At 42.1% G+C, this 57,671-nt stretch carries 43 protein-coding genes, 1 tRNA gene and 2 pseudogenes (2 of these 46 only partly in view); 18 read left to right on the top strand and 28 right to left on the bottom strand.

Annotation, left to right across the window (positions count from 1 at the left end):
• Positions 1–1,767 (top strand): annotated as a pseudogene (locus tag NVS78_RS10725) (HRDC domain-containing protein) (it extends 357 nt beyond the left edge of the window).
• 281 nt (positions 1,768–2,048) lie between these two features.
• Positions 2,049–2,582, top strand: coding sequence for a hypothetical protein (locus tag NVS78_RS10730; RefSeq protein WP_286359175.1), 534 nt, complete (start codon positions 2,049–2,051; stop codon positions 2,580–2,582).
• Positions 2,583–2,773: 191 nt separating this feature from the next.
• Here NVS78_RS10730 and NVS78_RS10735 read toward each other — a convergent pair.
• Together NVS78_RS10735 and NVS78_RS10740 are read right to left on the bottom strand one after the other, a co-directional pair.
• Positions 2,774–3,151 (bottom strand): annotated as a pseudogene (locus tag NVS78_RS10735) (insulinase family protein); the annotation flags it as partial.
• Between the two features lie 165 nt (positions 3,152–3,316).
• Positions 3,317–3,389 (bottom strand) — tRNA-Lys (locus NVS78_RS10740).
• A 212-nt stretch (positions 3,390–3,601) separates the two neighbouring features.
• Here NVS78_RS10740 and NVS78_RS10745 point away from each other — a divergent pair.
• Positions 3,602–4,162 carry a ComEA family DNA-binding protein gene (locus NVS78_RS10745; RefSeq protein ID WP_286359176.1) on the top strand — a complete coding sequence of 187 codons (561 nt, stop codon included), beginning with the start codon at positions 3,602–3,604 and terminating at the stop codon, positions 4,160–4,162.
• Positions 4,163–4,217: 55 nt separating this feature from the next.
• Positions 4,218–6,707: an AsmA-like C-terminal region-containing protein gene (locus NVS78_RS10750; protein WP_286359177.1), complete on the top strand. Its 2,490-nt coding sequence runs from the start codon at positions 4,218–4,220 to the stop codon at positions 6,705–6,707.
• 43 nt (positions 6,708–6,750) lie between these two features.
• Here the strand turns inward: NVS78_RS10750 and NVS78_RS10755 are convergent, their stop codons facing one another.
• Together NVS78_RS10755 and ettA are read right to left on the bottom strand one after the other, a co-directional pair.
• Positions 6,751–7,554 (bottom strand): hypothetical protein, encoded by an 804-nt coding sequence (locus NVS78_RS10755; protein WP_041502141.1) that lies wholly within the window; start codon positions 7,552–7,554, stop codon positions 6,751–6,753.
• An 11-nt stretch (positions 7,555–7,565) separates the two neighbouring features.
• On the bottom strand, positions 7,566–9,242 hold the full coding sequence (gene ettA / locus NVS78_RS10760; protein WP_286359178.1) for an energy-dependent translational throttle protein EttA: 1,677 nt from the start codon (positions 9,240–9,242) through the stop codon (positions 7,566–7,568).
• Between the two features lie 393 nt (positions 9,243–9,635).
• On the opposite strand from ettA, the gene NVS78_RS10765 reads away from it, so the two are divergent.
• From NVS78_RS10765 to NVS78_RS10785, 5 genes are all read left to right on the top strand, one after another.
• Complete coding sequence (locus tag NVS78_RS10765) at positions 9,636–11,504, top strand: hypothetical protein (protein WP_286359179.1); 1,869 nt, start codon at positions 9,636–9,638, stop codon at positions 11,502–11,504.
• A gap of 117 nt (positions 11,505–11,621) precedes the next feature.
• Positions 11,622–12,977 carry a tRNA lysidine(34) synthetase TilS gene (tilS, locus tag NVS78_RS10770; protein WP_052634357.1) on the top strand — a complete coding sequence of 452 codons (1,356 nt, stop codon included), beginning with the start codon at positions 11,622–11,624 and terminating at the stop codon, positions 12,975–12,977.
• A gap of 256 nt (positions 12,978–13,233) precedes the next feature.
• Entirely contained in the window at positions 13,234–14,238 is a 1,005-nt protein-coding gene (gene gap, locus NVS78_RS10775) for a type I glyceraldehyde-3-phosphate dehydrogenase (protein WP_041502144.1), read from the top strand.
• Positions 14,239–14,326: 88 nt separating this feature from the next.
• Positions 14,327–15,124, top strand: a complete 798-nt coding sequence (locus NVS78_RS10780) for a patatin-like phospholipase family protein (RefSeq protein WP_052634359.1) — start codon at positions 14,327–14,329, stop codon at positions 15,122–15,124.
• A 72-nt stretch (positions 15,125–15,196) separates the two neighbouring features.
• The gene (locus NVS78_RS10785; protein WP_286359251.1) at positions 15,197–16,519 is read left to right on the top strand and encodes a DEAD/DEAH box helicase; all 1,323 of its coding nucleotides are present in this window, start codon (positions 15,197–15,199) and stop codon (positions 16,517–16,519) included.
• A 31-nt stretch (positions 16,520–16,550) separates the two neighbouring features.
• Here the strand turns inward: NVS78_RS10785 and NVS78_RS10790 are convergent, their stop codons facing one another.
• Genes NVS78_RS10790 through argS form a run of 6 tightly spaced genes read right to left on the bottom strand, consistent with a single transcriptional unit; the run spans position 16,551 to position 22,526 of the window.
• Positions 16,551–17,324 (bottom strand): inositol monophosphatase family protein, encoded by a 774-nt coding sequence (locus tag NVS78_RS10790; RefSeq protein ID WP_286359180.1) that lies wholly within the window; start codon positions 17,322–17,324, stop codon positions 16,551–16,553.
• A 12-nt stretch (positions 17,325–17,336) separates the two neighbouring features.
• On the bottom strand, positions 17,337–18,305 hold the full coding sequence (locus NVS78_RS10795; RefSeq protein WP_286359181.1) for an FKBP-type peptidyl-prolyl cis-trans isomerase: 969 nt from the start codon (positions 18,303–18,305) through the stop codon (positions 17,337–17,339).
• A gap of 36 nt (positions 18,306–18,341) precedes the next feature.
• The gene (locus NVS78_RS10800; RefSeq protein WP_286359182.1) at positions 18,342–19,358 is read right to left on the bottom strand and encodes an FKBP-type peptidyl-prolyl cis-trans isomerase; all 1,017 of its coding nucleotides are present in this window, start codon (positions 19,356–19,358) and stop codon (positions 18,342–18,344) included.
• An 11-nt stretch (positions 19,359–19,369) separates the two neighbouring features.
• The gene (locus NVS78_RS10805; RefSeq protein WP_286359183.1) at positions 19,370–20,212 is read right to left on the bottom strand and encodes a histidinol-phosphatase; all 843 of its coding nucleotides are present in this window, start codon (positions 20,210–20,212) and stop codon (positions 19,370–19,372) included.
• A gap of 2 nt (positions 20,213–20,214) precedes the next feature.
• Positions 20,215–20,721, bottom strand: a complete 507-nt coding sequence (locus NVS78_RS10810; protein ID WP_286359184.1) for a flavin reductase family protein — start codon at positions 20,719–20,721, stop codon at positions 20,215–20,217.
• A 17-nt stretch (positions 20,722–20,738) separates the two neighbouring features.
• Complete coding sequence (gene argS / locus NVS78_RS10815; RefSeq protein ID WP_286359185.1) at positions 20,739–22,526, bottom strand: arginine--tRNA ligase; 1,788 nt, start codon at positions 22,524–22,526, stop codon at positions 20,739–20,741.
• Positions 22,527–22,749: 223 nt separating this feature from the next.
• On the opposite strand from argS, the gene NVS78_RS10820 reads away from it, so the two are divergent.
• A complete protein-coding gene (locus NVS78_RS10820; RefSeq protein WP_286359186.1) occupies positions 22,750–23,898 on the top strand; it encodes an alpha/beta hydrolase in 1,149 nt (382 codons plus the stop codon).
• 69 nt (positions 23,899–23,967) lie between these two features.
• On the opposite strand, the gene NVS78_RS10825 is transcribed toward NVS78_RS10820, so the two are convergent.
• The 7 genes from NVS78_RS10825 to NVS78_RS10855 all read right to left on the bottom strand — a co-directional run bounded on the left by NVS78_RS10825 (position 23,968) and on the right by NVS78_RS10855 (position 33,597).
• Positions 23,968–25,239, bottom strand: coding sequence for a TolC family protein (locus tag NVS78_RS10825; protein WP_286359187.1), 1,272 nt, complete (start codon positions 25,237–25,239; stop codon positions 23,968–23,970).
• Between the two features lie 68 nt (positions 25,240–25,307).
• The gene (locus NVS78_RS10830; protein ID WP_041502153.1) at positions 25,308–28,343 is read right to left on the bottom strand and encodes an efflux RND transporter permease subunit; all 3,036 of its coding nucleotides are present in this window, start codon (positions 28,341–28,343) and stop codon (positions 25,308–25,310) included.
• Between the two features lie 12 nt (positions 28,344–28,355).
• Entirely contained in the window at positions 28,356–29,405 is a 1,050-nt protein-coding gene (locus NVS78_RS10835; protein WP_286359188.1) for an efflux RND transporter periplasmic adaptor subunit, read from the bottom strand.
• A 245-nt stretch (positions 29,406–29,650) separates the two neighbouring features.
• Complete coding sequence (locus NVS78_RS10840) at positions 29,651–30,427, bottom strand: 3'-5' exonuclease (RefSeq protein WP_286359189.1); 777 nt, start codon at positions 30,425–30,427, stop codon at positions 29,651–29,653.
• Between the two features lie 30 nt (positions 30,428–30,457).
• Positions 30,458–31,582 carry a DNA polymerase III subunit beta gene (gene dnaN / locus NVS78_RS10845; RefSeq protein WP_286359190.1) on the bottom strand — a complete coding sequence of 375 codons (1,125 nt, stop codon included), beginning with the start codon at positions 31,580–31,582 and terminating at the stop codon, positions 30,458–30,460.
• A gap of 18 nt (positions 31,583–31,600) precedes the next feature.
• A complete protein-coding gene (locus NVS78_RS10850; RefSeq protein ID WP_286359191.1) occupies positions 31,601–32,992 on the bottom strand; it encodes an aminopeptidase P family protein in 1,392 nt (463 codons plus the stop codon).
• Positions 32,993–33,189: 197 nt separating this feature from the next.
• Positions 33,190–33,597: a hypothetical protein gene (locus NVS78_RS10855; protein WP_041502158.1), complete on the bottom strand. Its 408-nt coding sequence runs from the start codon at positions 33,595–33,597 to the stop codon at positions 33,190–33,192.
• A 266-nt stretch (positions 33,598–33,863) separates the two neighbouring features.
• Between NVS78_RS10855 and mce the strand changes: the two genes are divergently transcribed.
• The 8 genes from mce to NVS78_RS10895 all read left to right on the top strand — a co-directional run bounded on the left by mce (position 33,864) and on the right by NVS78_RS10895 (position 40,568).
• Entirely contained in the window at positions 33,864–34,268 is a 405-nt protein-coding gene (mce, locus tag NVS78_RS10860; protein WP_041502159.1) for a methylmalonyl-CoA epimerase, read from the top strand.
• A gap of 37 nt (positions 34,269–34,305) precedes the next feature.
• Positions 34,306–35,865 carry an acyl-CoA carboxylase subunit beta gene (locus tag NVS78_RS10865; RefSeq protein WP_286359192.1) on the top strand — a complete coding sequence of 520 codons (1,560 nt, stop codon included), beginning with the start codon at positions 34,306–34,308 and terminating at the stop codon, positions 35,863–35,865.
• Positions 35,866–35,870: 5 nt separating this feature from the next.
• Positions 35,871–36,218 (top strand): OadG family transporter subunit, encoded by a 348-nt coding sequence (locus NVS78_RS10870; RefSeq protein ID WP_286359193.1) that lies wholly within the window; start codon positions 35,871–35,873, stop codon positions 36,216–36,218.
• Between the two features lie 12 nt (positions 36,219–36,230).
• Entirely contained in the window at positions 36,231–36,662 is a 432-nt protein-coding gene (locus NVS78_RS10875) for an acyl-CoA carboxylase biotin carboxyl carrier protein subunit (RefSeq protein WP_041502162.1), read from the top strand.
• A gap of 20 nt (positions 36,663–36,682) precedes the next feature.
• Positions 36,683–37,948 carry a sodium ion-translocating decarboxylase subunit beta gene (locus NVS78_RS10880; protein WP_286359194.1) on the top strand — a complete coding sequence of 422 codons (1,266 nt, stop codon included), beginning with the start codon at positions 36,683–36,685 and terminating at the stop codon, positions 37,946–37,948.
• Between the two features lie 101 nt (positions 37,949–38,049).
• Positions 38,050–39,078, top strand: a complete 1,029-nt coding sequence (locus NVS78_RS10885) for a threonine aldolase family protein (protein ID WP_286359195.1) — start codon at positions 38,050–38,052, stop codon at positions 39,076–39,078.
• A 3-nt stretch (positions 39,079–39,081) separates the two neighbouring features.
• A complete protein-coding gene (gene mnmC2, locus NVS78_RS10890) occupies positions 39,082–39,741 on the top strand; it encodes a tRNA (5-methylaminomethyl-2-thiouridine)(34)-methyltransferase MnmC2 (protein ID WP_286359196.1) in 660 nt (219 codons plus the stop codon).
• A gap of 71 nt (positions 39,742–39,812) precedes the next feature.
• Positions 39,813–40,568, top strand: a complete 756-nt coding sequence (locus NVS78_RS10895; RefSeq protein WP_286359197.1) for a TIGR02757 family protein — start codon at positions 39,813–39,815, stop codon at positions 40,566–40,568.
• A 3-nt stretch (positions 40,569–40,571) separates the two neighbouring features.
• Here NVS78_RS10895 and NVS78_RS10900 read toward each other — a convergent pair whose 3' ends face one another.
• The 11 genes from NVS78_RS10900 to NVS78_RS10950 all read right to left on the bottom strand — a co-directional run.
• The gene (locus tag NVS78_RS10900) at positions 40,572–40,784 is read right to left on the bottom strand and encodes a hypothetical protein (protein WP_286359198.1); all 213 of its coding nucleotides are present in this window, start codon (positions 40,782–40,784) and stop codon (positions 40,572–40,574) included.
• A gap of 129 nt (positions 40,785–40,913) precedes the next feature.
• Positions 40,914–42,248 carry an NADP-specific glutamate dehydrogenase gene (gdhA, locus tag NVS78_RS10905; RefSeq protein ID WP_286359199.1) on the bottom strand — a complete coding sequence of 445 codons (1,335 nt, stop codon included), beginning with the start codon at positions 42,246–42,248 and terminating at the stop codon, positions 40,914–40,916.
• A 247-nt stretch (positions 42,249–42,495) separates the two neighbouring features.
• Complete coding sequence (locus NVS78_RS10910; RefSeq protein ID WP_286359200.1) at positions 42,496–45,831, bottom strand: golvesin C-terminal-like domain-containing protein; 3,336 nt, start codon at positions 45,829–45,831, stop codon at positions 42,496–42,498.
• Positions 45,832–46,707: 876 nt separating this feature from the next.
• Positions 46,708–47,103, bottom strand: a complete 396-nt coding sequence (locus NVS78_RS10915; protein ID WP_286359201.1) for a carboxypeptidase-like regulatory domain-containing protein — start codon at positions 47,101–47,103, stop codon at positions 46,708–46,710.
• A gap of 25 nt (positions 47,104–47,128) precedes the next feature.
• Positions 47,129–49,432, bottom strand: coding sequence for a Gldg family protein (locus tag NVS78_RS10920; protein WP_286359202.1), 2,304 nt, complete (start codon positions 49,430–49,432; stop codon positions 47,129–47,131).
• 12 nt (positions 49,433–49,444) lie between these two features.
• The gene (locus NVS78_RS10925) at positions 49,445–51,733 is read right to left on the bottom strand and encodes a Gldg family protein (RefSeq protein ID WP_286359203.1); all 2,289 of its coding nucleotides are present in this window, start codon (positions 51,731–51,733) and stop codon (positions 49,445–49,447) included.
• Positions 51,730–52,674: an ABC transporter ATP-binding protein gene (locus NVS78_RS10930; protein WP_286359204.1), complete on the bottom strand. Its 945-nt coding sequence runs from the start codon at positions 52,672–52,674 to the stop codon at positions 51,730–51,732. Before NVS78_RS10930 ends, NVS78_RS10925 begins: the two co-directional genes overlap by 4 nt.
• A 469-nt stretch (positions 52,675–53,143) precedes the next feature.
• Entirely contained in the window at positions 53,144–54,748 is a 1,605-nt protein-coding gene (locus tag NVS78_RS10935) for a PKD-like family lipoprotein (RefSeq protein ID WP_286359205.1), read from the bottom strand.
• A gap of 24 nt (positions 54,749–54,772) precedes the next feature.
• A complete protein-coding gene (locus tag NVS78_RS10940; protein ID WP_286359206.1) occupies positions 54,773–55,615 on the bottom strand; it encodes a DUF4843 domain-containing protein in 843 nt (280 codons plus the stop codon).
• A gap of 24 nt (positions 55,616–55,639) precedes the next feature.
• Positions 55,640–57,124: a RagB/SusD family nutrient uptake outer membrane protein gene (locus NVS78_RS10945; protein ID WP_286359207.1), complete on the bottom strand. Its 1,485-nt coding sequence runs from the start codon at positions 57,122–57,124 to the stop codon at positions 55,640–55,642.
• Positions 57,125–57,135: 11 nt separating this feature from the next.
• A protein-coding gene (locus NVS78_RS10950) for a SusC/RagA family TonB-linked outer membrane protein (RefSeq protein WP_286359208.1) crosses the window boundary here: on the bottom strand, positions 57,136–57,671 show its 3' end. The gene runs 2,857 nt beyond the window's last position; only the last 536 of its 3,393 coding nucleotides appear in the window; its start codon lies off the right edge, out of view; it ends in the stop codon at positions 57,136–57,138.

Genomic DNA, 57,671 nt, shown 5'->3' on the forward strand with positions numbered 1-57,671 from the left:
TTACTGGATGCGGTCAGCGACATGCTCAGGCATTACAAGAACAAAGAAAAACCCTTTGGCGGTGTCCAGTTATTGATGATCGGCGATTTGCAACAGTTGGCCCCGGTGGTAAAAGAAGAGGAATGGTGTCTATTGAAAGATGTTTACTCTTCACCTTTCTTCTTTTCCTGTCAGGCTTTGCAGAATTTACCCTATGTCAGCATCGAACTGACACATGTCTATCGACAATCCGATGAGACTTTCATCCACCTTTTAAATAAAATCCGGGATAATAAAGCGGATACGGCAACGCTCACGGCTTTAAACAAACGCTATATTCCCGGTTTTGCCCCGGACGATAATGAGGGATACATTACACTCACGACTCACAATTATCAAGCACAACAGATTAATAAACAAAAGCTGGACTTACTGGATACGCGGGCCTATACTTTTCAAGCGGAAGTGAAGGACGATTTTCCGGACTACTCCTTTCCGACCGATCAACAATTGGTACTGAAAAAGGGAGCACAGGTCATGTTTGTTAAAAACGACTCTTCTTCCGACAAGCGTTATTACAATGGTAAGATCGGCAAGATCACGTCGATCGGTACCGACCGTATCATGGTGAAAAGCGGAACCGATGAAGAAGTCATTACCGTTACCCGCGAGGAGTGGACAAACACCAAATACAGCATAGATGCAAAGACACAGGAGATATCAGAGACCGTCGCGGGAGTCTTTAAACAATACCCTTTAAAAACGGCATGGGCCATTACCATACATAAAAGTCAAGGCCTGACATTTGAAAAAGCGATTGTCGATGCCGGAGCCGCATTCGCCCACGGACAGGTATACGTGGCTTTGAGTCGATGCAAAACTCTGGAAGGACTCGTATTGGGAACCCCATTGCGTCCCGGAACTTTGGTTAACGACCATACCGTAAAGCAATTTTCGGACGACATAGCGCATCGTCAACCGGGACAAGATCAATTATCAGAAGCCCGACGCACGTATTACCTGCAATTGTTACAAGATTTGTTCGACTATCAACCTCTATTGCGACGTTTGCAATACACCTCCCGCTTGTTCTATGAACATTTATGGAAGCTTTATCCCGAATTAACGGAACAATTCAGGGTAGCCCGAGAATTTTGTCACAATGAATTGGCATAGGTGGGAAATCGTTTCCAAGTGCAATTAGAACGCATGATTAGTCAACAGAAAGATTATGAAAATAACGAACAAATTTGCGAGCGCGTAAACAAGGGCGTTACCTATTTTTTGGAAAACACAAAAAAACAAATTACTCCCCTTCTGGAAAATACACATCCGGAAATAGATAATAAAGAGGTTCGAAAAACAATTGAAGAAGCCTTGCTGAAATTACAACAAGTAACGGAATTAAAAATAACTGCTCTCGAAGCGGTAAAAAATGGCTTTGACGTAAAAGTGTATTTACAGGCCAAAGCCAAAGCAATGATAGAACAACCCAAGGCCCGGGCAAAAAAAGTATCTGAAAAAGCAGAAATCAGCAATGATATTTTGTATCCCAAACTCTACAACATCTTACGGAACTGGAGAAACGAAGAGGCAAAACGACAAGGTCTTCCCGCTTACACCATTCTACATCAAAAAGCAATCTTAGGCATTGCCAATACCTTACCCACTTCCAGCAAAGAGATGCTTACCGTTCCGGGTGTAGGGAAAAAAATAATCGAGCGTTACGGAGCCAAGTTATTGGAGATCGTAGATCAGTTTCGGTTCGATCAAAACAAAGAGAAGTGACGATTGGAGATTAAGGGATTAGGAGATTCTGTGATTAGGAGATTAGGAGATTTAGAGATTAGAGTATTAATTTCAGACCTTATAGATGCCATAAACCTCACCCGCCTTACCATATTTGAGTAAACAAACTTCACAATAGAATAATTAAGCATTCCATATTTTATTAATGATAAAAATATGTATATATTTATTTTTATTATTAATGAAATAGTTATATATTTATAGAAAGATCTAAATTAACGTAGAAAGTATTTCAATAACATGCTAACATTTAAATTATTATGAAAACAAATCTACCATTATTCCTGACTATAAACATATTTATTCTTTTACTGTCATGTGCCTCGTTAAATCAAAATCCGTCAAAAGAGGCTATCGCAAAAGTAATCAAAGCAAAAATAGATTGCCGCAATTACATCATTGATATAGGATTGAATACTTATGAGGATTACGAAAGTATCCTCTTACCGAAAACTCGAGGATATATTCACATCATCGGAGATTCTTTGATCTCTTGTATGAGCTATGATAATCCTTACAAAGAAGATTTTCCCCCGAAAAATTATGCAAACCAAATGCAAAGTATGAAGTACAAAATCTTTGACTATAAGGAAAGAAAATACAGTCGAGGTCGGATAGAAATAAGTTTTTGGTTTAATATAGATTATTCAGGACAAGATATTTCTCTTTACGATCAAGCAAAATATCCAGAGGGAATTATACCTATTCATTATAAATTAATAATAGGCCATTCCAACAAGATTCGCATTTACAGAAACAATTATGCAAGTGACATCGGAACTTTAAGAATATAAAGCAGATCAAAAAGCAAATATTTCAACCAGCTTCAAGCTAAATATCGTATTTTCGCTTATAATAATCCATAAGAGTTATTTAGTAACCATCTAAACCGTTAGTTTATATTCGAATATATTTATACCAAATGAAATGATATAAAAAGAATGATCGAAATTGAAATTTCGATCATTCTTTTTATTTGTCTTTTTTAATATCCGAAGATCTCTTCGGTAGTGAGGCGGGTAACGGGACCATAGGAAGACAATTTCTTCATGTCCAGCTCTTTCTCATTTCCTAATATACAATAGGTATAGGTACGATTTTTCACCCATTTTTCCTGAAAAGCTTTTACATCTTTCATGGTCAGGTTTTGAATTTCGTCGAACGCGGTCAGGGCATCTCCCATTTTATCATTTTGGGTAGCGATAAACGTGGTATAGACATAAGGTCTATCCAGGCGGAAAGGTTGTCCCAAGCTGGCAGAAGCGGAATAAGCCAATCCGCGGGATTCACGCAGTTCTTGGAAAACGATAGAATTCATACCCCCACCGAAATATTCGTTATACAAGGTGGCAACGGGATATACCGTAGACAAAGCAACACAGATGTTATAAATGCGAGACCACTCGTCAAATTGGGTAAATGAAAGCTACAGGATACGTTTCTTGTCATTTCGACAAAACAAAAAACCTGCCAAATCAGTAATTTGGCAAGTTTTGCATTTTTTCAACCTTATTTTCAGTTGTTTCTGTGATCCAGCTGGGATTCGAACCCAGGACCCCAACATTAAAAGTGTTGTGCTCTACCGGCTGAGCTACTGAATCGTCAATTGTTTTTTTTACAATTGCGGTGCAAAGGTATATATTTTTGCATCCCATACAAATTTATTTTTGTTTATTTTCCTGACTTTTTTATACTTCTTTCTTGGAAAAACATTAAATAGTTGATAAACAAAATCTCCATAGGGCATAGTCCTGCCCTTTGATATTTCAAAAAAATATCATAACTTATAACCATTTATAAAATCACAATAAATATGCCGCTTAGATCGTCAGAGAAAAAAGGAATTATCGTGCTATCTTTTTTGCTAACAGGCTTCTTCGTATTTCCTCTTCTAATCGAGGAAGACGACACCCCTTTTTTCCTGCTCACGCAAGCCGAGATTCCCGATTCCACGGTACCCGTCTCGACTCATCCGGCCTCCCCGGTAAAACGGTTTGAATTAAACTCGGTCGATAGTGTTTCTTTAACCAAGATAAAAGGCATCGGTCCCTACTACGCTTCCAAGATACTAAAATACAGAAAACGCCTCGGAGGTTTTCATACACCCTTACAATTGAAAGAAATCTCCTTCAAATACCTCTCCGTAGACTCTTTGCTGGATCATTTTTATGCCGATCCCAAACACATTACAAAAAAAGAGATGGATACCATGAGCTTTAAAAACATATTGAGTCATCCTTATTTGGAATACGGGGAAGTGCAACTGATCTTTAAAGCGAAGAAAGAGTGGGGAACGATTACCTATTCCCTATTGGAGCAGAAAAAAATATTGGCTCCCCACAAACTCAAAAAGATAAAACCTTACTTCAAATAATTTACATAACTTTGTAGGGACTCATTATTGATCAGAAACATAAAAACAACTAAATATGAAGAAAGTATTCATTATTATCCTCGGTATTTTTATACTGTTCATTATCGCACTGATAACGATTCCGGTATTCTTTAAAAGCGACATTCTCCGGCTTATAGAAGAACAGTCCTCAAAGTATATGAAAGCCGACTTAAAAATCGGAGACGTAAACTTAAGCATGTTCAAAAATTTTCCGGATTTAAGCGTTACATTAACAGATGTCATGTTATCCGAGAACCGGGAAACGGTAAAAGACACCTTAATTCGTATTCCTGAATTTGAAGCATCCGTTAATCTAAAATCCCTTATTTCGGGAAACGAGATCATCATCAACCGTATTTTATTAAAAGATTGCCGTTTGATGCCGCAAGTAACGGCCTCCGGTCGGGAAAACTGGGACATAATGATTGCATCGGACAGTACGGGAACCGCCACTCCACAAGATAGTATTCAGACAAAAACAGACACCTCCGGGAAATCGGTCAGATTCAATCACATCGAGATCCGGGACCTTTATTTAGATTACAAAGATTTTCAATCTTCCACCTATTTCAGCATCGATAAAATCAACCTGAAATTGCAAGGAAATCTTTCCGAAACAAATACGCTTCTACAAATTTTACTCCATTTGGAAAATATCTGTTTCCGTCAAGGCAACAGCGTATGGGTCAACAACACGAATTTCAACTGGCAAGCCGATATCGAAGCCAATCTGAAGGAGATGCTGTTCCATATCAAGAAAAACGATATGTCGTTGAATGACCTGAAATTAGATTTGACAGGCAATGTAGGTATAGGAAAAGAAAAATACGATATGGATCTGAAGCTAAACGCCCCCGACACCCAATTCGAAAGTCTTTTGGCTATGGTTCCGAAAGAATTCCAAAAAGAGATTGAAGGAGTAAAAACTTCCGGAGGTTTTCAGCTTAATGCCACGGCAAAAGGAGAATATTATGAAAATCATCTCCCGCAATTCGATATCCAATTCAATATATTGGATGCCAGTTTAAAATATCCTGAACTTCCTGAATCCATCGAAAAGATCAATCTTAAGTTAAGTATTACTAATCCGGGAGGAACTCCCTCTCTAACGGTTGCAGACTTACGTACCCTATCCTTTTCCGTGGCAGATAATCCGTTCGACATGCGCTTATTGGTTTCCGACCCGGAAGATCCCACACTAAAAGGAGAAGCCAAAGGCATCATCAATTTCGAAAGTCTTAAAAAAGCCCTTCCCTTACAAGACATCACCCTCAACGGGATACTTTCCGTAGATATGGCGTTCAACGGAAAATACCAATACATCGAAAAAGAACAATACGAAAAATTTTCCGCTACCGGAAAAATTTCATTGAAAGATGTTCTGTTCAAAAACAGTGATTTTCCAAAAGGCATCGCTATCCCCTCCGGAGATTTAACCGTAACCCCGGCTCGTTTGAATTTGAAGAATCTATCGATTCAAATCAATTCATCCGATCTCACCTTGGAGGGATACGTGGCCGACTATCTGCCCTATATATTTAAGAACCAAACATTAAAAGGGAATTTTAATTTAAATTCAAAATTATTGAACCTGAACGAATTGATGGCAAATATAACCACGGATACCACACAAACACAAACGGATAACGCTTCTCCCTCGCCTAACGGAGTATTTGAAGTTCCCAAAAATATCCAACTGGGTTTAAATACCAACGTTAAAACCTTACTGTTCGATCAACTGACCGCCAAGAACATTAACGGAAATATACAAACAGCAGGAGGCGTGGCTACCCTTAAAAATCTCAGTATGGATATGCTGGAGGGAAAAATACTCATGAACGGATCCTATAACACGGCCAATCCGGCTAAACCATTCGTGGATTTCAATCTCCGGATAGACAATTTCGATATCGATGCCGCCTACCACGCGTTTAGCTTTATCAGACAAAGTGTTCCCATGGCGATGAATTGTTCCGGAAAAATCTCTACCGTAATGAAATTTTCCGCTAATTTGGATCAGGAGATGAGTCCGATCATGAACACGGTAAACGGAGGAGGAAGTCTTTCCACGGCCGGATTCTTAATAAAAGACAACCCGGCTATGGCGAAATTAGCCACTTTATTAAAAAATGACGAATTAAGCCGAATCAGTATCAGCAAGTTAAAAATAGACTTTAAACTGGATCACGGAAATATTATCATAGAACCCTTTACCACCCATTTAGCAGGAAACCCGACGACAATCTACGGTTCCCAAACTGTAAACGGGGAGATGGACTATACCCTCTCCATGAACATCGACCGGAAATATTTCGGAAAAGATATCAACAACGTACTCTCCGCACTCCCGGGAGCAAGCAATATTAAAGCGTTGGATGTTGACGTAAAGATTGAAGGAACCCTTGATAAACCTATCGTGAAACCAGATTTAACAAAAGCGATAAAAGCCGTAGAGAAAGAAGCGGGCAAAGAAGTTAAAAAGAATATACTGAAAGGACTTGACAAGCTGTTCAAAAAGAAATAACCCTCCTCAATAAAATAAGGCTGCTTTTAAAAGTAGCCTTATTTTATTGATCGAAACCCGGACGACAAAAATTTCGGGCATCCGGAAAGCGATGTTCCAGGTCCCGCAGCATTTGCTCCAAAACGACCAAAATACGTTCTATATCCTGTTGAAAATAAACCACCTTGTTTTTCAACACGGACCAGGCTTGATAAGAAATTTCAATAGCCAACAAGGCTACCTTCGCCGAGCCGTTATAATCATTTTCTTCCTGTTTGGCATTGATTTTATCCGCGTAAATATGAAAGCCGTACAAAGCCCGTTTCATTTTCGCGTGAATCAGATCCAGATACCAGCTGATTTCCACCAATGCTTCATCGACCTCCTTCGTCTTTATTCCATTACCTTTCTCCTCCTCTTCATCCAATTTCTGATATATACTCTCCTGACACTTATCAGCCAAAGTCTCATATATCCGGTTACAGCAGATCATATCTTCCCTCTCCACTTTTCTGGCCAGCTCTTCGTCATCATCGTCCAAATCCTCATAATCTTCGCCCCAGAAACCCTTATCGATATTTTCTGCCCGATATATGTCTTCAATCGCGATTCCCTTCTCCTCAGCCAACTCCCGTAATACCTCATAGGTTGAATCGAAGATACTTTTCAAACGAGAAAGAGCTACATCATCATCATCCGGCAACTCCTCATCGAAATCGACCTTTGCTCTTTCTTTCAATTTTTTCCCCATCGTGAAGCTCATGCAACGGGATTGAAATTTACAGCGTTCACACCAACGATCGCAATAATTATATATACCGGGAACAAAACCAGTATTCACGATATTATTTTCTTTTTTCTTAGGCACGCTTTCTAACCTTAGCCGATTAATTTTTTATAACGTATACGTTTAGGAGTAACATCCCCCAAACGTTTCTTTTTATTTTCCTCGTATTCGGAGTAACTCCCTTCAAAATACACCACCTTAGAATCACCCTCGAATGCCAGAATATGAGTCGCGATACGATCCAAAAACCAACGGTCATGGGAAACCACAACCGCACAACCGGCAAAATTTTCCAAACCTTCTTCCAATGCCCGCAACGTATTCACATCGATATCGTTTGTAGGCTCATCCAATAATAGAACGTTTGCTTCCTCCTTTAACGCCAAAGCCAAATGCAGGCGATTTCTCTCTCCCCCGGACAGGACTCCACACTTTTTTTCCTGGTCGGAACCTGAAAAATTAAATTTAGAAACATACGCCCGGGCGTTTATTTCACGCCCTCCCACGGTTATCAGGTCACTCCCTCCCGAAATAATTTGATACACGGTCTTTTCCGGATCAATGGAAGCATGTTGTTGATCGACATAACCAATCTTCACCGTTGGGCCGACTTCAAACGTCCCGGCATCAGCCTTTTCCAATCCCATTATCATCCTGAAAAGAGTCGTTTTTCCCGCTCCATTCGGTCCGATCACCCCGACAATTCCGGCCGGAGGCAACTGGAACTCCAAATCCTCGAAAAGCAATTTCTCGCCAAATCCTTTCGACACATGCTCCGCCTCAATAACCTTGTTTCCGAGACGAGGACCATTCGGTATAAAAATCTCCAATTGCTCTTCTTTCTCCTTTACGTCTTCCTCCATCATTCGATCGTAAGCCTTTAAACGAGCCTTACTTTTCGCCTGACGGGCTTTCGGAGACATTCTCACCCATTCCAATTCTCTTTCCAACGTCTTTCTTCGTTTACTTGCCTGTTTCTCTTCCTGCTCCAAACGTCTTGCTTTTTGCTCCAACCAGGAGGAATAATTTCCCTCCCAAGGAATTCCTTCTCCCCGATCCAACTCTAAAATCCATCCTGCCACGTTATCCAGAAAATAACGGTCGTGAGTCACACATATTACCGTTCCGGGATATTGATGCAAATGTTGTTCCAGCCATTCGACCGATTCGGCATCCAAATGGTTCGTAGGCTCATCCAGTAATAAAATATCGGGTTCCTTTAACAGCAATCTGCATAGAGCAACCCGACGACGTTCTCCCCCGGACAAGTTCTTAACCAAAGCATCCGGTTCCGGACAACGAAGAGCATCCATAGCCCGCTCCAATTTCTGATCGATTTCCCATCCTCCGTTATGTTCTATCAATTCGGTCAATTCTCCCTGACGGACCATCAATTTATCCATCTCCTCATCACTCATCGGTTCACAGAACTTCAGGTTCACCTCCTCGTACTCTTTCAATAAATCCATCACTTCCTGAACTCCTTCCTCAACGACCTCTTTCACCGTTTTCGTATCATCCAACAGAGGCTCCTGGGGAAGATAACCTATCGAATGTTCTTTGGACCAGACAACTTTCCCCTCATAATTCGAATCCAAACCGGCGATAATTTTCAATAAAGTAGATTTACCCGACCCATTCAATCCAATTACTCCAATCTTCGCACCATAAAAGAAAGAAAGGGATATATCTTTTATTATCTTTCGTTGCGGAGGGATAGTTTTACTTACCCTCATCATTGAAAAAATAATTTTTTTATCGTCTGCCATATGCTTTAACTTGTTCTATTATTATGTTTAAATTATATCTACGACTGATTTCCACTCAAAACGGATACAAAGATAAACCATATCCATCAATAAAAAAAATCGCAATACTTAATAACACTAAGTAAAAATCATTTTATCCCCCTCAAAGAGCTTCAAACAAAAAAACAATTTATCGGCCTATTAAAAATTTCATGACTATTTCTCTCATCCACCTTTTATCTTTTTTTATTTCAATAATACAAGAGACTCGTGCATATTTCACATATTTTATGAATTACAAAAGTCATAAAAGAAGAGATTTATCTATTATTGATCGATATCAAATGAAAAATAGAACACGTTACAACCGAGATAAATTTCATTACTTTTGCCAAAATAAAACGAATAGCTGCTATGATAAAAATAAAACAGTTTATCTATTTATCGTGGATCTTCTGCACCACGTTATGCTTTTCTTGTCGTACACATTCCGAAAAGTTAAACGATGCCTTAAAATTAAGCGGAAAAAATCGACAAGAATTAGAAAAAGTATTAAAGCATTATTCACAAGACCGGGCCGATAGCTTGAAACGGAAAGCGGCTATTTTCCTCATTGAAAATATGCCTGGTCATTTTTCCTACAACGGCCCCTACCTGAGAGAGTTTAAAAATATTGTCGATACGTTACCGGATTCCTATTGGCTAAAAAAAATCATCTTAATGCAACCCTACCGTTATAAAGAGTACAGAGAACAACTACAAGAAGAGGAAGATATCAAACATATCAAAGCCGACTATTTGATCCATAACATAGACGTAGCTTTTAAAATGCTGGAAACCAAACCTTGGTTGGAATCTTTACCATTCGAGGATTTTTGTGAATATCTATTACCCTATCGTATCGATAACGAGATACTCGACAATTGGAAGGATTCGATTATCCCCATTTACGAAAATAAAATTACAGAAAAGACGACTTATTGTGACGATCAAAGATATTCCGCGTTCCAATTGGCAAAAGAAACATCTATTGAGTTTTATAGCAGCGAACAAGCCTCTTCCGATATGATTGCCGGTATTCCCTACCAAAAATACGAGTGTATCAACGACAGCCGGTTACGCGTAATAGCGACCCGCAAGGTAGGCATTCCCTGTACCATCGATTTCGTCCCGGCTTGGGCCGACATGAACGGATATCATTATTGGATGGTCGTTATCGATCCCAAATACAAAACCCTTTCCTCCTATCAGGTCGAAGGGAAAACAGCCCCGAAAGTGTACCGGAGAACTTTTTCCATCAACGAAATCCCGCGTGATCCGGAAGGGAAAAATTTTATTCCAGAATTTTTCAAAGATCCTTTTAATAAAGACGTGACCGATGTATACCTCAACACTTCCGATGTAAAGGTAAAGCTTTTATTTCCTCCTTCTCGCGGTGTCAAATACGCCTATATAGCTATGTTTAACGATTTGACTTTAAAAATCGTGGGGTGGGGCAAAATAACATGCGATCAAGTAACATTCCCAAAATTAGGAAGAGGTATTGTTTATTTTCCGGTCTACTTCTCAGGCAATCAGCTGATGAACGGAAACTTCCCGTTTATTTTAAAAATGAATGGCGAAACCGATTTTTTGATTCCGGATACCACCCGACGTCAAACCATCAGGATTACCCGGAAATTTCCCGTTATCGGTTACAAAACCGTATACGGAGAGCTATTAAAGGGGAACTGTTTCAGTGCCTCCAATACCCTTTCGTTTAAAGACTCGACAATCATCCACAAAATTACCGAAAACCCATACATGCATTACACGACATTCAAAGTGGATACGAATTTAAAATACCGGTACTGGAAAATAAGCAATACGCATTACTCTCATATAGCAGAACTTGTATTCCGTGACGCAAAAGGGAATTATTTATCCTGGAAAACCATTCCTCAGGATAGAAACCGCCAGGAAGAATATTTAGGCGACAACGATCCGTTAACCTATACTTACATGTACAGGAATCTCCTTCTGGATTTCGGGGAACCGGTACAAATCTCTTCCGTCGGTTATCTTTCTCAAAACGACGGTAACGGTATATACCCCGGCAACGAGTACGAATTGTTCTTTTACGACCGTAACGGTTGGCACTCCCTGGGACGGAAAAGAGCGGACGATCATTATATCGAGTACGAATCCGTCCCGGCCGGAGCCTTATACTGGTTAAGAAATCACACGACGGGACGGGAAGAACGTCCTTTTACCTACAAGAACGGAGAAGTACATTTCTGGTAATCTTCTCTTTACGAGATAGCCGGAGGCCGATCGTCTTTTTACAGAACTTTCGATATGCTAATTTTCATAATCTCGATAAAAATCGCTATTTTGGTCTATCATTAGAACGAGAAAATCATGATAGAGACAATTAATCATTTCCTGGAAGAGCATTCCATCGACAAAAACGCCGGTTTTATCATTGCGGTAAGCGGAGGAGCTGATTCGATAGCCTTGCTACATGCATTTAAATACCTAAATATCAAAATATTGGCACTACACTGCAACTTTAATTTGCGTGGAAGAGAATCCAATATGGACGAACAATTCGTCAAGCGATTTTGTGACACTTACGGAATCCCTCATAGCGTCAAAAAATTCGATACGCTCGCTTACGCCAAAAGCAAAGGAATAAGTATTGAAATGGCTGCCAGAGAACTGCGATACAATTGGTTTGAAGAAGTCCGTCAGAAAAAAAACATGGACTATATCGTGGTGGGACATCATGCCGATGACCTGGCTGAAACTATTTTTATCAATTTCTGCCGGGGAACCGGCATTAAAGGACTCACCGGAATCCGTCCGATAAACGGACGGATATTACGTCCTCTATTAAACCGCTCTAAAAATGAAATCATCGATTATATTACTCTCAATAAGTTAGGGTACCGTGTTGACTCAACGAACAACACGTTAGATTACGTACGAAACAAAATCCGCCACCTTATTATTCCAGTATGCAAAGACATCAATCCCTCCTTTTTAAAAACCGTACAGGAAAATTGTCAGGCGATGCGGGAAGTCGAACAAATCTATCTACACGGTATAAAACAGTTGAAACGACAAATCATGTCCGAAGAAAACGGAGAGATACTAATCCATATCCAACAGACGTTAGATTCACCTGCACCTTATACTTTATTATACGAGATATTAAAACCTTACGGATTTAATACCACTCAGGTAAAAGATATATTAGAAAGTAACGATTCCATCCCCGGGAAACAATTTCAAGCGGAAGAGTACTTATTGACCAAAGGACGCACGTACTGGAGATTATTTAATATCCTTGAAAAAGAAGACGAACATACTCTAATGGCCGACAACGGTACTTATTATTTAAATAACGTCACTTTTACGTTGGATGAAACGGAGATCACTCCCGAGTTTGAAATACCCAAAGAAAGCCATATCGCCTGTTTCGATTTAGATAAAATCAATTATCCTCTTATCGTACGTCATTGGGCTACAGGAGACTGGTTTTGTCCATTAGGAATGAAAAGAAGCAAAAAGAAATTGAGTGATTTATTTACCGATTTAAAGTTCAGCGCAAAACAAAAAAAAGAATGCCTTATCATCCAATCCGGAAAAGACATCGTTTGGGTCGTGGGACATCGTTTGGACGATCGTTATAAAATTACTCCCGGCACCAAAAAAGCTTTAATAATAAAAGTCTCAGCCAAACCTCAAGGAGAAAAACAGGCAAAAAATTAAAAAAGAGGCCTCAGCCTCTTTTTAACACACTAACAATAAATTTACTACACTTATAAAAGCAAAAAACATTTCTTAGATTGCGTGGGCAAAGATAGTAATTTAAAACGTTTGCGCAAATTTTTTTAAGAAAAAAAACGTTCGCGTATAACAATTCCAAAACTTCTTTGTTTTTCATTTTTTTATCCATACTTTTGTATGAAAATAAGAGAATGATAAGAATAATAACATCATTATTAACCGATTAATATAATTAGAAATGTCAAAGATTAAAGTTGGTATTAACGGATTCGGACGTATTGGTCGTTTGGTTTTCCGTGCAGCTATGGGTAGAAACGATATTGAAATCGTAGGGATTAATGACCTTATTGACGTGGAGTACATGGCGTATATGCTTAGATACGATACCATGCACGGACGTTTTAATGGAACGATCGAAGTGAAAGACGGCAAATTAGTTGTAAACGGGCAAGCTATTCGCGTTACGGCTGAAAAAGACCCAGCCAATTTAAAATGGAACGAGGTAGGAGCTGAATATGTTGTAGAATCTACCGGATTATTCTTGACAAAAGAAAAAGCCGAAGCTCATTTAAAGGCCGGAGCAAAACGTGTTGTAATGTCAGCACCTTCAAAAGACGATACTCCCATGTTCGTTATGGGTGTAAATCATAAATCTTACTCCGGGCAAACTATCGTATCCAACGCTTCTTGTACGACCAACTGTCTGGCTCCGTTAGCAAAAGTAATCCACGACAAATTCGGCATTGTTGAAGGTTTGATGACTACTGTACACGCCACTACCGCAACTCAAAAGACAGTTGACGGTCCCTCTGTCAAGGATTGGAGAGGCGGACGTGCTGCTGCCGGTAATATCATACCTTCCTCTACAGGAGCAGCTAAAGCCGTGGGCAAAGTAATTCCCGAATTAAACGGCAAGTTGACAGGTATGTCATTTCGGGTTCCGACGCTTGATGTTTCCGTGGTTGATTTAACTTGTCGTTTGGAGAAACCGGCAACTTACGATGAAATTAAGGCTGCCATGAAAGAAGCTTCTGAAAACGAATTAAAAGGAATCTTAGGATACACGGAAGAAGATGTTGTTTCATCCGATTTCTTAGGTGACGCCCGTACTTCCATATTCGACGCAAAAGCAGGTATCGCATTGAATCCCAACTTCGTAAAACTGGTCTCTTGGTATGACAACGAATGGGGGTATTCAAACAAAGTAATCGAATTAATCGCTCATATGGCGACCGTAAAATAAATACGAAAAGAGCCGGTTATAAACCGGCTCTTTTTTTCAACCATTCTCTTTCATTCCCGTATAGTAAATAAGCAACATTATATATTCTATGGATATAATCAAGGAAAAAAGACCCTATCATTTGGGGTTAGTCTTAAGTGGAGGAGGGGCAAGAGGTTTTGCACACTTGGGAGTATACAAGGCCATGCAAGAATTAGGGATCAAACCCGATATTATTTCCGGTACCAGTGCCGGAGCTATTGCCGGAGTCATGATCGCCTCCGGACATACGGCAGAAGAATCGCTTTCGTTCTTTATAGGAACCAAGATGTTAGACTTCGCTCGTCCTGTTGTCTCCAAAATGGGCGTTATGATGATGGGCGGCATGGAAAAACGATTGTCCGAATTCATTCAAGTAGAAACTTTCGACCAACTCCAAATTCCTTTAGTCGTCACGGCGACTAACATGAATTTAGGTGTTCCCGCTCACTTCAATAGCGGCAAGGTCATTCCATCGGTCGTGGCATCTTCATCCGTCCCTATCGTATTCGTACCTACGGTTATCGACAATCAACAATACGTGGACGGCGGTGTTTTTATGAATTTACCGGTACGTCCGATTCGCGATTTATGCGATATCATTATCGGAGTCCATATCGATCCGGTTGAACCCAGTGATCACATTAAAAATTTAGTACATCTCGCAGAGCGCTCCTTCCACATGGGAATCCTTTCCAACATGAATATCGATGCTAAAAGTTGCGATATTCTGATCATGCCCAAACATATCAGTCAATACAGTATGTTCGATCTGAACAATACGGAAAAAATTTTCGACGAAGGCTATAAGGAAGCCATGATTATGTTTAAACGCCCCAAAACAATGGCCACTTTAGGACTAAACTGACCGAATAATCAGTCGTATCTGTTTTAAACCGAAAAGTAAATATTACTTTTGTCGAAAATTCATATCATACTAATGCCACCTATCGACGACACTTTTCGGGATATATTGCAATCGCTCGGAATTGCAACCTTAAACGAGATGCAAATCCAAGCCATCGAAGCTCAACGAAATAACAGGGATATCCTTCTGTTATCCCCGACCGGCTCCGGAAAAACGTTAGCTTTTTTACTTCCTCTTTTAGAAAAATTATCAAGCGACAAAAAGGAGATACAAGCATTGATTCTCACCCCCTCCCGAGAGTTGGCACTCCAAATCGAATCCGTATTTCGCTCTCTAAGAAGTTCCTATCGGGTGGTATGTTGTTACGGCGGACACGATATTCAAGTTGAAGAGAGAAGTCTCGTTTACCCTCCGGCTTTACTCATAGGTACTCCCGGACGACTATTAGACCATATCGATCGGCAAACTATCGATTTAAAAGAGGTACACACGATTATCCTGGATGAATTCGATAAATCGCTTGAATTCGGATTTATTGAAGATATGAGAGAAATATTTGCCTGCTTACACGGAATTCGGCAGCGGATTCTCACTTCTGCTACTTCGGCCGTTGAGATCCCCGTATTTGTCGGGATAAAATCGCCTCACGCGATTAATTTTTTAGAAAAAACACCTTTGGGTAAATTAGAAATAAAAACCGTCTATTCAGGAGATCCGGACAAACTTACTACCCTATACCGATTGTTAGGCGAGTTAAACGGGTCCCCGACCCTTATTTTTTGTAATTACAGAGAACATGCCGAACGGATCAGCACCTATCTTCGGAAACAGGCGGTGGAAAACGAGTTTTTTCACGGCGGACTGGAACAAGCGGAAAGGGAAAGAGTTCTATGCAAATTCCGGAACGGCAGCACGACCATCCTAATCTCTACCGATTTAGCCGCCAGGGGATTAGATATACCTGAAATAGAATACATCATCCATTATCATTTCCCGGATACGGAAGAGGCCTTTATCCACCGTAACGGACGTACAGCCAGGATGAAAGCTTCGGGAACTGCTTTTGTACTCATAGGAGAATCGGAAATATTTCCCGCCTATCTCCCGGAAATTCCGGAGGTATATCGTTTATCCGGCAAAGATAAGATTCCCCCGAAACCGGAATGGGACACCTTATACATCGGAAAAGGGAAAAAAGACAAACTGAGCAAAATGGATATCGTCGGTTTCCTCTGTCAAAAAGGGAATTTACATAAAGAGGAGATCGGACGTATCGAGATAAAAGATTTTCATGCTTTTGCGGCCATTAAACGAAACAGGATACGAAAAACCCTCTCCCTTATTCGGAATGAAAAAATCAAAAACATGAAAACAAAATTCGCCATCTCCTTCTAAGAAAAACGAAGAGGCAAGCCTCCTCGTTTTTTCATTTTACATATTCTTGCATTTTTGTAATCAGATGAATGTTTCCGGCCATTATGGCAATCCCCCTGTTTTCCCGAAAAGAGCGGATTTCTCCCCCGGCCTCCCGTACGATAAGCTCCCCGGCACATACATCCCAAGGATGCAGTCCCAATTCCCAATAAGCATCCAAAAAACCGGCAGCCACACAACACAGGTCGTAAGCAGCCGATCCCAATCGCCGGATTCCCCGGATACGCGGAAGAATACGAGCTAAATTAGCGGCATTGTTATCCGGATTTACATCCTTATCGTATGGAAAACCTGTTCCCAATACACTATGAGCCAAATCCTTCTTGTCCGATACACGAATAGAGATTCCGTTCCTAAAAGCGCCTTTCCCCCGGATCGCCGTATACATTTCATCCAGATAGGGAGCGTATACCACACCTAAAAGGGATTCTCCCCTGTAGGTCAATCCGATAGATACGCAAAAAACAGGAAGCCCCTGACTGTAATTATTTGTTCCATCCAATGGATCCACAATCCACAAGTAATCACTATGAACATCATGCTCTCCGCTCTCCTCCCCCAACACGCCATGAGCCGGAAAAGAGGCATTTATTCGCTCCAATAAAAAGGTTTCACATAACTTATCCACCTTAGTCACCACATCGAAAACATTCGATTTGGTCTCAATTCCCAAATTATCACCTCTAAAATAGGAGCGTTGCATACCTCCGACCTCTTTCGCCCAGCCAACAACAAGTTCCAGCGTACTTTTCAAATCCAGGTCCATCTCTTTACTTCTTTATTTTTTGGCAATCTTTTCTTTAATTTCCAACTGATAAATAATGGTTGAATAAGGAGGAATCCCTCTAAAAAGTTTATCTTCATAAGCCATACCGTAAGGCACGATAATATCGGCTTTATCACCGACTTTCAATAGCGGAAAACTTAATCTCAAACCATCTATTAAATCGCTTACCAACCACTTCACCGGTTCATTTCCCTCGAGCTTTATAATTTGTCTTAAGTTATCCCGATCTCTCACTTCATCCAAAAGATAAGCCGCACATACAACACGCACACTGTCTTTCGCCTCAATGTTTTCTCCCTCCGAAGCCAATGTCGTCCGCACAATATAGGTTGTCGTATCGCCACTTTTCACATCCAAAATGTTTTCCCGAGGAATATTCGCATAGACCTCATCCATATACCGTTTAATCATCTCTTTCTCATAGGAAAACAGATCTTTTCCCACGACTTTCTCCACCTTCATATCATACAGATGGGTAATTCCGTTACTGTACAGCACCGGAGAGGGTACAAGTAAATTTCCTTTTTTACCTTCACCGACATATCCGGCTAACAATCCCTCGAAACTACCGTCTCCCACCCGGCAATATACCGGCCCCCCGTAAGGAAAAGTGGCAGTAAACCCACTACCTGCACCCGCAGCCTTGGCCGGATCCGTCGTATCGAAAAGGTAATCATTTAAATTCGTCAGATCATAATTGACCAATACCCACTCTTTATCTTCCGCCACCGTTCCGGTCCGATCGTTATTGAATACATACATATCCGCAATATGCTGACTTTGTTCCGATACAGGTATTTTTATTATCTCTGTTTTGGCGTTTTTATCAAGATAAGCTTCGATATTCTTCTGTTCTTGAGCAAGAACCTTTTTAATATCGATCGTATCTACACCATCCGAACAACTTGCGAATATACCCATCAGCAAGCCTAATCCCCAAATTAAATTGTTTTTTTTCATTTCCGTTTTTTTTAGTTGTTATTAAAATACCATCTGTCATGGTTCATTACCTCTCCCTGTCTCCGGATTTTCCGGAGGAGTAAATATGCCTACCCTCTTTACCTTCAACGTGTATACCAAAGTTGAAAAGGAAGGTATTAAAATTTGTCCGCTCGCACTCTTCACCCCCGCACGCCCGTACCCCAGCACATGAGGTACGATTATCGTAGCTTCATCGCCTTCGTGCAAATAAGTCAAAGCTTTCGCGTAAACCTCCAATATCGTCCCGTTTCTCGGGGCCTGAGGATGAATCATCGTCACGCTGTCCCAGACTTCATACTGCTTTAATAATCCCTCGGTCAAAACGTATGTCTCATGTGAAATCGAGACCGTATCTCCCTCCTTGATCACAGAGACGCCACTTCCCTGGTGTGTCATCACCAAATAGGCAATCGAATCGTTTCGCCTTATCTCGACAGGCTCGCCGATCTTGTCTTGGATGTGATTGTCTATATAAGATTGAATTAAAGCACCTTCATACTCTTTGAAATCCGGAATAACCCGTTTTACCTGAAGCCTATACAGTAGCGACTTTCCGTTCTGACTACCTAATTTAGAGGGAACGATCATCTCTCCCGTTTTACCCTCTCCGATGTACTTCAACGCCTCCCCGATATAATTAAACTTATTCGCCGTATCGAGCACATTATATACCGGTCCTCCCATCGCATAGGTCCTGACATAAGTAGAATCCAGTTTTTGTTGCGGATCGGTAGAGTCCATGTATTTCCCGTTCAAGTCCAATACGTCATAATCGATCAGGGCGTATTCATCCTCTTTTACTAAAGTTCCCGTCTTATCATTATTAAAGATATAGATAGAATCTATCGGCAAACCTTTTACGGAATAAAAACACACCGTAGTAACGGGAGTCGTAACATTTTCCCTCAAGTACTCCCGAATATCGACGGATTCTTTCTCCAGAACATCAATCAGGTCATCCTCTTTTTCTTCGGAACAACTCCAAAAGCTCAGCATCAACACGCATACCGATAAAATACAATACTTTCCCATACTTGTTTTTATTAAACCGTTATCTCTGTTTCTTCCCAAAATCCTTTTCGCAAATGTACCGTACTCCGAATCCCGGCCTCCCACAACAACCCAAATACTTCCGCCCTGCCCTGATTGATTTTTTCAGGCTCATGAGCATCGGAATTAACCATCAAGGGTATCTTCAACTCCTTCAATTCTTTAAAATAACGCACGTCCGGAAATAACATTCCTCTCCGCACATAAGCTTTCGTATTGATCTCCATCATCACTCCCTTCTCTGCAATCACCCTCAAATAATCCATCATCATGTTTCGAAACCAGTTGCTGTCCACTATTTCCGGATCGCAAAGCGAACCGTTCATCGCCACCTTATCCGCATGGGCAACGAAATCGAAGCCGCCCAACTCAACCATTCGCATCGAGGCCTGAAAATAGCTCTTTATCAACAGCTTCAAATCTCCGGCGAACACCTTATCCAAATTCCTCCGGAAATCCTCGACTCTTCCATCCATATCCATCATTTCTCCTCTTTCCGGATTTACCACATAATGAACGGAACCGATACGATAATCCAACGGCAATTGTTGAAAATAAAGGGAAGAAGGTCCGTATTCCTCATTCAAATAATCAATTTCCAACCCTACATATACCTCAAGCATTGAGGCATATATTCGTTTAAGCCTTTGCATTTCCCGTAAATAATTCCCCACCTCACTCCGTTTCAAAGACCAGTCGGTCTCAAACGGCAACGGGGAATGGGAAGAGATTCCATAACTATGAAATCCTGCTTTTATCGCCGCTTTTACAAAATCTTCTGCAGGTGCTCTTCCGTCACAAAAAGTACAATGACTATGATAATTACATAAATCCATTCTTACTTTTTCATCCAAGCGTTAACAATCTCACCCACGTATATTTTATGAAAATCTTTTTCTGGATAGTTTTCCGTTATCGGCGTTTTCTCCCCAAAAGCATCTTCCTTTAACCAATCCGCGTATATTTTTTTACATTCCAAAACCAATCGGGCCTCTTCAAAAAAAGGATTCCCTAATAGCGTAAAACCGGGAATCAATCCACTCTTCTCTACCTTATTCGCACTCCTACCCGAAATCGAACCGCATACATTCAACGCTTTCCGATTCTCTTTTCCCAGAAAGTTAAGCGTAAAATAGGCATTATTTTCCATAAATTCAAACGTGTAGCGCTGCGGACGTACGAAAACGGTCACGACGGGCTTGTTCCACAAAAAACCCATCATACCCCAACTCGCCGTCATCATATTAAAACGATCGGCATTACCGGCGGCAATCAGCATCCACTCCTCACCGATTAATTTTATGGCATTCTCCTGAATGACCTTAGGATCTATTTTCTGAAGCATACTTATTTCTCTTCCGTTTACATTCTTTCCGGCATTTCGATACCCAACATACCCATAGCGCTTTTTATAGCCTCACTGCATTGCCGGGCCAACAACAATCGGATATTCCGAACAGCCACGTTATTCTCCTTCAAAATAGAGTAATCGTGATAAAACTGATTAAACTCCTTGGCCAGCTCGTACGCGTAATTTCCCAATACGGCAGGACTATAATTGTCTCCGGCCTCTTTTACAACCGAAGGCAATTTAGCAATCAACTTAATCAGATTCTGTTCCTTTTCCGTCAACGGAGTATGGATATCTCCCGGTTCAACCGTAATTCCGGCTTCTGCCGCTTTACGCAATACCGACTTAATCCTCGTATAGGTATATTGAATAAAAGGTCCCGTATTCCCGTTAAAATCAATCGATTCTTTCGGATTGAACATCATCGTCTTCTTGGGATCCACCTTTAAAATAAAATATTTTAAAGCACCTAAAGCAACTTTACGATACACCTCTTCTGCCTCCTCTCTGGAATAACCTTCCAACTTTCCCAACTCCTCCGAGGTCACCCGTGCGGTATGAATCATCTCCGCAATAAGATCATCGGCATCGACCACGGTACCTTCCCTTGATTTCATTTTTCCCTCGGGCAATTCCACCATTCCATAAGAGAGGTGTTTGATTTTATCCGCCCACTCGAAACCTAATTTTTTACAAATCAGTGATAACACTTGGAAATGGTAGTTCTGCTCATTACCCACGACATAGATCTCCTGATCGATATTAAATTCATTAAAACGATCGTAAGCCGTCCCAATATCCTGGGTCATGTAAACGGACGTGCCGTCATCCCGCAACAACAATTTGTGATCCAACCCGTCCCCTGTCAAATCCGCCCAAATGCTTCCCGTCTCTTTCTGATACAAAACTCCGTCAGCCAACCCTTTCAACACAAGATCACGCCCCTTTTTATAAGTTTCCGATTCGAAATAGATCTTATCGAAAGAGATCCCCATCAATTGATAGGTTTCATCAAATCCCTTCAATACCCAATCATTCATCATCCGCCACAAAGCCACGGTCTCATCGTCTCCAGCCTCCCATCTTCGCAACATCTCCTGAGCTTCCAACAAAATCGGAGCATTTTTCTTCGCCTCCTCTTCCGGCATTCCTTTCCCCACCAGCTCTTTTATTTGAGCTTTATACTCTTTATCGAAACGTACATAATAATCACCCACGAAATGATCTCCTTTGGTTCCGGTGGATTCCGGTGTTGCTCCATTCGCGAATTTCTTCCAGGCTATCATACTTTTACAAATATGTATTCCCCTATCGTTTACCAAATTAGCCATAATCACCTCATGGCCGTTCGCTTTTTGGATTTCAGACACAGACCACCCCAACAAATTATTCCGTATATGACCCAAATGCAACGGTTTATTCGTATTAGGAGAAGAATACTCTATCATAATCGTCTTCCCGCTCTTCTCTTTTAAGTAGCCGAACCTCTTTTCTTCCGCAACTTCATTCAGCACCTCGAGCCAATAAGCAGAAGAGATCGTAACATTAAGGAAACCTTTAATAACATTGTATTCCTTGACCTCTTCTATATTCTGTTTCAAATACTCTCCCAATTCTTTCGCTGTCTCTTCAGGAGATTTTCGAGAATATCGGGTAAACGGAAAAACCACTACCGTCAAATCTCCGGCAAACTCTTTTCTCGTTTCCTGCAACTGAATATCCTTAGCTGTCAATTCAACCCCGTAACACGCCTTTACGGCCTCCAATACTTGCCGAGTGAGCATTTTTTCTATCGTCATATCGTTCAAACTTTTAAACCATTCACTAACATCCGCAAAAATACAATTTATCAAGATAATATCCGCAATTAATCGGAAAAAACACTTTTTCCCGCGATTATTTCCATTTTTGAACGAATGATCCGAACGAAAAATAAAAATCTTACTCTTCACCCGGTAATTCATCCGATGCTGAATTTATATAATTTATTATATTTGAGCATCCATATGAAAAATATACATTATGAAAGAATTCTTACTCTTTTCGGTTATCGGACTCTTGTTACTCTATTCCTGCTCCAAAGATGAAGAAGCTGTCTCTCCCCACTACTTTGTATCGGTCATCCAGGAAAAAGAATTTTCCGTTGACGAGATAAAAAACAGGTATCCTGAAATTTTCATTCGTTATTCGTCCTTATCCGTTCTTTTACAGAACATTCATGTCACGGCCATACGTTACCGGACAAAAGATTCCAAGAATCAGGATATTATTGCGTCCGGCGTTATCGCTTATCCTTCCAACAAAAAAATAACGGGAGTTACCAGCGTACAACACTCTTCTCTGTTTTTAAAATCCCAAGCTCCTTCCCGCCAACTTCTCCATTTCGAGCTTGCTCCCGTTCTCTTTAAGCAAGTCGTTTTTATGTCGGACTACATCGGATTCGGAGAAACGGAACATCTATTCCATCCTTTCTTTCACAGCAACAGTACTGCCCAGTCCTGCATAGATATGATCAGGGCCGGCAAAGAGTACCTGCAATCCATTCGTTTTCCCGTCCCGGAAGAGATCTCCCTGATGGGATATTCACAAGGAGGAAACGCCACTCTCGCTTTATTGAAGAAAATCGAAGAAATACCCGCTACCGACCTAAAAGTCAAACAAACTTTTGCAGGAGGGGGTGCTTATGATTTGGAAGCCACCTACAACTGTTTTTTGAATCAAAATTATATCTCCCAACCCGCTTTTATTCCCTATCTCATCCTCGGTTTAAACACGGGTAACCATTTGCAGTTAGCTTGGAACGAGATTTTCATCTCTCCCGATCAGGTCATTTCCCTCTTTGACGGAAAACAAGATTTACCGGAAATAAACTCCCGGTTAGGTCATCGGTCGGAAAAAATATTGTCGCCTGCTTTCTTTTTGCCGGAGAAAAACAACTCCATAAAGAAACTGGAAAGAGCTTTAAAACAAAATTCTCTTGTCGACTGGACTCCGAACTCTTCCATCACGCTGATGCACTCTCCCGATGATACGTACGTACCCTACCTAAATGTCGAACATGCCTTTCATTCGTTTCGACAACACGGATGTAAGGTTAACTTCGTCTCCCTTCAAGGAGACCACGGCGAAGCCGGAATTCAATTCTATTTACAGGTAGCACTCAAACTATAAAAAACTTTATCCCTATCTTTCTAATCGTAATGCCCACAAATCCGAAACCGTGAATCTCCGCTCCCTAAGTCACTCGTACCCTCCCAATATTTTAACATATTCCGCCAAGGCCACCTTGTACTGATAATTCGCGGAAACCACACTCGTATATGCTTGCAACCAGGTTGCCTGGGATGAAAGCACATCCAATATCGGTAACCTTCCCTCGTTATAACTAAATGTATTTAACATTAAGTTTTCCCGGGAAATATCCAAGGTGGACTGTGCTATCTCCACTCGTTTGGCCGATTCATTCAACTTCACCCAGGCATTAGCTAACTCCTCTTTAATCTGATCTTCCACTTTACTGATCTCCAATTCCTTATAAACCTCCATGGCTCGATTCTGCTGTACATAGTGACGTTTCTCTCCCCAATTGAATACAGGCATACTCAATTTGGCAAAAGCTACCGTGGTAAAACGCTCTTTGCCGTCTACATTAATCATCGGTGTTCCCCATGCCTCTTTTAAGCCGATACTGAACTGAGGAAGATATTTTGCCCGCACTATTTTTGTTTGTTGTTTCGCCAAATTCAGATTTTCCATGGCGATCTGAAAATCAGGACGACGCTTCAAGGCCGTCTCAACAGGCTGTAACGCGGGAACAACCATCGGTTTCTGAATGGAATCAATGACAACAACCGTCTCCTCCAAAGTAACTCCCATCATAATCTTTAGCGATTGCATGGCTGTTTTAAAGTTCATACCAGCCGTTGACAACTGTAATTCTGCCTCCTTTAACCGAGTCTTTACCATTAATACATCTGTTTTACTGATCGCACCCTCATCGAAACGTTTATTCACGATATCGTATAACTCACGTACAATCAATACAAACTCTTCCGATATCAGATAAAGGGTTTCGTTAGCAGCAACCGACCAATAGCTCAAATCTGCGGCATAAACAATATTATCCCTTGTCAAATCCTCACTCAACCGCGCAATAGCTTCCTGCAATCTCGCTGCATCCCGTTGCTTTTTCACTCCGCTTCCGGAATATATATTCTGGGAAGCCGTTGCGGTGGCGGAATAATTATTATGCTTCATATCAATCCCCTGCATAAACTCCACATCCTCGAATTGATAAGAATAATCTCCTCCTATCTGGACCTTGGGAAAAAAACCTGTCTTGATCGCTTTCAAAGCGGAAACGGCAGCTTTTACAGCTTCCCTCGACTGCTTTACATCTTGATTATACTCCAATACCTTTTGGCGATATTGTTCCAAGGTCAGCGTCAACGCTTGTCCGTTCACCGTAATAGCAGTCAACAGGATCGATATACTCAAAATAAATTGTTTCATATTTTTTTGTTTATGAATTTAGACGGTGGCTCCCGACCCTGCAACTTCAAGAATCGGGATTCCACGCCCTATCTTACTTTTATCCTAAAAATCAAACAATAAGTCACCGGCAATACGACTATGGTCAATAAACTGGCTATCAACAATCCGCCCATGATACAAGCGGCCATTCCCCCGAACATGGCATCGAACAACAAGGGCAGCATTCCCAAGATAGTCGTTCCTGAAGCCATCGTCACCGGTACGATCCTGGATTTTGTAGCCTGCAAAACAGCATCCAAAGGAGCCAAACCGTTTTCCTGTTCTATTCCTATCTGATCCACCAGCACAATAGCATTTTTTATATTCATTCCAACCAATCCCAACACGCCTAACAGGGCAAAAAAGTCAAACATTTTTCCCATCACTAACAATCCAAAAACGACACCTATAAAGATTAGCGGAACCATCAATAAAATGACCGTCGGTTTTCGATAAGTACGAAATAGCAACAAAAGCACGATAAACATCAGTATCAAGGTCAGGGGCATGTTAGCAGCCAAAGCCTGATTTGATTCTTCCTGCGTCTCCTCCTCTCCAAAAACCTTCATCGCATAGCCTTCCGGCAGATCCATCTGCTTCACCTTGCTCAAGACCTTGGCAAAAGCAGCTTTCGTATTTACTCCTCTTTTCGCGTCGCATTGGGCCATCATTACCCGATCCCGATTATAACGCTTGATAACATTAAAATTATAATCATAAGCAAAACTATCCACAACCTGAGCCAACGGGACGGTCAAACCTTTCGAGGTAAATACCGGTAGGGTTTTCATATTATCGAGATTCTTGGTATCCAATCCATCTTCTTTCAATAAAATCGGCATAAACAGGTCTTTTTCCCGATAATCCCCAAGCGCTAACCCATTGGTTGCAATCTTCAACGCGTAGGCAACGGATTGTCGAGTAATTCCCACCCGTTGTCCCCTCTCCTGAGAGTAAGCAGGCTCCCAAACCGGCACCTTATTTCCCCAACTGTTCCGCACATCAGTGACCATTCCGGTTTCCCGCATGATTTTCATGGTGCGATTGGTCAAGGCAACCAGGGTATCTATATTGTCCCCGATAAAACCGATTTCAATAGAGGCCTCTACGGCCGGAGAAAGTTTAAACAGAGAAGAACGGATCAATACATCCGGATAATTTTCCCGGACATAAGCATTCAATCTCTCCTCTAAAATAGGAGAATCAGACTTATCGTCCACTTCTATTAACAAATTACCGAAATTCGATTTCGGACCGAAAGAGGTACTGGCCAAATAATAACGTAACGGAGAACTACCCACTGTTAAGGAGACATTTTTCACCTCCTTCTGTTTCATCAAATATCCCTCTATCTCCATCAATATTTTTTCCGATTCGCGAATACTATACCCTTCCGGCAAGAAACAATCTGCACGGAAATAGGGTTTATCCATATTCGGAAAAAAGTTTTGAGGCATGGCCCCCATAATATAAAGCGAAACGAAAAACAATATGATCACGGTAACAAGCGTTAGTACCTTATGATGTATCAATTCCCGCAATACAGAGGTGAATTTATTATAAAATTTCGTATCATAAGGATCCTTCACGGCCTCACCGCTTCCTTCTTTTAAGATAAAATTACCGAATACTGTCGTCTGCGTCAATGCCAATATCCAACTCAATGCCAGAGAAACAGCCAACACGATAAACAAAGGCTTTACCATCTCCGCGACTGCCGAAGGAGCGAGATAGAGGGGTAAAAAGGAGAAGATGGCTATCAAGGTCGCCCCCAACAATCCCCACTGAGGAGAGGTCGCTCCCTTTATCAGAGCATCCCGCCGCCTCATTCCCTTTTTTATCAATATCTGGGCATTATCCGTGACGACAATGGCATTATCGACCAACATACCCATGGCAATAATAAAAGCCGCCAAAGAGGTCCTGTTTAATCCTACACCCATGAATTGCATGATTAACATGGTTCCGCCGATGGAAAATAGCAAGGAAGAACCGATCAATACCCCTGCTCGAGTTCCCATAACGAGCAGGATTATCAAAATAACGATCACGACGGACTCTATCAGATTCAAAATAAATCCGTTATTTGCTTCCCTTGCAATTTCATTCTCCGGATAAAGAGTTACCAATTCGATACCTACAGGCATCATCTCCACCAACTGGCTCAATTTAGCCTTCACCTTTTCTCCGGCCTTTACCACATCCATATCGGGTACCGTAGAGATACCGATTCCTATAGCCCGTTTACCATTCACCCGAATCAAACTGGAGGGCGGATCCAGATACCCCTTTTCCACGATCGTGATATCCCCCAAGCGAACTTGCTGTCCGGTTTCTGTCACAATTAATTGATTCCGGATATCGTCCAAAGTCTTATAAGTTCCATCGGCAAGGATTTTCAATTCAATATTCCCAGCCCTCTTTACCCCCGTGTTGATAAGTGAATTTTGGGATTTTATAGTATTGATCAACGTGTTTAGATTTAACCCGGAATTAGCTAATTTAGACATCGTTATAAAAACGTTTACCACTTCCGTTTGTTCTCCGAACAACGCCACTTTTTGCACACCGTCTATCGTCACCAATTGAGTTTTCAATTTTTGTCCCCACTCTCTCAAATCGTGATAGCTAAATCCCTCGTCAGCCGTCAAACCGTAATATATGCCGAATACATCTCCAAAATCATCCGATACGCTAATTTGAGAAGCTCCCTGAGGCAGACTCGGTTGGATATTCAATACTTTACGCCTCAATTCATCCCACATCTGAGGCATTTCATCCGGAGGGGTCGCAGGACTCAACTCAATTTTAATTTTAGACATTCCATAAAAAGACTCCGAATTTATTTTATGCACACGCCGCATAGACTGAATTTCCCGCTCTATAGGTTCCGTGATCAATTGTTCCACTTCAGCGGGTGTCGCTCCCGGATACTGCGTAATAATCACTGCCGTTTTAATCACAAAAGGAGAATCCTCTTTTTTCCCTAATAAATCAAACGACAAAACGCCTCCGATCATCAATATGGCCAGGAAAAAATAGATTACTTTCGTGTTATCCAGCGAATATTTTGCTATATTCATAATTTTCCCTTATTATTTTAATATTTTTACTTTTTGACCTTCCGTGATGTAGTTAGCACCCGCTACTACAATGATATTATCGCTATTCAATCCTTTCTCCACGATCACCTTATCATTGCCGATCAATTGTCCGATTTCCACCGCCTGACTCTTTACCGTCTCCGAAGTCGTGTTGTATAACCACACGCATGTTTTACCCGTGTTCAAATCCTTAAAAAGAGCACTCATCGGCACGATATAACTACCTGCTACTGCCGTTTCGATCTTCAAGTTAACTTTACAGGAGAACCCTGGATAAATAGTATGTATATCCCTGGAAAAACGAGAATCATCAATGGACAATTTTACAGGAATACCCGTCCCGTCAGGAGAAGCATCGATAAACTCTTTTACTCGGGCTTTAAACCAAATCCCTTTATAAGTATCAAACTCAACCGTTACCGTCATCGGTACCCGAGTCAAATCCACACTTGTCTCCGGTAAGGTAAAACTGACAGCTAATTTGCGGGGATTCACCAATTTTATAATAGACTCTCCCGGCATCACTTTCTGATAATTTTCCACGAATTTTTTTTCCACGAACCCGTCGAAAGGAGCTCTCAATTTCGTATCCTCCAATGTATTTTGTGAAGTTTCATAAGCCGATTTTCCTTTAATGTAATTCGCCTCCGCTATCTCATAATCTTGCTTGGAAATGGCTTGCATAGCCAATAGTTTCTTATTCCGCTCCAATTGAGATTTAGCCGTCAAATAGGCAGCTTTATTCGCTTCGTATTGTAACCGATAATCCAAGGGATCTACCTGCGCGATGATTTGATTTTTCTTTATTTTCTGTCCCTCCTCCACGTTCATTTCAATTAACGGACCCGATACTTTAAAAGCCAGATTGCTATATTCTTCCGCCTCGACGATCCCCGTATACACCTTATTGATAGCATCTAACGATTCTACTTTTACAACCTTTACTGGACGGATAATATCGGGAGCCGCGTTATCCTTTTTCCCTTTACAAGAGATGCCCAGAAGTACGTATAAACCTACAATTGCCCATTTACACCTCATAAAACAAATTATTATTAATTATTAATCCATTTCTTTACTACAAGGGCTACGTCTTTACAACTTCCATGCCAGAATCACAATGAACGAAATGAAGCAAAAATTCAGACAAAGATTTCACCCAAATATATACAATACGAAATAAACCATAAAAAGTTCATTTATACACATTTTGAACTAAAAAAACGTTCGATGGCATTATCGAACGTTTTTAATTAATCATACGTATTCTATACTATTCAAACGAATCACTTCATTAAGCCAGCACTTCTCAATTTAATTTCAGTCAATATTTTTTTCGTATACAATGGAAATTCACTATTCAGCATCCAGGCAAAATACCCCGGTTGCTCTTTCAATACCTGAAGTACGGGAATCCCCTTATTTTTTCCAAAATTAAATACCTCAACCCCATTCTCATCATACACGATAAAACCGGCGAAATCCGCGTTATTACTTTGCGACGAAAACTTACTCAAAAAAGTAATATCATTTTCCAACTGCCCCTCATAACGTTCCAACTGAGATTGCAATACTTCATAAGTAGCCAAGGTATCCGCCGCAGCGGTATGTGCATCTTCCAAATTCTTATCACAATAAAAACGATAAGCCGCACTCAACGTACGTTGTTCCATCTTATGAAAAATAGTTTGTACATCCACAAATCTGCGTCTGCGCATATCAAAATCCACTCCCACCCTCAAAAACTCTTCTGCAAGCAGAGGAATATCAAAACGATTCGAATTATATCCTCCCAGATCACATCCTTCAATAAAACGGGCCAACTCTTTAGCTACCTCCTTAAAAACAGGACAATCCTTTACATCTTCGTCCTTAATACCATGAATCGCGGTCGCTTGTTCCGGTATATGCATCTCCGGATTTATCCGGAGGGTTCTCTGTTCTTCTTTCCCATTAGGGTGAATTTTCAAAACAGATATTTCAACAATCTTGTCCTTGGCGATGTTAATACCCGTCGTTTCCAAATCAAAGAAAACGATCGGGCAGGTCAGTTTTAGCTTCACAAACTTCCAATTTAAATTTCAAATAAGCTATTATACCATCATCGGCATCAATAGCATCAATAAATCCTCCTCCTGATTATCGCTTTCATAAGGCAGGAAGAGACCGGGACGACTCGGATCCGATAACTCCAATACAAAATATTCCGTATTCAAATTAGCTAAGATTTCCAACACGAAAGGAGATTTAAACCCGATTGCCATCTCCTCTCCGTCGTATTGACACGAGATCGTTTCGTGTCCGGACATAGCATAATCCACATCCTGAGCCGAGATAACCATCGAACCTCTTGTCAAATCGAATTTCACCAAATTACTGGCTTGATTAGCCATTACGGAGACTCTTCTCAGGGTATTATACAACTCTTTTTTCTCAATAATAATCTTCTTGGGATTATTTTGAGGAATAACCGAATTATAATTCGGGAAACGTCCCTCCACAAGAGTACATATCATCTTGTAATCTCCGAAAACGAAACAGGCCATTTTTTCATTGAATTGCATTTTCAATTCGCTTTCATCTTTCGGTAAAATATTCTTCAATAATAAAGAGGGTTTTTTCGGCAGGATCAAAGCCCGTTGCTCTCCATCCGTACGAGCATCGAAACGCTTGTATCGTACCAATTTATGAGCATCAGAAGCGACAAAAGTGAAATTTTCCGCGTTCATCTCAATCAGAATGCAGTTCATCACCGGACGAAGATCGTCGTTCGCCGTTGCAAAAACGGTCTTGGAGATCCCTTCTAACAACATGCCGCAATTGGTTACTAACACGACCGAATTTTCGTCCAAACCGGATTGTACCGGATAATCCTCCGCACTCTCTCCCATCACGGAAAACTCGCCCTTGTCGGAAATAATCGTCACTTTATGAGTCGCCTCATTGATTTCAAAAGTCAACGGTTGCTCCGGAAACTCCTTCAATATATCCAACAATAATTTAGCAGGAATGGTAATACTACCGGGAGTCTCCAATTGTTCCAACTCTACACGGGCTTCCATGGTAGTTTCTTTATCGGATGCGGTAACATACAACCTATTGTCTTTAGCCACCAATAAAATATTATCCAGAATCGGCTGAGCAGGCTTTCCGCTAATGACGCGACTCACCGCTTGCAACCGAGAAAGAAAAGTGCTACTTGATATAACAAACTTCATATTAATACGATTTTAAATTTACATTTGCATAGTATTTTCGACTTCTTCAACGGTAATCGGAGCACGACGATCTCCCATGCATTCACAACCGTTTTCCGTGATTAGGATATCGTCCTCCAAACGAATACCCCCGAAATCTTTATAAGCTTCGATCTTGTCATACACCAAATAATCTTTATGCATGCCTTGTGCTCTCCACTGATCAATCAAAGCTGGAATAAAATAACAACCCGGTTCATCCGTAATAACAAAACCCGGTTGTAACATTCTTCCCATCCGCAAAGAAGAAGCACCGAACTGGTTAATCGGACGGGTAACCTCATCGTATCCTACGTATATCTGTCCCAAATCTTCCATATCATGCACGTCCAACCCCATCATATGACCTAAACCGTGAGGCATAAACAAGGCATGCGCACCGGCAGCAACCGCCTCATTCACGTCTCCTTTCATCAATCCGAGATCCTTCAACCCCTGGGCCAACACCTTGCAGGCCTCCAGGTGTACATATTGATAAGTCACTCCCGGACGGGCAATTTCCATGGCCTTATTATTACAAGCCAGTACTATATTATAAATCTCTTTTTGCCTCTGGTTAAATTTTCCTCCGACAGGTACGGTACGCGTAAAATCCGAACAATAATTCATAACCGATTCGGCCCCGGCATCCGTCAGCATCATGCGTCCTTCCGTCAATATCTTACTGTGGTCATGATTATGCAAGGTCTCTCCATTTTGAGATAAAATAACCGGGAAAGAGACCATATTACCGTAAGAAGCGGCAATACCTTCGATCAATCCGGCAATATACTGTTCTTTCACTCCCGGCTGAGCGTGTTTCATCGCTGTCACATGCATTTCGTATCCGATGTTACAAGCCCGGTTAATTTCATCAATCTCACACGGTTCTTTCACGGAACGCAAGGAGATAACAGCCTTAACCAACTCTAACGAAGCATAACTCTTCACCAAAGAGTGATGAATGCCCAGCAAATCCTCCAAAATAATCCTATTTCGATACCGATAAGGAGGTAAGAAATGAATTTTGCGTCCGGCAGCTATCGCCTCCTTCAAACAATCAGCTAATTTGGTAAAAGGTGCCGTATCAGCGACTCCGACGCCAGCAGCCATATCTTTCACGGTCGGTTGGGGGCCCATCCAGATAATATCGTCCATATCCACATCGTTCCCGAAAATATACTCTTTACCGGAATCTACATCCAGCACCCCGGCAAAACCGGGCAAATTCAACCCGAAAAAATAAAGAAACGAGCTATCCTGTCTGAACTTATAGGTGTTATCCGTATAATTCGCAGGGGCTTCTCCATTACCGAGAATAAGTATCAAACCGCTACTCATTTTCTCAATAAGTCGCTTTCTTCTACTAACATACACGCTTTTATCAAACATATCTTATTGTTATTTTAATGAATAATTTTCAACGTCAGAAATGAGACGACAAGGTACTGATTTTTTTTAATAGATGAAAAAATTTATTTCCAAAATCACAAATTCCTCTCTTTTTAAACACAACCATTCCGGGATCAGGGAATTGAGTTCTTCTTTAACTCTCCAAGTCCCCCGATCCCGGAATTTATTTATTTTCTTCATTTTTTCCGCTGAAAAAGAAATGCCCCGAAAGGAAGACATATTCCGGCAATGACTACCTGATAAGCGCCATACAAAACCCGTACTTCCTCCGCCATCATCTCCCCGGTCAATGTCGTCGCAGCTCCCTCCTTATCCAAATAAATAACGATAATGCGCCATAACACCACAAAAGCCGCGGCCAAACTGAAACCCGAACCGATGTATACCCAACCCACACCCATATCTTCTCTCAATTTTCCCCTCAGCCCCAATAAAAAAGCGACGGCAAACATAATGAACGTGAACCAACCCGCCGACTGATATCCCATAATCGAACCATAAAGGTTTACTTCGTACCAAGGTAAAAAAGTAGCTATCATTCCGATGATCGCCATAATAAAAACAACTAATTTCTGTCTACTCATGATCTCTTATTTTTTATTTCATTTTTTAAGATTTACGTATTTATCAAGTAAAGAGTTACAGAAGGAAACCATTGATTTTTTGCAGTTTATTTAAAACGATTCTAAACATTGTTTTTTAAGAATAATCAACATCAAATTGTTTGAAAATCGCAATAACAATCAGTAATTTCGCACCTTGTATTTTTAGCAGACAAAAAGTTCTAAAAATATGTGTGGAAAACAAATTAAGATTAAACATAATATCTAATTAATTAAATTTTATCACGATGAAACCAACTCATATCGAGCACATTGGCATTGCCGTTGCCAGTTTGGATGAAGCCATTCCATTTTATGAAAAAGTATTGGGATTAGAATGCTATGCAATTGAAGAAGTAAAAGATCAAAAAGTAAAAACGGCCTTCTTCAAAGTGGGACAGACAAAAATTGAATTACTGGAGTCGACTGATCCGGAAGGCCCTATCGGTAAATTCGTGGAAAAAAACGGAGGCGGTATGCACCACATAGCTTTCGCCGTTGAAGATGTTCAAACCGCATTGAACGATGCACAAGCTGCAGGTTGTCAGCTAATCGACAAAGCACCCCGCGGAGGTGCAGAAGGACTAAGAATCGGATTCCTTCACCCGAAATCAACGTTCAGAGTATTGACGGAACTTTGCGGGACAAAATAATTTTTTCAGATAATCAGCCTATATAAATTTTGATACTATGACCAATCAAGATAAAGTCAAAGAGTTAATCGAATTACGAGCCCAGGCGAGACTTGGCGGAGGGGAAAAGCGAATAGAATCCCAGCACAAGAAAGGGAAATATACCGCTCGAGAAAGAATCGCCATGTTGCTGGATGAAAACAGTTTCGAAGAGTTCGATATGTTCATAACACACCGTTGCTACAATTTCGGCATGGAAAAAACCAAGTTTTTGGGAGACGGCGTGGTGACCGGTCAGGGAACAATTGACGGACGTCTCGTATTTGTTTTCGCTCAAGACTTCACGGTTTTCGGTGGAGCACTTTCCGAAACGTTAGCTCAAAAAATTTGCAAGGTGATGGATAAAGCTATGACCGTGGGAGCTCCTATCATCGGATTGAACGACTCAGGCGGTGCCCGTATTCAAGAAGGTGTTAACTCTTTAGCCGGATACGCCGAAATTTTCGAACGGAACATTCTGGCTTCGGGAGTAATTCCGCAAATCTCCGCCATATTCGGTCCTTGTGCCGGAGGAGCCGTGTATTCTCCCGCGTTGACGGACTTCATTCTGATGACCGATCAATCGTCTTATATGTTCGTAACCGGTCCGAAGGTTGTAAAAACCGTAACAGGAGAAGACATCACGACCGAAGAATTAGGAGGTGCGGAAGTTCATTCAACGAAATCCGGCGTTTCTCATTTCCTGGCAGAAAACGAGGAAGAGGGAATCGCTATTATCCGCGATTTGCTCTCTTACCTACCGTCTAACAACTTGGAAGAAACCCCGATCGCTCCATGCAATGATCCGATCGATCGTTTGGAAGACCAGTTAAACGAGTTGATTCCCGATAATCCGAATTTACCGTACAACATGATGGATGTTATTAAAGCCATCGTGGACAACGGAAAATTCCTGGAAGTTCACAAACGTTATGCACGGAATATCATTGTCGGATTCTGCCGCATGGGAGGACGTTCCGTCGGTGTGATCGCTAACCAGCCGAATTTCTACGCCGGAGTACTTGACATCGAAGCCTCCCGCAAAGCAGCCCGCTTCGTGCGTTTCTGCGACTGTTTCAACATTCCCGTGTTAACCTTGGTTGACGTACCGGGATTTTTACCGGGACGCATGCAAGAATACGGCGGCATCATCACCCACGGGGCAAAACTCATGTTTGCTTACGGAGAGGCAACCGTACCGAAAGTAACCATTACTTTACGGAAATCCTACGGTGGTGCTCACGACGTGATGTCGTGCAAACAATTGCGCGGGGATTTCAACTACGCCTGGCCGACAGCACAAATCGCCGTTATGGGAGCCAAGGGTGCCATTGAAGTATTGTATGGCAAGGAGTTAGCCGCCATCTCCGATCCGGAGGAAAAAGCTAAGTTCGTTGCCACAAAAGAAGAGGAATACAACACGGCTTTCGCAAACCCGTACAAAGCCGCTTCATACGGATACATCGATGATGTCATCGACCCGCGTAATACGCGTTTCCGCGTTATCCGCGCTTTCCAGTCTTTACAGACCAAGCGCATCGTTAACCCGATGAAGAAACATTCAAATATACCGTTGTAAGCCATATGATCACATTAGCAATAAACTGGGGTTATGCTCTCCTCATTACAGGTGTAGGAATGCTGACAGTGTTTCTATTATTGGTTCTTTTGATCTGGATCATTAATTTACAGACCAAGATCGCAAATCAAGTGAAAGATCATGCCACCAAAGCGGTTATAGAACCGGAAAAAACAGTTGTGACGACGGATACCCATCCGACCCCACACGAACAAGCTGCCGTTGCCATGGCTATGCATCTATATTTTAACTCCCATGACGAAGAGCCTCATGTAATCACGATCGAAGAGGTCGAAAAACGTTATTCTCCGTGGAGCTCTAAAATTTATGGCATGAGAAATCTTAATAAGTAAAATAAACAGATTATGAATAAATTCAAAATCACCATAGACGAAAACAACTTCGACGTAACTGTCAATATAACGGACCATAACAAGGCCACGGTCGAGGTGAACGGGATATCTTATGACGTAACTTACGAAAGTAGGAATACGGTCGCTCCTACCGCCGTACCCCGCAAGCCCGCAGCAATACCGACATCGACCACGTACAAGAGTCCGGCGCAAAATACGGCGTCCAACAAAACCAACACGATTAAAGCACCGCTTCCCGGTACGATATCCGCAATCAGTGTCAAAGTCGGCAGTCAGGTGAAACGCGGAGATTGCCTGCTTGTGATGGAAGCCATGAAAATGGAAAATAACATCGTGGCAAGTAGCGACGGCCAAGTGAAAACAATTCATGTTACCGTAGGTCAGAGTGTTTCACAGGACGACCCACTTGTTGAATTGGCTTAATTACCGTAAAACATTTGAAAATGAAACAAGTAAAAAAATACCTGTTAAAGATAGCCTTATTACTCGGAATATTTATCATGCCCTTTGCTGCCGGAGCAGAAGAGATCGATATGGGAGAAAAAGTGACCAAATTCCTGAATGACACAGGATTTGCACATCTCTATTCCGGGAACTGGTTATGTCTGGTCATGATAGTCGTAGCTTGCGTACTATTTTATTTAGCCATTGTTAAAAAATTCGAGCCCTTGTTATTGTTACCCATCGCTTTCGGGATGTTGCTGACGAACTTGCCCGGGGCAGGATTGTACCATCCGGAACTCTTTGAAGGAGGACACGTACATTGGGGCAATTTTGCAAACTATAATAACGTCGGTTTGCTGGATTATATTTATTTAGGAGTAAAATTAGGGATTTATCCCTGTATCATTTTTATCGGTGTCGGGGCAATGACGGATTTCGGTCCGCTATTGGCTAATCCTAAAAGTTTTCTGTTAGGTGCGGCAGCTCAACTCGGAATCTTCGCAACATTCTTGGGAGCCCTTGCACTCGGATTCACCTACGCGGAAGCAGGCTCAATAGGTATTATCGGGGGAGCCGATGGCCCTACAGCCATTTACCTGACGTCTAAGCTGGCTCCGGGGTTACTTGGTCCTATCGCGGTAGCGGCTTATTCCTACATGGCATTGGTTCCCGTGATCCAACCGCCGATCATGAAAGCGCTGACAACCCAGAAAGAACGGGAAATTGTGATGCAACAATTGCGTAAAGTTTCCAAAAAAGAGAAAATCGTATTCCCGATCGTCGTAACCATCTTCGTATCGTTACTCTTACCCTCTGCAGCTCCTCTAATCGGATGTCTGATGCTGGGCAACCTGATGCGCGAATGCGGTGTGGTCGAACGCTTGAGCAAAACGGTTCAAAACGAGTTGATGAATATCTGTACGATATTTTTAGGGATTTCCGTCGGAGCGACCACGACAGCCGCCGCTTTCCTGAATTTCCAGACACTGGCTATTCTGGTTATCGGTATTCTGGCTTTCAGTATCGGTAGTGCCGGTGGAGTTTTACTGGCAAAATTCATGAACTTGTTTACCAAAAACAAGATCAATCCGTTGATCGGTTCCGCCGGAGTTTCCGCCGTTCCGATGGCTGCCCGCGTATCACAAAACGTAGGCCAAGAAGCCAACCCGGGCAACTTCCTGCTGATGCATGCCATGGGACCCAACGTAGCCGGAGTTATCGGTTCTGCCGTAGCCGCCGGTATATTATTGTCTTTCTTGGGATAATTCGATATCCGAGACTACCTCAAATCTGTTTTTGAGGTAGTCTTTTTATATTCCGTTCGTTCGGATCATTTTCCTTTAACCATTTAATTCAATTTCTATTCATGGGACTTAGAGGTTTCGGTAGTGATAACTTCTCCGGAGTATTACCGGAAGTTTTCAAAGCACTGGAAGAATCGGCTTTCGGGCATCAACACTCCTACGGGGAAGACAAATACACGGAAAAAGCCGTTGAAGATTTCAAACAACTGTTCGGAGACGATATAGACGTCTATTTCGTTTACAACGGAACGGGAGCCAATATTTTGAGCCTCTCGGCATTCACGCATTCGTACAATGCCATCATTTGTGCAGAAACAGCCCATATCAACGTGGACGAATGCGGGGCTATCGAGAAACAGACCGGAAGTAAGCTGTTGACCGTTCCGACGTATGACGGGAAACTCACCCTGGGACTGATTCATAACCATATGCATGGATTCGACGATCAACACCACTCCCAACCGAAAATAATCTCTTTAACCCAATGCACGGAACTCGGAACCGTCTACACGCGTGAAGAGTTGAAAGAAATTTGCGATTTCGCCCATGCCCGCGATATGTATGTCCACATGGACGGAGCCCGATTAGCCAATGCCGTTGCTTATCTGGGATGTACCGCAGCCAGTATAACCAAAGAAGCGGGTATCGACGTGCTAAGTTTCGGTGGAACCAAAAACGGTATGATGTTCGGGGAAGCCGTCATTTTTTTCAATACACGAATGTCGAAAGAGGTTAAGTATATCCGGAAGCAACTGATGCAATTACACTCTAAATCCCGTTTTATTGCCGCCCAGTTCTCCGCCATGTTAAAAGATAATTTATGGTTAAAATCGGCGGCTCATGCCAATGCCATGGCACAAAAACTGGCCAATGCCGCAGAACAGATACCCTCCGTAAACATCACGCAAAAAGTGGAAGCGAATGAAATCTTCGCCATTATTCCGAGAGAAAAAATCTCCAAACTTCAAAATGAATGCTTTTTTTACGTATGGGATGAAGACGCCGCCGAAGTGAGATGGGTTTGTTCATTCGACACCACGGAAAACGATGTCATCGAATTCGCAAATCTTCTGCGTCAAGAGTTGTGCTAAAGGATGGATAGAGCGATCATCACGACGGAAGACGGCAGCAATACCCTGTATATACCCGATTTGAATGAGCCCTATCATTCTATTCACGGTGCGATACAGGAATCGATTCACGTATTCATTAAAGCCGGAATAGTCTATTACGGTCAAAAGAATATCCGTATCCTGGAAGCCGGATTCGGAACCGGGTTAAACGCTTTTTTGACACTTATGGAGGCTCGTGAAAATCAAAGGAACGTGATATTCCATACCTTTGAAAAATATCCGCTGACCCTTCAAGAAGTGGAACAGCTCAATTATCCGGATCATTTCGCTCCGGAAAACGCATCTTTATTCGCACGATTACATAATGCCCCCTGGAACGAGAATGTTGTCATAACGCCCTATTTCACGCTCCACAAACACAAGGCAGATTTTGAAGAAGTCAACTTCCACGAATATTTCGACATCGTCTTCTTTGACGCCTTTGCCCCCGACGTACAACCCCGTCTGTGGACGGAAGATATGTTCGCCAAGTTTTACAAAGCATTAAAACCGGAAGGAATTCTTACAACCTATTGTGTGAAAGGAACCGTGAAAAGAGCTCTCCGCAACATCGGATTTAACCTGAAACGCCTTCCCGGTCCCCCGGGAAAACGGGAGATGCTGAGAGGGGAGAAGATTTAGGTGATTGAGTGATTAGGTGATTATATGATTAGGTGATTATATGATTATAAAAACTGAAAATAATTTCAACTATGTCTGCACTAAAACAACTTCTTGACGAGAAATACATTGAGTATTGCAGATCCGATTTTTTTATCGAAACGGATCCCATCCAAATCCCTAAACTTTTTGAGGAGAAGGAAGACATTGAAATTGCCGGATTCATGGCAGCCACATTAGCCTGGGGCCAACGACCGACTATTATAAAAAAATGCAAAGAGTTGATGAAACGAGTGGATTACGCTCCCTATGACTTTGTCCTTCATGCAACGGATGCCGATTACTCCTGTTTGTCGGGCTTTAAGCACCGCACTTTCAATGATTACGATTGTATCTACTTTTTCAAATCACTTTCCCGCATTTATAAAGATTACGGTGGATTAGAAGGTCTGTTTTCCCGAGCTTACCGACAACATCTGGATATGTTCGACGTATTGGCGGAATGGCACACGATATTTACGTCTTCTCCGGCGAATACCAGAGTTCTGCGTCATATTGCCAATGTAGAGAAGGGATCTGCAGCCAAGCGGATTAACATGTTCCTGCGCTGGATGGTCCGTCGGGATGAAATTGACTTCGGACTATGGAAAGAAATCCCTACTTCTGCCCTTCTTATTCCGTTGGACTTGCATACCGGAAATGTCAGCAGACAATTAGGACTTTTAACTCGATCGCAAAACGATCGACAAGCGGTTCTTGAATTAACTTGCCGTCTTCGGGAGTTCGACCCCATCGATCCGATCCGTTATGATTTTGCCCTTTTCGGTTTGGGAGCATTCGCAAAATAATCTCTACGATTGTTTCTCAAAATCATCCAAAGCAGTAGATTCTTCCCTTAATTCATCCATATAATCAGACATATTATCCTTCGCATCTTCATCATTGTTCTCTAAAATCGATTCCAGAATTTCATTGTATTCGGCATTCAGGACATCATCGTTTTTTGAATAACGATTGTCTCGTTCCTCTTCGGGCAATGAATATTTTTTCTCATCTCTTTTCATTATTCTCTCATTCAAATTTATACCTTATCGAACGTAGAATGAAATAAAAGGTTTAAAATTTTCCATCGAAACATAACAAGCGGTCGATAGGACCGCTTGTTTCAACAATATTCGATATAAATCTACAAATTAAACGTGTCCCTGAGCACACATGGCTTCTGCCACTTTAATAAAACCTCCGATATTGGCTCCTTTCACGTAATTCACCTTATCCCCTTCCTTGCCGTATCTAACACAAGTATCGTGAATATCTTTCATAATCCGCGATAACTTAGCATCTACCTCCTCTGCCGTCCAACTGTAATGCATGGCATTCTGACTCATTTCCAAACAGGATGTAGCAACACCTCCCGCATTGGCAGCCTTACCGGGAACAAAAGTAATGTGCTCATTAGCGTAATGTATGGCCTCCGGAGTACATCCCATATTAGAGGTTTCAACGATCAGCTTACAACCGTTAGCAACCAACTGTCTGGCATCCTCTCCATTAAGCTCATTCTGGATCGCACAAGGAAAAGCGATATCACACTTTACCTCCCAAGGTTTTTTACCGACTTTGAACCGAGCTCCAAATTTTTTCGCATACGGCTCTACGACATCGTTATTACTTGCGCGCAGTTCAAGCAAATAGTTAATTTTCTCCTGATCCAATCCCTTTTCATCGTAGATATATCCGTCAGGGCCCGAGACCGTAATAACCTTAGCTCCCAACTGAACCAATTTCTGAGCTGCCCCCCAGGCAACATTACCGAACCCGGAAAGAGCAACAACCTTACCGGCAATCTTCTCTCCCTGGGAAGCCAACACATGTTGCGCGAGATAAACCGTACCGTATCCCGTAGACTCCGGACGTACCCGAGAGCCACCGAACTCGAAAGGTTTCCCGGTCAAAACTCCGGTAAATTCGTTACGGATTCTCTTGTATTGCCCGAACATATACCCGACTTCACGTCCGCCTACACCAAGATCCCCTGCCGGAACATCCGTATCAGGGCCGATGTATTTACAGAGTTCTGTCATAAAACTTTGACAAAACCGCATCACTTCGTTATCAGATTTTCCTTTCGGGTTAAAGTCCGATCCCCCCTTACCTCCCCCCATGGGAAGAGTTGTCAAAGAGTTTTTAAAAGTCTGCTCGAACCCCAGAAATTTTAACGTACCGAGCGTTACTGCCGGATGAAAACGAATCCCCCCTTTATACGGTCCGATTGCACTATTGAATTGAACCCGATAGCCCCGGTTGATTTGCACCTCTCCTTTATCGTCGATCCAGGGCACCCGGAACATGATCACTCTTTCGGGTTCTACCATTTTCTCCAGTATTTTATTAGCCTTGTATTTAGGGTTAGCCTGATAGGTATCCCATACGGTTTCAATAACCTCTTCTACCGCTTGATGGAATTCGGGTTCTCCCGGAGTCCTTGCCTTTAAGGCGTCCATGAATTCTTGCATTTCTGTTTTCATTTTCATTCCGATTAATCAATTAAAAGATGATCCTTCTTTTAATACGTTATTAAATTTTGACTAAATATAGACTCTTATTAGCGCTCTCCCAACTATTCTTCTATGGCTTTTTCTCATACGGTATAACGTTTCATTATATTTATATACAACACCTTATAACTTTCCGGCTCTCAACAAGAAGATTCTTAAAAACAAATAACCGGTTCCCTTTTCTGGCAACCGGTTATCCGTTTTTAAAATCCTAACTCTACTCCTCCCCGACATATACCCATTTCACGGCATCGGCATACACGAGATCCACATTGCATTTATCATTCATCACCAGTCTTACCTCTCCTTTATCGAAGAAGAATGTACCCACGGAAACCCATGGAGAACTCATCTCTCTCTGTGTATTAAATTCTATCTCCTCTTTCTTATCCCCGAAATACAATGTATAATATTGTGTTATTCCATTAGCACTCATTATATTATTCCCTCCGCTTACATTATAAATAAACAGTTCATATTTTCCCCGTTTAGGAAGATCCGCCTTCCATTCGGCCATGGCCTTTCCATTTCCGGCCTTTTTATAATAAGCACTCGCGATATATTTCCCGTAAAATCCCATCCCTATAATATAAGTCCAACGATGACCGCCTTTCAACCCCTCGTAACCGGTATCTCTCTTATCTCTTTTCTCCGCCATCCGTTTTCCGTCCGAATCAAATAAAGAAAAGCAGTCGTCTTCATTATCTACGATAATGACATTCGGATCGGGCAGGAAAAGATCCGGACTGATCGGAAATAGTCCCCGCGTAGAATCACGAATTACCTCCAATTCGTCCGGCAATATAGTCGTGACCGCTGTCGGTTGATTCAATACTATACTCGGAGTTATCGAAACTATTCCAGGTACATCGTCACACGGTATATGTACCTCCAAAGCCTCTCCCGCCGGCAAAACGAATCTTTTCTCCCAATACCCGCGAGCATCTTTGAGCCAATTCGCACTCACCGTAGCCGAGATTAAAATATCGGACTTTCCAGGATTATTCAACTTAAAATGAACCGCATAACCTTCGTACTCCCCTTGTTCCACTTTATACCCTCTGAGATCTTTAGTTTCCAGATAAGAACATCCTTTATTCCTGTACCATTCATCAAATACCTCGCCCAACTTATAATCGAATCGCTCTTCAAATTCTTTCATAAACCGTTCGAAGGTAACTTGTCGATAACGATATTTAGTCATAAATTCTTCCATAAAAGCCTGCAATGAACGCTCAGGAATATCCACCATAATCAGTTCATACAAGTAATTGCATTTCTTCAGCAACAATAGTTTAAACATATCCGAAGAGAGGGACGGATCTGTAGCGGCATCCTCCAAACTATGTCCAGAAAGATAATCGAGTACGCGCATCTCGTTTTGTGGCGATTGGTTAGCGGCTGTCGCCGTCTTGTAAGCCGGAGATAACAGTATCTGCAACTCATCGAATATTTGTCCGGCAATAGGAATCTCCTTAGAAAGAACGACACACCCGTTATCTTGAAATAAAGAGGAAAGTATATGCTTATTTCCAGCTCCCACCCCTGTCGTTACGGGCGCTCCGCTATAATCCTGTTTTCCTCTTAGCAAATCGAAATCGACCTTCACAAATCCAGAAACGGGAAATACAAACACACTTTGTACACAATCGATAAAACTACGCATCGTCCATCCTTCATCATAAGGATCTTGTCCTGCACTATTCAAATGCTTTTTTACTCTTTTTCTTCTTTCATAGTCTTTCGCCACTTGATTTCCGATTTCAGGTATAGTTACCCCGCGCTCAGGAACGAATACCATGGCCGGCTGCACGTAATTACTCTTTCTACTCCATCCCCGTATGTAAGTAGCGAACGCCACGGGAGTTTCCAAAAGAGAGAGCCTATTATAAAGATAAGGATGCCCCCATTTCGTTGCCATCAATTCATTTATTTGCTTGACCAAAGAGGGAAGCGAATCCTTAATGCTGACAAAAGGAGCTCTAAAATAGTTTTCCCCGCGATAAAAATAGAGATCTAAGCGTGTGGAATCCACAGTCAACGATTTGTGGGTATAATCTCCCATACATAAGCTGATTCCTGTCAATTTATCGGGATTCTCGAAACGGATAGTATCTCCGGATACTTTTCGATTTCCTTGCGAAATCACGGTACGTTTATCTCTATGAATTACATTTAAAACATAATTCGTATAATTTTTCCCCGTAGCATAAGGATGCGCCCAATTAACAGGCGGTTCTGTTACCGGATACCACAACACTTCAGGCTCCAGCAACGTATAATCCTCCTCTAAAAAAGCATATCGTTTACCGAAGCAAAAAATATTCGTAACCCAACGGTTATCGTAATATTCCTCATCGGAAATATCCAGATAACACACCCGGGCATCTATCTTTCCCGCATAATCCACTTGGAGAGAAAACTTTTCTTCCGGTGCCAAGTTTTTTTCCAAAATAACGACTTGTCCATCCCGACGATAAGAAATAGCTTCACCGCTCTCTCCGCGAATTTCTTTGACGCGTAAGGCCGGGTTTAAGAATAAAACGATCTCCGATACCGGATGATTCTCCTTATTCTGGACAGTTAATTTACTTTTCACCGACATAGTAGTACCCGATTGCTCGAAAGTAAGCTCCGCATCGGACAAATAGAGCCGGTCTTGTGTGCTATACTTTTCAAAAGTTTCCACCATATGCTTCCTAAAACGCCTGTCAGCCTCTTTCGACCCGACGAAGATCCCTCCGATTAATATACCCGATAACAAGATAAACCCGCTGCATAATTTCAATTTTCCTTTTTTTCCATTGGGAACTCGAGGATACGATACAATGGCAAATCCCAGTAATCCCACACCCAAAACGGCATAGGCCAAACGTTGTAAAAGATAAGATCCTATTTCGGGATGCCCGGTCAGTTCCGAAAACATATTGGGCATTTCCCGGGCAAAAAGATCAAAAATACCATATCCGGCCGAAGGAATAAAAGCATAGACCAATCCAACCGCTACCAACAACACCAACAAAGCAAGCATGGCATTTTTTATCCATGAGTAGATCAAAATAGATACTCCCAAGACAAACAGGCAAGAAGGAATGGTTAGGGTAAACAAATAGAAGAAATAGAGCCAAACGTTTACCGGTGCCTCACTGACAAAAATATTAAGGGACAACGAAATCAGTATAGAGATGACATTCAATACTACCAATACAGAGAAAATCCCACCTGCCATTCCTATCAAGTAATCCGTATTGCTCACCGGGCGTACACGCAGAGATTCTGTCGTATCCACGTGTTTTCCACTTTTAAAGCGGTCAGCCACAATAAAGACCAACAAAAGAACCTGTAACAAATTAAACCAGTAAGCATTAAAGAAAGGCATGGAAGAAGGCAGGGCCACCATATAGTGTTCCGTTATACTCCACGAACTCTGAGTCATAATCTGTAAAACGGTTATTCCGACAAATGCCAACAAAGCGAATAAACGCAATAACCAACTTCTTTTTAACACTTTCGCTTCATAGTAAGCTACGGTCAATATAAGATTCAATTTCATAATTTCCAATTCAAATTTCAGTCATATTACCTATCTTTTTCCAACGCAAGACATCGGATAGTATTCATACCAACATATCCATCCCGGCTTTATTCCATCCTTCCAATTATCTTAACTCTCTTTTCAACCTGTAAAAGAATAACGGACACACCCTCCCCGAAAGAATCTGCATCATTAATCGGATACGTTCGAAAAGAATCCGACACGTTTACGTTCCCTCTTACCCTAAAATAATTCCACACGATAAAATACAAGAAAAGGCTGCACAATGCATTAGAAAACAGAATACTTACAGATAACCCAATCCTATCATGCCCGGACTCCTGAAATAAAAACGGAATACAAAAAATTCCTATCAACCAAAATGAGACAAACACCCGAGGCAACCAACGATTCCTTAAAGCATTGATTTTATGCCGGATGAATGTAGAGATGAGATGTAATTTCATGATTTTATTTTTAGTTACACATTTTTCAAATATAAAGTATCTTCATTTAAAATCCAAACTAAAAATCATAGTTAATTTTGCTTAACTACCCTACTTATTCTGAATCACCCCATCTCTTTATTGTTAACTCACTATATAACACATTTTTACATACTAAATTCACTTAAAAACAAAAAATAAATTTTCTGTAAATATTTTATTTTTATTATAAATATGCACGAAATCCCCATTTTTAATTGATCCCCAACAAATTCGCTTCATCGTATCGTAATAATCCATTCGCAATAACCGATACGTATTCACTCATTTGTTTTCTATTCGAAATTATATACAAAAGGCAGACCCTCTCCCCTACAAAACGTTTTTCCCCTTTGGTTTTTTTTGTAAGGGCAAGGCCTGCCTCAGTATACACACTACACAATATTCTTTAGCGCTTCGTTTCTAAACAACAAACAAGTCGATTATAAAAATGAATCAGCGGCTCTTCAAGCAACTCTTCTTCTACAAGGGTAATGATTAAATAATGTCCCTGTGCAGCTAAAAAATCCTTTACTTTTATCTCACGAGTAACATAACCATTACAGATAATCAAAAGTGTTCCTTCCTCTGAAACAGTCAACTCAAAATACCCGCTCAAATCCGTGATCGTACTGTTCGTCGTTCCTTTCTCGACGATCTGAACACCTAAAATGACATTCATTTCCGGATCACAAACTTCGCCTTTTACTTTTACCTGGCGATTCTGAGCTATCACTACAGAAGTGAAACCCATAAAAAACATGACGGCTAACGATAGGCCTTTAAAAAGTATCTTTTGTTTCATAACAATTCATTTATTGTTAAACAATTCAGCCTCTTTTTCTCAAATAATTAATAAAGATACCGCAAGCGATTAACAATAACGGGAACACCCCCAGGAGAAAGAACTTCACCCAAAAGATGTCCGTGATAGGAAAAACAACCGTTGTATCTTTCGGATCCGCACGAACGATCTCTACCGGGAATTCACCATTTGTCAACCAACGGAAACTCTCCGTAATCAACGAGTAGTTCGAGGCATTGATTCCCTTGCGCGTCATCATCAACTCCGCGTTACTGGCGCAATCCGCATCCCCGAGAATTATTACCCGTTGCTCCTTGCCTTTCGTCTTCCGGCTTAAACCCAAAGCCGTGACATGAGATCCCTCGGACTCACCGGCAGAAGGATTCAACACCACTTGATCGTTTATCAAATCACTCGTTTCCAGCTCATTCCAACTACCTTTTTCGATTGTTCGTAAAATGGGAAAAAAGGCATAACCCGCGGTATCGTCATACTCGAGCCCCACAGCTCCAGGCATTGTCACTCGTTCTCCTTTCTTTAACATTCGGGCATATTCACGAGAAATATGAGCTGCCTCTTCCGTCACCTGACATTGTAACAAATCGGCACTAAAATCTGATGTCGGTTGCACCAATACACCGGGCACCGAGCTTACGCCAAACAACGAAAGCAAGGGACGGGCCAAATCCACACGATCCGGTTCTACCGCGATTAAAAGGTTACCTCCTCTTTCGATGTAACGGCGAACCTTGGACAACTCGTCCGGGGTAAAAGGACTTTTCATATCGGCAATTACAAGAATATCGTACTCGATAGGAATATCTTCTCCCTCTTTCATCTGGTAAACATAAACGTCAAAACCCTGATTTACTAACGCGTAACGAAATGTCAGGTTACTGGCAAAAGAGTAATAATCAGGATCACCGAAACCGCTTGTGCTACGCTCTCCGTGACCTGTCAAACAAGCCACTTTAGGCGCATCAACGGCCAAACGTTTCAACGCTGCCGCCACCTCTGTCTCCGTCGGGAATTGTAACTGGTCGTTGTACATGCGCAGGAACGCTTTCCGTCCGTTTGCTGCCTCCAGCAAACGAACAAAACGATAGCCCTCCGGACGCAAATCGATCTGTTTATTTATCTCTTCGGAAGAGATAAAACCTTTTAACGAAACCTTCGCCATCTTCGCATACTCCTCAGCTACACCGCGTTCGTCCAAACCGGCGAATCGCTTACCATGAAGGGGGGCTGTCTGCAAATAGTAACGTACATAAGACATCTCTATATCCGGTTTGAAACGAACGTAAGGTTTAAAACGGTCCATGTCTCCTTTCTCCGCTCTCGGTAAACCGTAAATGTAATTTGTTCCCAAAAGGTTTACATAAGTCGTAATTTTGATTTCGCCGTCGATCTGCTCCAGAATTTTCTGGGTGGATTCCGTCACCGTCTCCGTCTGGCAAGCCGTCATATCCTTATACAATTGCAGTGTCGGGCGCGAAGTCAAATACCCCAAACCGACAACCACCGCAATCACCGCCACGTATCTCCCGACAGACACGACCAAACTTCGTTTGGCCCGATGAGATTCGACCTTCATGATGGACAAAGCCAAGAAGAAAAGGATGACCAAAAGAAAATAGAACAGGTCCTCACTACAGATCAAACCGTTAACAAAAACCATAGCCCGCCCCTTAATCGACAGCCAGTAGGTAATCTCTCTAACGAAACCGATATCCTGACCGACACTACCGATAAAATTCAAAACGATCAGTACCGCTAAAGTCCCCATCGCCGCTACAATCTGATAAGAAGTCAAACTCGACATGTAAAGACCGATTGCCGCGTAAGCGCAGATCAACAAATACAAACCCAACAAACCCGAAAACGCCATCGAGAGATCGAAATGAGGAATCGTCAGGCAGGAAAACAGGATGTAAACGAACAAAACACCTACCAGAAGTAAACCGTAAAACATCATCGAAAGAAACTTACCCGTGATAATCTGGGTTGCCGTTACCGGTGATGAGTATAACAATTTTATGGAACCGCTGCTGTACTCCCGGCTCATCAGGCTCATCGTCAACAAGGGTATGTAAAGGTACAAATATTGTTGCACCACGATAAAAAGACCGCTTAAGGAGACCAGGATTACACCCGTCAAACTACCCTCGCCGGGAGCATCATTCAAAAACTGTGACGTCACGCAAGATTTGAAAAGGTCCATATAGGTAAGACCCGTCTGGATTGTGAAGATCACCAGAATAAACCAAGCCACGGGCGAGTAAAAAAGAGCACCTAACTCATTTCCAGCTATTTTTAATACTTTTCTCATATTCTATATTATTTAACCCAACCTTCTTTTCATCCAAACACCCACTCCTCCCAAAACGAACAAGGCAGGGAATATCCATGTCAATAATAAACTCGTCAGCGGCATTCCTTCGCGTGTCAATTCGAGAACCGTGTCTTTAAACGCCGGACGAGTGATCGATAACGGAAACTCACCGTAACTCAACCACCGGAACATACCCGTAATCAAGGAGAAATTAGATGTCTGAACACCGATGCGATTCATCAATAACTCCGAGTTACTGATGCAATCGGCATCACCCAACACCACGATCCGTTGTTCTCGATCGCCGACCTGTCGCGTTAAAGCGAGCATCGTCGGGTAAGCACCCTGGACCTCGCCAACCCGGGGGTTAAAGACCGCCTTATCGCCACCTTCGAGCTCGTTCCAACTCCCCTCCCCGGAGGTCGTCAAAACAGGTACTACCCGGAAACCGCGTGTTGTGTCAAAAGAGAGTGCTGAAGTACCGGGCATCACGATACCGTAACGGTTTAACAAATTTTTATAAGAGGTCATCACGTTCACGCCCTCTTCATTGAATCGACAAATCAGCAGATTGTCATTATAAACTCCCGTCGGTTGGACAAGCTCTCCGGGTATGAATTCTACCCCCAGCATACGCGTGATCGGGTTCATGATCGACTGCTTGCCAGGTTCTCCTGCTATGACCAAATTACCCCCGCGATCGATATAGCGATTCAATTTATCGATATCATCACTCGAGAAAGCCGTATATGGATCGGGAATAACCAAAACGTCCACCTCCGGCGGCACCTCTCCGACTTTTGATAAATCAAGCACTTCCGTATCAAAACCCTTATTGATCAACGAGTGACGGAAAGTAGGGCTCTGCGCAAAGGTATAATAATCCCGGTCTCCGGCTTTGCGTATATCACGCTCACCATGCCCCACGACGAAAGCCACCACCGGGACATCTGTCACCAGTCGTTTCATTGCCGTCGAAATCTCCGCCTCATTAGGAAAAACGTAACCGTCATCATAAACACGCAAGAAAGTCTTCCGACCGTTGTCTCGCTCGATCACGCGAACGAAACGATAATTCTCTCCCGATAGATCGATCTGGCGCGAAAGTTCTTCAGGCGTTAAGAACATTTTCATATTCAAGTCATTCGCCACCGCCACCTTCTCCGCTTTCTGACGCTCCGTCAATCCAGAGAAACGCTCGATCAGGTAATTATTCGAGTCCTTCACGTCCTTATAATAATAAACGTATTTCATCTTCATCCTGGGCTTGAAACGAGTGTACTCTTTAAAACGATCTTTATCTCCGTTCACTCCCGAGGGGATACCGTAATGGTAATGACTCTCCAGGAGATTAACGTAAGTAGTGACCGTCAAACCTCCGTCCATCTTCTCCATCACCTCCTGACTTGCCTGGGCCAGCGTGTTTAACTTGGTCGCCGAAGCGTCATAATAAAACTTGAAGACGGGACGGGAACTCAGGTAGCCCAAGAATAAAGCCAGAAAAGTCACGACGAAGTATCTGGTCACGATCAAACCTTTATTACGTTTCTTACCCGAGAGAATCTTAATCACGGACAAAGAAAGGAATAAACCGATAACGATCAGAAAATACAAGACGTCCTCGCTCGTGATTAGCCCCTCGATCATCTGCGAGGAACGCCCCTGGATGGACAACCAGTAAGTGATATCCCGAACAAGGGGGATATCCTGCCCCAATCGGCCGACGTAATTTAAAAAAGCCAAGACCGCAAGTGTTGAAACTGCCGCCACCACCTGATAAGAGGTGAGACAGGACATGAAAAGACCGATCGCCGCGTAAGCACAAACAACAAGGTAAAGCCCTAAAACACCACTCAAAGCCAACGTGTAGTCAAAATTAGGAACATGAAAACCCGTTAAGAACACAAACACCAGCAAAATTCCTCCAAGAATCAAATTATAAAGCATCATCGACAAGTATTTACCCAAAACGATTTGAGTCGTCGAAACCGGTGACGAATATAATAATTTTATGGAACCGCTGCTGTACTCCCGACTCATCAACCCCATCGTCAATAAAGGGATGTAGAGGTAAAGGTTGCCAAGCATCGTCGGGTAAAGGCTGAAACTTCGTGTAAAAAGCTCTCGTACGATACTGTACCATAACGGACGGGAAAACTGTTGTGTCAACATGGTATCGATTAAACCCGTGTAAGACATAGCTGCCTGAACGGTGAAAATCACCAGGATCAACCATGCCACCGGGGAATAAAACAGAGTACGTAACTCTGTTATCGCTATCTTGTATATCTTTCTCATGACAAACGACTATTCATCTTTACTTTCCCGGACAGGCGGGCGAATACTTCATCCAATGAGCTACGTTCTACCGTGATCTCGCTTAACTCCCAACCGCGGGAAACACTCAACTCTACCACCTCGCGAGTCACGTCACTATCACGGGTAAACCACATACGGTAACTGTTCTGACTTACTTCTTCAACCCGATCGATCCCCGGTATTTCCCGCAACATCTCGATTGCCGGAGGGTTTTTCATTACCACGACGAAGGTGTTGGGTTGAACATAATTGTTAAACTCTTCCATCGTCCCTGAAAAGACAAGGTTACCCTTCTCTATCATCTTGATATGATCGCAGGTAGCCTGTACCTCCGACAATATGTGAGTCGACAGCAATACCGAACGATCGTAAGCGATCTCTTTAATCAGTTCTCGGATTTCAAGAATCTGATTCGGGTCCAAACCGTTGGTAGGTTCGTCGAGAACCACGAATTTCGGGTTGTGGATGATCGCCTGAGCAATACCTACGCGTTGCTGATAACCGCCCGACAGGTTCTTCAACAAACGTTTGTGGAAATGAGTGATGCCACATTTAGCCATAGCCGTGTCTACGGCTGCTTTTATCTTTCTCGGTTCAACGGAACGTAACTCCGCACAATAAGCAAGGTACTCACGAACCGTCAAATCAGTATACAATGGCGGTTTCTGCGGTAAAAAACCGATGTTCATCTTTGCCGCTATCGGATTATCCCGGAAATTGATTCCATTGATGTAAACCTCCCCCTCCGTCTGGTTCAAAACTCCGCACATGATGTTCATCGTTGTTGACTTGCCGGCACCGTTCGAACCTAACAAGCCGAGAATACCCTTCTGGTATATCTCGAAATTAATGTCCCGGATCGCCCATTGAACGCTGTAACGATGAGACAAATGCTCTACTCTTACTACTGATTCTTCCATAAATCTATTTGAATTACATTATATATTACATCGAATATTCTTCTTAGTTCGATTAACAACTATGTGAGGAGCTCTTCAAAAAGGGCCGCCACATAAGTATCAATTTAACTTCCACGGCGGCATGCCTTGAATGGCACGTAACTCGTCGACGGAGGATAGACTCCCCCACTTTTACAATTGTTTCTTTCATTATTTCTTTTGCTTACATACATACTATCGTGTATGATTACAAATTCTCAATACAAGTCATATCCCCGACACACTCTTCTGACAATTATCGGAAACTTCTTTACTCCTGCTGTCAACCGAAAAAAAATATCTTTCAAACCTGATTGTGCTGTTACTTCAGGCTATACTCTCCCCTTTCTGCCTTTTATGAAAAAGCAGGCCCAAACAAAACAAAATCATATACAGCAATAATTTACGAAATGAAAGTAGGTAAGCAGTAACTACTTACCTACTTTAAAAATTATTTTCCTTGGACAACGATATTTGAGATTATACCGAATCCGTCATAAGTTATTTGTTTTCCTTTATCCAGATTACCCGTTCCCAAATCCTTTTGCGGAACTAAATAAACCTTTCCGGCCTCTCCGGCTTGCGTAGCGATCAACACGGCTTTCGCGTTCAAGGGAACCAAAGAGGAAACATCTCCGTCAAAATCAGACGGACTCATCGTGTAACGTCCTTGCTGATAGAATTGGACGATAGTGATCTTCTCCCCGTCGGCAACCGTATATTTGGATTCATAAGTCAACGAACCCAATGACATCCTAACGGCATAAACATCCGTTTCCGTTGCCACGTACATAATCGGATCGACCGAGCTGAAAGTATAAGAAACCGCCGCATCCATGATGCTCTTCAGTCCGGTCGGAACCTGATACAGAGCGTAAGGAGTCGGAGCTACCAGATCATAGTTCGAATTCTGCGTTTTAAAAATATATATTTCGTACTCCTGAGTCGTTTTATCCCGCAATACCATAGCCAAACCGTCTCTTTCCATCACGCCTCCCGCTACGGCTTCCTTACCCCGGATATTGGAAGGATCGAACGGGAAAGTTTGGTTATATTCCGAAGAACTGAACAGTTGACATTTCGGAGCCGCAAACAAAGAGTTAAAACGGGCAAAACACCCCATTTGAGAATCATACCACACGGCGCCGGCCCGATGTCCGGCAAAATCTCCGGCAACAGCCGCAAGAATCGCATGATCTACATAATTGGACTCAAGGCCTAATACGTTAGTAACCTTTTCCGGTTTAACGAACATATTGTCGTTTTGACGATTATGTTGATAAACTTGATGATTGGCAACCATAAGAGTAGCTTGTATGGAAGGATAAAAAGCATCTGCTTCAAAAGAGGCATCCGCCATGGGTACAATACTCTTGGTATCCGTGTAGGAGTAATCCTCCACGTCAATCCGGTAAACACCTTTTTCTCCCGCTGCCCATAAAATATTCCGATAATTTCCATAGGTGGATCCGGAAACGGTATACATCATATTTTTGATTTTATCCGGGAATACCTCTCCTTTGGAGGCGTAAATATCGGAAATTATCTTCCTCTCTCCGGTAAAATCCTTCGTCAGATTCTCGTCCATCACCAAAGAGAGATCGGAAGTTTGTCCGTCGCGAGAGTGAGCAACCACAAGTCCTTCTCCGAACTCACTCGTCACCACCACCGTAAAGGAAGCGAAATACTGCAAGGTAGTCGCAGAATCCGTTACCGTTAACAAAAGTTTATATCCCCCCGCATTAATCGGCATCGTAGCCGTAACATCCAATACTCTTTCATGAGACAACTCTTCCGTCACGTAATCCAGAGAGGAGGTTCCTAACTGGATCTTCCACAAATATCCCAAATCCGGATGATTTGCCTGCCCGTTTTTCGTAATGGGTATATCTAATTTAAGATTCCCCAAATAATTAACATTCTGGACCTCGGAAATATTTTCCAAGTCAATCTTTATTTCCGGAAGTTTTTCTGTATCGTAAGTACTTTTATCGTCATAACATGACCAAAGGCCACTACTCAATAAAAGTACCAATAGATAAAATATATTTTTCATATGAATAATCTTTGATCTGTTAAATTAAAACTTTCTTGCCTTAACCGGTTGTCCTTTCGCCAATCCTCCGTCATGTAACAAAGGCTCTCCGTTTACTTCCTCGTAAGCCTCCAAATAGGCATTCAGCAAATCGTAATAGGCGTTGGTTTGAGCGGTAGTGTAGAAGGTCAGTCCGAGCGGATCACGGTTATTATATGCCGGCCATTTATCGGATTCCCAAGGCCAGTCCAAAGCTTCCAATATCGCTTTATGAGCATTTTTACTATAATAGTTATAATTAGCTAAATTCATACTCTGACCTGCAGCAATCAAATAGTTGTAAGTACGGCAATAGAACGTTCCGGATCTCGGCATCGGCAACTGGTTATCAAACATAAACTTTGCCCGAATATACTCTTTCGGTCCTTTTGCAAAATCATCCGAAGTTGTCAACACCAGTTCCAGAACACAAGTTTCCGTCTCCAAAACCGGCAATTTGGTAACCTCGATCGAGATCTTACCGAATGCCTCTCCTGCCGGAACCACCGCCTCCAAAATTTTATAAGAACCCTCTATTAACGTACAACTGTCCAGATCAAGCGCACAATTCACTTTCCGGTCGTAACTCCGTACGTCCCCTATCACCTCCAACGGAATATCGACAATGACTTTCTCCTCGTTCGGGTCCGACCAGAAAGAGTACACTTTCTCAAATTTCTTTGTAGTAGCGTTATATCCCGGATAGGTTTTTATTCCTATTCCCGTCCACGGAAAAGTAACCGAAGGAAACTCCTCGTTATAAGTAGGTATTTCCTCTTTGGAACATCCTGCAACAAGCCATCCCAAAACGAATATACACATCGTATATATAAATCTTAATTTATTCATAACTTTGAATTTATGCTATTAAACTTATTGAACAAGACCCATTCCACTTTCTGCCTCCGGATAGGGCCATACATAAGTCTCATCACTCATCGGAGTAGACAAATTCGGAATATTCACTTCTCCGATACGCTTGTAATAAAGGAAGGTCACACCTTCACACAGGAACTCACGCCTGTATTCGTTCGTCAAACAAGTCAACAACTGATCCCGGGTATAACCTGAGATATCAATGAAATTAGAACGATTCTCACGCAACGTCGTTAAATATTTGGCCGCTTCGGTTGTGTTAACATCCGTTCCCTTCAAATAAGTTTCCGCCACGATCAGGTACATCTCCGAAATACGTACCAGAGGGATTCTGTTCAAACAATCGGTACCGCTGATAGCCCGGTCCTGAGCTAATTTCAAAGGCACATAATAGCCATTGGAAGCAGGGTACAACATTTTGGATGATCCCCGGAAATCGGCATTACTACCCGCTCCGCTTTCATCAAAAATACCCTGTACTCCCTCTTCGGACAATTTGATCTGCTCATAATCCGTATCCGTAAAATTCAATTTGAAATACCCGGAAATCTTGTCCGACAGGGTCAACACGTTCAAGGAAGCAATATGTTCCGTAGAAAGAATCAAATTCGAGGAAATGTTATCATTCGTCACCCACGTGTAAAGATTGACCTTTTCTCCCTCTTCAATCACCTTTTTAGCTTCCTCCCGGGCCAACAACAAAGAGGCATCGCTACCTTCCCACATGTATACCCTGGCTAACAAAGCTTTTACGGCAAAATAATTCAAACGATAAGTACGATCACTATAAAATCCGTCGTCATTCAAATTATCATAATAGTCATCCGTATGCTTTTTCGTGATCGGATCTTCCTCTTCCAACAAATCCAAAGCCTCTTTTAAATCGGCCACGATCAAATCTATGGTCTCTTTATAAGACAATTGCTCCGTTGTCTCTTTCTTGTACTCTTTCACATAAGGAATGGTGAGCTTTGTCTCTTTATCCGTACGGGAGGCCAAATCTCCGTAACCGTAAATACGCATCAGGTCAAAGTGTAACATCGCCCGAATAGCCAATAACTCTCCCTTTATCACCTTATAAGAGACCGGATCTAAAACATTCGATCTCTTTTCAATAAATTTCAGGGCGTTATTTGCATTAGCAATGATGTTATACGCGTTCAACCAAACCGCATCGATGATAGGAGTAGCTCTCACATGTTTATATTGATAAGCAGCCATCGGATAAACCTGAGCCGAAGGATACAAATCATATTTTCCGTCCTGTACATCCAACACGTACCAACTCAGGTTTTTACCGTACAAGGTCTCACTGGCCATTCCGATATAGCAACCGATCAACGCTTGCCGAAATCCGGGCTCATCTTTAAACTGATCCTCTTCTGGAACCTGCGATGCAGGCGTTACATCCAACCAATCGTTACATGACGTAACAGCAAAGAAGAGGATAAACAAAGTTATATATTGTGTTATTCGTTTCATATCCTATTTATTTAAAATGATCCTATAAGAGAGAATGACATGGTTCTGGCAAACGGATAACTATATCCCCGCTCCACCTTGACAGAAGAGAAGGTAGCAATATCATTCATGTTAAAAGAAATTTTCAATCTACTCATTCTAAGAGATTTAAGAACATCAGGCTGGAATTCATAATAAACATTCAAAGCTCCCCAGGTAAGTAAACTTTCATCCTGTACAAAACGTGTCGTAGGACGCGTCTTTTCCTGATATGCCTGCGCATCGCCGTCATATTGGAATGTTCCCAAACGTTTGAACTGCGCGACCTGTCCCGGTTCTTTCCAGCGACCGTATAAAGCCCGCTTATCCACGTTATAGTTCATATCCACGTTTTCTACCCGTTCTACTAAGGTCGAATTGTATTTCTGGTAGCCGGTAGCATAGCGGAAAGTCGTACTCAACCCGAATCCTTTGTATTCGGCATTAAAACCGAAAGTCCCCCTGTATTTTTCCAAAGAGTTTCCGGCCGGTACCTGATCGTTCTCGTCATACGTATAGGTCAATTCCC

Source organism: Gabonibacter chumensis, assembly GCF_024741215.1.
Lineage (GTDB): Bacteria > Bacteroidota > Bacteroidia > Bacteroidales > Marinifilaceae > Gabonibacter > Gabonibacter massiliensis.

Coding starts and splice junctions, on each gene's coding strand:
- NVS78_RS10730 (WP_286359175.1), top strand. CDS start 2,049: ATGAAAACAAATCTACCATTATTCCTGACTATAAACATATTTATTCTT.
- NVS78_RS10745 (WP_286359176.1), top strand. CDS start 3,602: ATGCCGCTTAGATCGTCAGAGAAAAAAGGAATTATCGTGCTATCTTTT.
- NVS78_RS10750 (WP_286359177.1), top strand. CDS start 4,218: ATGAAGAAAGTATTCATTATTATCCTCGGTATTTTTATACTGTTCATT.
- ettA (WP_286359178.1), bottom strand. CDS start 9,242: ATGGCAGACGATAAAAAAATTATTTTTTCAATGATGAGGGTAAGTAAA.
- NVS78_RS10765 (WP_286359179.1), top strand. CDS start 9,636: ATGATAAAAATAAAACAGTTTATCTATTTATCGTGGATCTTCTGCACC.
- tilS (WP_052634357.1), top strand. CDS start 11,622: ATGATAGAGACAATTAATCATTTCCTGGAAGAGCATTCCATCGACAAA.
- gap (WP_041502144.1), top strand. CDS start 13,234: ATGTCAAAGATTAAAGTTGGTATTAACGGATTCGGACGTATTGGTCGT.
- NVS78_RS10780 (WP_052634359.1), top strand. CDS start 14,327: ATGGATATAATCAAGGAAAAAAGACCCTATCATTTGGGGTTAGTCTTA.
- NVS78_RS10785 (WP_286359251.1), top strand. CDS start 15,197: ATGCCACCTATCGACGACACTTTTCGGGATATATTGCAATCGCTCGGA.
- NVS78_RS10790 (WP_286359180.1), bottom strand. CDS start 17,324: ATGGACCTGGATTTGAAAAGTACGCTGGAACTTGTTGTTGGCTGGGCG.
- NVS78_RS10795 (WP_286359181.1), bottom strand. CDS start 18,305: ATGAAAAAAAACAATTTAATTTGGGGATTAGGCTTGCTGATGGGTATA.
- NVS78_RS10800 (WP_286359182.1), bottom strand. CDS start 19,358: ATGGGAAAGTATTGTATTTTATCGGTATGCGTGTTGATGCTGAGCTTT.
- NVS78_RS10805 (WP_286359183.1), bottom strand. CDS start 20,212: ATGGATTTATGTAATTATCATAGTCATTGTACTTTTTGTGACGGAAGA.
- NVS78_RS10810 (WP_286359184.1), bottom strand. CDS start 20,721: ATGCTTCAGAAAATAGATCCTAAGGTCATTCAGGAGAATGCCATAAAA.
- argS (WP_286359185.1), bottom strand. CDS start 22,526: ATGACGATAGAAAAAATGCTCACTCGGCAAGTATTGGAGGCCGTAAAG.
- NVS78_RS10820 (WP_286359186.1), top strand. CDS start 22,750: ATGAAAGAATTCTTACTCTTTTCGGTTATCGGACTCTTGTTACTCTAT.
- NVS78_RS10825 (WP_286359187.1), bottom strand. CDS start 25,239: ATGAAACAATTTATTTTGAGTATATCGATCCTGTTGACTGCTATTACG.
- NVS78_RS10830 (WP_041502153.1), bottom strand. CDS start 28,343: ATGAATATAGCAAAATATTCGCTGGATAACACGAAAGTAATCTATTTT.
- NVS78_RS10835 (WP_286359188.1), bottom strand. CDS start 29,405: ATGAGGTGTAAATGGGCAATTGTAGGTTTATACGTACTTCTGGGCATC.
- dnaN (WP_286359190.1), bottom strand. CDS start 31,582: ATGAAGTTTGTTATATCAAGTAGCACTTTTCTTTCTCGGTTGCAAGCG.
- NVS78_RS10850 (WP_286359191.1), bottom strand. CDS start 32,992: ATGTTTGATAAAAGCGTGTATGTTAGTAGAAGAAAGCGACTTATTGAG.
- NVS78_RS10855 (WP_041502158.1), bottom strand. CDS start 33,597: ATGAGTAGACAGAAATTAGTTGTTTTTATTATGGCGATCATCGGAATG.
- mce (WP_041502159.1), top strand. CDS start 33,864: ATGAAACCAACTCATATCGAGCACATTGGCATTGCCGTTGCCAGTTTG.
- NVS78_RS10865 (WP_286359192.1), top strand. CDS start 34,306: ATGACCAATCAAGATAAAGTCAAAGAGTTAATCGAATTACGAGCCCAG.
- NVS78_RS10870 (WP_286359193.1), top strand. CDS start 35,871: ATGATCACATTAGCAATAAACTGGGGTTATGCTCTCCTCATTACAGGT.
- NVS78_RS10875 (WP_041502162.1), top strand. CDS start 36,231: ATGAATAAATTCAAAATCACCATAGACGAAAACAACTTCGACGTAACT.
- NVS78_RS10880 (WP_286359194.1), top strand. CDS start 36,683: ATGAAACAAGTAAAAAAATACCTGTTAAAGATAGCCTTATTACTCGGA.
- NVS78_RS10885 (WP_286359195.1), top strand. CDS start 38,050: ATGGGACTTAGAGGTTTCGGTAGTGATAACTTCTCCGGAGTATTACCG.
- mnmC2 (WP_286359196.1), top strand. CDS start 39,082: ATGGATAGAGCGATCATCACGACGGAAGACGGCAGCAATACCCTGTAT.
- NVS78_RS10895 (WP_286359197.1), top strand. CDS start 39,813: ATGTCTGCACTAAAACAACTTCTTGACGAGAAATACATTGAGTATTGC.
- NVS78_RS10900 (WP_286359198.1), bottom strand. CDS start 40,784: ATGAAAAGAGATGAGAAAAAATATTCATTGCCCGAAGAGGAACGAGAC.
- gdhA (WP_286359199.1), bottom strand. CDS start 42,248: ATGAAAACAGAAATGCAAGAATTCATGGACGCCTTAAAGGCAAGGACT.
- NVS78_RS10910 (WP_286359200.1), bottom strand. CDS start 45,831: ATGAAATTGAATCTTATATTGACCGTAGCTTACTATGAAGCGAAAGTG.
- NVS78_RS10915 (WP_286359201.1), bottom strand. CDS start 47,103: ATGAAACAAAAGATACTTTTTAAAGGCCTATCGTTAGCCGTCATGTTT.
- NVS78_RS10920 (WP_286359202.1), bottom strand. CDS start 49,432: ATGAGAAAAGTATTAAAAATAGCTGGAAATGAGTTAGGTGCTCTTTTT.
- NVS78_RS10925 (WP_286359203.1), bottom strand. CDS start 51,733: ATGAGAAAGATATACAAGATAGCGATAACAGAGTTACGTACTCTGTTT.
- NVS78_RS10930 (WP_286359204.1), bottom strand. CDS start 52,674: ATGGAAGAATCAGTAGTAAGAGTAGAGCATTTGTCTCATCGTTACAGC.
- NVS78_RS10935 (WP_286359205.1), bottom strand. CDS start 54,748: ATGAAAAATATATTTTATCTATTGGTACTTTTATTGAGTAGTGGCCTT.
- NVS78_RS10940 (WP_286359206.1), bottom strand. CDS start 55,615: ATGAATAAATTAAGATTTATATATACGATGTGTATATTCGTTTTGGGA.
- NVS78_RS10945 (WP_286359207.1), bottom strand. CDS start 57,124: ATGAAACGAATAACACAATATATAACTTTGTTTATCCTCTTCTTTGCT.